General features: G+C 73.9%; 58 protein-coding genes and 2 pseudogenes (1 of these 60 only partly in view). 30 read left to right on the plus strand and 30 right to left on the minus strand.

Features of this window, described 5'->3' with window-relative positions; all coding sequences use genetic code 11:
- Positions 1 to 33: 33 nt before the first annotated feature.
- Together ACTWM8_RS24575 and ACTWM8_RS24580 are read right to left on the minus strand one after the other, a co-directional pair.
- Positions 34 to 930: an aminoglycoside phosphotransferase family protein gene (locus ACTWM8_RS24575; protein ID WP_446211075.1), complete on the minus strand. Its 897-nt coding sequence runs from the start codon at positions 928 to 930 to the stop codon at positions 34 to 36.
- A 127-nt stretch (positions 931 to 1,057) separates the two neighbouring features.
- Entirely contained in the window at positions 1,058 to 1,183 is a 126-nt protein-coding gene (locus ACTWM8_RS24580; protein ID WP_446214731.1) for a hypothetical protein, read from the minus strand.
- A 6-nt stretch (positions 1,184 to 1,189) separates the two neighbouring features.
- Here ACTWM8_RS24580 and ACTWM8_RS24585 point away from each other — a divergent pair.
- Both ACTWM8_RS24585 and ACTWM8_RS24590 read left to right on the plus strand, forming a co-directional pair.
- Positions 1,190 to 1,836 (plus strand): annotated as a pseudogene (locus ACTWM8_RS24585) (helix-turn-helix transcriptional regulator); the annotation flags it as partial.
- Between the two features lie 98 nt (positions 1,837 to 1,934).
- Positions 1,935 to 2,474: a DUF4240 domain-containing protein gene (locus tag ACTWM8_RS24590; RefSeq protein ID WP_446211076.1), complete on the plus strand. Its 540-nt coding sequence runs from the start codon at positions 1,935 to 1,937 to the stop codon at positions 2,472 to 2,474.
- Between the two features lie 240 nt (positions 2,475 to 2,714).
- On the opposite strand, the gene ACTWM8_RS24595 is transcribed toward ACTWM8_RS24590, so the two are convergent.
- Positions 2,715 to 3,224, minus strand: a complete 510-nt coding sequence (locus ACTWM8_RS24595; protein ID WP_446211077.1) for a hypothetical protein — start codon at positions 3,222 to 3,224, stop codon at positions 2,715 to 2,717.
- Between the two features lie 197 nt (positions 3,225 to 3,421).
- Between ACTWM8_RS24595 and ACTWM8_RS24600 the strand changes: the two genes are divergently transcribed.
- From ACTWM8_RS24600 to ACTWM8_RS24620, 5 genes are all read left to right on the plus strand, one after another.
- Positions 3,422 to 4,258: a class I SAM-dependent methyltransferase gene (locus ACTWM8_RS24600; RefSeq protein WP_446211078.1), complete on the plus strand. Its 837-nt coding sequence runs from the start codon at positions 3,422 to 3,424 to the stop codon at positions 4,256 to 4,258.
- A gap of 86 nt (positions 4,259 to 4,344) precedes the next feature.
- Entirely contained in the window at positions 4,345 to 5,523 is a 1,179-nt protein-coding gene (locus tag ACTWM8_RS24605; RefSeq protein WP_446211079.1) for an ATP-binding protein, read from the plus strand.
- The gene (locus ACTWM8_RS24610) at positions 5,513 to 6,703 is read left to right on the plus strand and encodes a hypothetical protein (protein ID WP_446211080.1); all 1,191 of its coding nucleotides are present in this window, start codon (positions 5,513 to 5,515) and stop codon (positions 6,701 to 6,703) included. The genes ACTWM8_RS24605 and ACTWM8_RS24610 overlap by 11 nt, the downstream gene beginning before the upstream one ends.
- Positions 6,673 to 7,389: a response regulator gene (locus tag ACTWM8_RS24615; protein ID WP_446211081.1), complete on the plus strand. Its 717-nt coding sequence runs from the start codon at positions 6,673 to 6,675 to the stop codon at positions 7,387 to 7,389. The genes ACTWM8_RS24610 and ACTWM8_RS24615 overlap by 31 nt, the downstream gene beginning before the upstream one ends.
- Before the next feature lie 73 nt (positions 7,390 to 7,462).
- Positions 7,463 to 8,203 carry a hypothetical protein gene (locus ACTWM8_RS24620; RefSeq protein WP_446211082.1) on the plus strand — a complete coding sequence of 247 codons (741 nt, stop codon included), beginning with the start codon at positions 7,463 to 7,465 and terminating at the stop codon, positions 8,201 to 8,203.
- Here ACTWM8_RS24620 and ACTWM8_RS24625 read toward each other — a convergent pair.
- The 3 genes from ACTWM8_RS24625 to ACTWM8_RS24635 form a co-directional block, all read right to left on the minus strand.
- On the minus strand, positions 8,158 to 9,105 hold the full coding sequence (locus ACTWM8_RS24625; protein WP_154942371.1) for a GlxA family transcriptional regulator: 948 nt from the start codon (positions 9,103 to 9,105) through the stop codon (positions 8,158 to 8,160). The two genes, ACTWM8_RS24620 and ACTWM8_RS24625, sit on opposite strands and share 46 nt — an antisense overlap.
- A gap of 4 nt (positions 9,106 to 9,109) precedes the next feature.
- The gene (locus ACTWM8_RS24630) at positions 9,110 to 9,718 is read right to left on the minus strand and encodes an isochorismatase family protein (protein ID WP_377607900.1); all 609 of its coding nucleotides are present in this window, start codon (positions 9,716 to 9,718) and stop codon (positions 9,110 to 9,112) included.
- Between the two features lie 126 nt (positions 9,719 to 9,844).
- On the minus strand, positions 9,845 to 10,594 hold the full coding sequence (locus tag ACTWM8_RS24635) for a lysophospholipid acyltransferase family protein (RefSeq protein WP_446211083.1): 750 nt from the start codon (positions 10,592 to 10,594) through the stop codon (positions 9,845 to 9,847).
- 137 nt (positions 10,595 to 10,731) lie between these two features.
- Between ACTWM8_RS24635 and ACTWM8_RS24640 the strand changes: the two genes are divergently transcribed.
- The gene (locus ACTWM8_RS24640; RefSeq protein ID WP_446211084.1) at positions 10,732 to 11,379 is read left to right on the plus strand and encodes an alpha/beta hydrolase; all 648 of its coding nucleotides are present in this window, start codon (positions 10,732 to 10,734) and stop codon (positions 11,377 to 11,379) included.
- A gap of 52 nt (positions 11,380 to 11,431) precedes the next feature.
- Entirely contained in the window at positions 11,432 to 11,794 is a 363-nt protein-coding gene (locus ACTWM8_RS24645) for a VOC family protein (RefSeq protein WP_446211085.1), read from the plus strand.
- A gap of 31 nt (positions 11,795 to 11,825) precedes the next feature.
- On the opposite strand, the gene ACTWM8_RS24650 is transcribed toward ACTWM8_RS24645, so the two are convergent.
- Positions 11,826 to 13,886, minus strand: coding sequence for an amylo-alpha-1,6-glucosidase (locus ACTWM8_RS24650; protein WP_446211086.1), 2,061 nt, complete (start codon positions 13,884 to 13,886; stop codon positions 11,826 to 11,828).
- Positions 13,886 to 14,257 carry an SCP2 sterol-binding domain-containing protein gene (locus ACTWM8_RS24655; protein WP_446211087.1) on the minus strand — a complete coding sequence of 124 codons (372 nt, stop codon included), beginning with the start codon at positions 14,255 to 14,257 and terminating at the stop codon, positions 13,886 to 13,888. Before ACTWM8_RS24655 ends, ACTWM8_RS24650 begins: the two co-directional genes overlap by 1 nt.
- Before the next feature lie 149 nt (positions 14,258 to 14,406).
- On the opposite strand from ACTWM8_RS24655, the gene ACTWM8_RS24660 reads away from it, so the two are divergent.
- On the plus strand, positions 14,407 to 15,513 hold the full coding sequence (locus ACTWM8_RS24660) for a DNA glycosylase AlkZ-like family protein (RefSeq protein WP_446211088.1): 1,107 nt from the start codon (positions 14,407 to 14,409) through the stop codon (positions 15,511 to 15,513).
- A 69-nt stretch (positions 15,514 to 15,582) separates the two neighbouring features.
- Here the strand turns inward: ACTWM8_RS24660 and ACTWM8_RS24665 are convergent, their stop codons facing one another.
- From ACTWM8_RS24665 to ACTWM8_RS24690, 6 genes are all read right to left on the minus strand, one after another.
- Positions 15,583 to 15,999: a CBS domain-containing protein gene (locus ACTWM8_RS24665; protein ID WP_446211089.1), complete on the minus strand. Its 417-nt coding sequence runs from the start codon at positions 15,997 to 15,999 to the stop codon at positions 15,583 to 15,585.
- Positions 16,000 to 16,063: 64 nt separating this feature from the next.
- Positions 16,064 to 16,753, minus strand: coding sequence for a TMEM175 family protein (locus ACTWM8_RS24670; RefSeq protein ID WP_446211090.1), 690 nt, complete (start codon positions 16,751 to 16,753; stop codon positions 16,064 to 16,066).
- A gap of 90 nt (positions 16,754 to 16,843) precedes the next feature.
- Complete coding sequence (locus tag ACTWM8_RS24675; protein WP_446211091.1) at positions 16,844 to 17,284, minus strand: PPOX class F420-dependent oxidoreductase; 441 nt, start codon at positions 17,282 to 17,284, stop codon at positions 16,844 to 16,846.
- Positions 17,285 to 17,524: 240 nt separating this feature from the next.
- Positions 17,525 to 18,550 (minus strand): aspartate-semialdehyde dehydrogenase, encoded by a 1,026-nt coding sequence (locus ACTWM8_RS24680; protein WP_446211092.1) that lies wholly within the window; start codon positions 18,548 to 18,550, stop codon positions 17,525 to 17,527.
- Positions 18,551 to 18,622: 72 nt separating this feature from the next.
- Positions 18,623 to 19,969: a M16 family metallopeptidase gene (locus ACTWM8_RS24685; RefSeq protein WP_446211093.1), complete on the minus strand. Its 1,347-nt coding sequence runs from the start codon at positions 19,967 to 19,969 to the stop codon at positions 18,623 to 18,625.
- The gene (locus ACTWM8_RS24690; RefSeq protein WP_446211094.1) at positions 19,966 to 21,258 is read right to left on the minus strand and encodes a M16 family metallopeptidase; all 1,293 of its coding nucleotides are present in this window, start codon (positions 21,256 to 21,258) and stop codon (positions 19,966 to 19,968) included. Before ACTWM8_RS24690 ends, ACTWM8_RS24685 begins: the two co-directional genes overlap by 4 nt.
- Before the next feature lie 108 nt (positions 21,259 to 21,366).
- Between ACTWM8_RS24690 and ACTWM8_RS24695 the strand changes: the two genes are divergently transcribed.
- A complete protein-coding gene (locus ACTWM8_RS24695; protein ID WP_446211095.1) occupies positions 21,367 to 22,110 on the plus strand; it encodes a phosphodiesterase in 744 nt (247 codons plus the stop codon).
- Here the strand turns inward: ACTWM8_RS24695 and ACTWM8_RS24700 are convergent.
- Together ACTWM8_RS24700 and ACTWM8_RS24705 are read right to left on the minus strand one after the other, a co-directional pair.
- Positions 22,077 to 22,292: a hypothetical protein gene (locus tag ACTWM8_RS24700; protein WP_446211096.1), complete on the minus strand. Its 216-nt coding sequence runs from the start codon at positions 22,290 to 22,292 to the stop codon at positions 22,077 to 22,079. The genes ACTWM8_RS24695 and ACTWM8_RS24700 overlap by 34 nt on opposite strands.
- Before the next feature lie 97 nt (positions 22,293 to 22,389).
- The gene (locus ACTWM8_RS24705) at positions 22,390 to 23,544 is read right to left on the minus strand and encodes an alkaline phosphatase PhoX (protein WP_446211097.1); all 1,155 of its coding nucleotides are present in this window, start codon (positions 23,542 to 23,544) and stop codon (positions 22,390 to 22,392) included.
- 304 nt (positions 23,545 to 23,848) lie between these two features.
- On the opposite strand from ACTWM8_RS24705, the gene ACTWM8_RS24710 reads away from it, so the two are divergent.
- The 3 genes from ACTWM8_RS24710 to ACTWM8_RS24720 all read left to right on the plus strand — a co-directional run bounded on the left by ACTWM8_RS24710 (position 23,849) and on the right by ACTWM8_RS24720 (position 25,498).
- Positions 23,849 to 24,943, plus strand: a complete 1,095-nt coding sequence (locus tag ACTWM8_RS24710; RefSeq protein ID WP_446211098.1) for a 3-deoxy-7-phosphoheptulonate synthase — start codon at positions 23,849 to 23,851, stop codon at positions 24,941 to 24,943.
- A gap of 71 nt (positions 24,944 to 25,014) precedes the next feature.
- A complete protein-coding gene (locus ACTWM8_RS24715) occupies positions 25,015 to 25,239 on the plus strand; it encodes a hypothetical protein (protein WP_350799690.1) in 225 nt (74 codons plus the stop codon).
- 46 nt (positions 25,240 to 25,285) lie between these two features.
- A complete protein-coding gene (locus tag ACTWM8_RS24720) occupies positions 25,286 to 25,498 on the plus strand; it encodes a hypothetical protein (protein ID WP_357999149.1) in 213 nt (70 codons plus the stop codon).
- 58 nt (positions 25,499 to 25,556) lie between these two features.
- On the opposite strand, the gene ACTWM8_RS24725 is transcribed toward ACTWM8_RS24720, so the two are convergent.
- Genes ACTWM8_RS24725 through ACTWM8_RS24735 form a run of 3 tightly spaced genes read right to left on the minus strand, consistent with a single transcriptional unit; the run spans position 25,557 to position 26,773 of the window.
- Positions 25,557 to 26,099, minus strand: a complete 543-nt coding sequence (locus ACTWM8_RS24725; RefSeq protein ID WP_446211099.1) for a DUF1360 domain-containing protein — start codon at positions 26,097 to 26,099, stop codon at positions 25,557 to 25,559.
- A gap of 30 nt (positions 26,100 to 26,129) precedes the next feature.
- Positions 26,130 to 26,453 (minus strand): hypothetical protein, encoded by a 324-nt coding sequence (locus ACTWM8_RS24730; protein WP_446211100.1) that lies wholly within the window; start codon positions 26,451 to 26,453, stop codon positions 26,130 to 26,132.
- Positions 26,453 to 26,773 carry a DUF6158 family protein gene (locus ACTWM8_RS24735; RefSeq protein ID WP_154942350.1) on the minus strand — a complete coding sequence of 107 codons (321 nt, stop codon included), beginning with the start codon at positions 26,771 to 26,773 and terminating at the stop codon, positions 26,453 to 26,455. Before ACTWM8_RS24735 ends, ACTWM8_RS24730 begins: the two co-directional genes overlap by 1 nt.
- 117 nt (positions 26,774 to 26,890) lie before the next feature.
- Between ACTWM8_RS24735 and ACTWM8_RS24740 the strand changes: the two genes are divergently transcribed.
- A complete protein-coding gene (locus ACTWM8_RS24740; RefSeq protein ID WP_446211101.1) occupies positions 26,891 to 27,295 on the plus strand; it encodes a hypothetical protein in 405 nt (134 codons plus the stop codon).
- 25 nt (positions 27,296 to 27,320) lie between these two features.
- Entirely contained in the window at positions 27,321 to 27,650 is a 330-nt protein-coding gene (locus ACTWM8_RS24745; RefSeq protein ID WP_446211102.1) for a DUF3817 domain-containing protein, read from the plus strand.
- A 6-nt stretch (positions 27,651 to 27,656) separates the two neighbouring features.
- On the opposite strand, the gene ACTWM8_RS24750 is transcribed toward ACTWM8_RS24745, so the two are convergent.
- Positions 27,657 to 28,184, minus strand: a complete 528-nt coding sequence (locus tag ACTWM8_RS24750) for a DUF6232 family protein (protein ID WP_446211103.1) — start codon at positions 28,182 to 28,184, stop codon at positions 27,657 to 27,659.
- A gap of 493 nt (positions 28,185 to 28,677) precedes the next feature.
- Here ACTWM8_RS24750 and ACTWM8_RS24755 point away from each other — a divergent pair, with 493 nt between their 5' ends.
- A complete protein-coding gene (locus tag ACTWM8_RS24755; RefSeq protein ID WP_446211104.1) occupies positions 28,678 to 29,655 on the plus strand; it encodes an NlpC/P60 family protein in 978 nt (325 codons plus the stop codon).
- Positions 29,656 to 29,728: 73 nt separating this feature from the next.
- Here the strand turns inward: ACTWM8_RS24755 and ACTWM8_RS24760 are convergent, their stop codons facing one another.
- The 3 genes from ACTWM8_RS24760 to ACTWM8_RS24770 all read right to left on the minus strand — a co-directional run bounded on the left by ACTWM8_RS24760 (position 29,729) and on the right by ACTWM8_RS24770 (position 33,032).
- The gene (locus tag ACTWM8_RS24760) at positions 29,729 to 30,718 is read right to left on the minus strand and encodes a sigma-70 family RNA polymerase sigma factor (protein WP_446211105.1); all 990 of its coding nucleotides are present in this window, start codon (positions 30,716 to 30,718) and stop codon (positions 29,729 to 29,731) included.
- A 452-nt stretch (positions 30,719 to 31,170) separates the two neighbouring features.
- Positions 31,171 to 32,121, minus strand: a complete 951-nt coding sequence (gene murQ / locus ACTWM8_RS24765; protein WP_377607870.1) for an N-acetylmuramic acid 6-phosphate etherase — start codon at positions 32,119 to 32,121, stop codon at positions 31,171 to 31,173.
- The gene (locus ACTWM8_RS24770; protein ID WP_334571474.1) at positions 32,118 to 33,032 is read right to left on the minus strand and encodes a MurR/RpiR family transcriptional regulator; all 915 of its coding nucleotides are present in this window, start codon (positions 33,030 to 33,032) and stop codon (positions 32,118 to 32,120) included. Before ACTWM8_RS24770 ends, murQ begins: the two co-directional genes overlap by 4 nt.
- A 158-nt stretch (positions 33,033 to 33,190) precedes the next feature.
- On the opposite strand from ACTWM8_RS24770, the gene ACTWM8_RS24775 reads away from it, so the two are divergent.
- On the plus strand, positions 33,191 to 33,883 hold the full coding sequence (locus tag ACTWM8_RS24775) for an SDR family NAD(P)-dependent oxidoreductase (protein ID WP_446211106.1): 693 nt from the start codon (positions 33,191 to 33,193) through the stop codon (positions 33,881 to 33,883).
- On the opposite strand, the gene ACTWM8_RS24780 is transcribed toward ACTWM8_RS24775, so the two are convergent.
- Positions 33,868 to 34,593 (minus strand): thymidylate kinase, encoded by a 726-nt coding sequence (locus ACTWM8_RS24780; RefSeq protein WP_446211107.1) that lies wholly within the window; start codon positions 34,591 to 34,593, stop codon positions 33,868 to 33,870. The two genes, ACTWM8_RS24775 and ACTWM8_RS24780, sit on opposite strands and share 16 nt — an antisense overlap.
- 162 nt (positions 34,594 to 34,755) lie before the next feature.
- On the opposite strand from ACTWM8_RS24780, the gene ACTWM8_RS24785 reads away from it, so the two are divergent.
- The 4 genes and pseudogenes from ACTWM8_RS24785 (at position 34,756) to ACTWM8_RS24800 (ending at position 36,547) form a co-directional block, all read left to right on the plus strand.
- Positions 34,756 to 35,361 (plus strand): nucleotidyltransferase, encoded by a 606-nt coding sequence (locus tag ACTWM8_RS24785; RefSeq protein WP_446211108.1) that lies wholly within the window; start codon positions 34,756 to 34,758, stop codon positions 35,359 to 35,361.
- On the plus strand, positions 35,358 to 35,624 hold the full coding sequence (locus ACTWM8_RS24790; RefSeq protein ID WP_088960633.1) for a hypothetical protein: 267 nt from the start codon (positions 35,358 to 35,360) through the stop codon (positions 35,622 to 35,624). The genes ACTWM8_RS24785 and ACTWM8_RS24790 overlap by 4 nt, the downstream gene beginning before the upstream one ends.
- A gap of 13 nt (positions 35,625 to 35,637) precedes the next feature.
- Positions 35,638 to 36,413, plus strand: a pseudogene (locus tag ACTWM8_RS24795) (metallophosphoesterase family protein).
- Positions 36,404 to 36,547, plus strand: a complete 144-nt coding sequence (locus ACTWM8_RS24800; protein WP_167179460.1) for a GPGG-motif small membrane protein — start codon at positions 36,404 to 36,406, stop codon at positions 36,545 to 36,547. Before ACTWM8_RS24795 ends, ACTWM8_RS24800 begins: the two are co-directional and overlap by 10 nt.
- Positions 36,548 to 36,779: 232 nt before the next feature.
- Here ACTWM8_RS24800 and ACTWM8_RS24805 read toward each other — a convergent pair whose 3' ends face one another.
- Positions 36,780 to 37,556, minus strand: coding sequence for a peptidoglycan DD-metalloendopeptidase family protein (locus tag ACTWM8_RS24805; protein WP_446211109.1), 777 nt, complete (start codon positions 37,554 to 37,556; stop codon positions 36,780 to 36,782).
- Between the two features lie 261 nt (positions 37,557 to 37,817).
- On the opposite strand from ACTWM8_RS24805, the gene ACTWM8_RS24810 reads away from it, so the two are divergent.
- The 5 genes from ACTWM8_RS24810 (at position 37,818) to ACTWM8_RS24830 (ending at position 44,088) form a co-directional block, all read left to right on the plus strand.
- Positions 37,818 to 39,158: an ABC transporter substrate-binding protein gene (locus ACTWM8_RS24810; protein WP_154942335.1), complete on the plus strand. Its 1,341-nt coding sequence runs from the start codon at positions 37,818 to 37,820 to the stop codon at positions 39,156 to 39,158.
- Between the two features lie 70 nt (positions 39,159 to 39,228).
- Positions 39,229 to 40,272, plus strand: coding sequence for a carbohydrate ABC transporter permease (locus ACTWM8_RS24815; protein ID WP_446211110.1), 1,044 nt, complete (start codon positions 39,229 to 39,231; stop codon positions 40,270 to 40,272).
- 1 nt (position 40,273) lies between these two features.
- The gene (locus tag ACTWM8_RS24820) at positions 40,274 to 41,236 is read left to right on the plus strand and encodes a carbohydrate ABC transporter permease (RefSeq protein ID WP_154942333.1); all 963 of its coding nucleotides are present in this window, start codon (positions 40,274 to 40,276) and stop codon (positions 41,234 to 41,236) included.
- Between the two features lie 66 nt (positions 41,237 to 41,302).
- Positions 41,303 to 42,376: a LacI family DNA-binding transcriptional regulator gene (locus tag ACTWM8_RS24825; protein ID WP_446211111.1), complete on the plus strand. Its 1,074-nt coding sequence runs from the start codon at positions 41,303 to 41,305 to the stop codon at positions 42,374 to 42,376.
- Positions 42,377 to 42,417: 41 nt separating this feature from the next.
- Positions 42,418 to 44,088: a glycoside hydrolase family 13 protein gene (locus ACTWM8_RS24830; RefSeq protein ID WP_446214662.1), complete on the plus strand. Its 1,671-nt coding sequence runs from the start codon at positions 42,418 to 42,420 to the stop codon at positions 44,086 to 44,088.
- A 360-nt stretch (positions 44,089 to 44,448) separates the two neighbouring features.
- On the opposite strand, the gene ACTWM8_RS24835 is transcribed toward ACTWM8_RS24830, so the two are convergent.
- Genes ACTWM8_RS24835 through xylA form a run of 3 tightly spaced genes read right to left on the minus strand, consistent with a single transcriptional unit; the run spans position 44,449 to position 48,629 of the window.
- Positions 44,449 to 45,873 (minus strand): MFS transporter, encoded by a 1,425-nt coding sequence (locus tag ACTWM8_RS24835; RefSeq protein ID WP_446211112.1) that lies wholly within the window; start codon positions 45,871 to 45,873, stop codon positions 44,449 to 44,451.
- Between the two features lie 58 nt (positions 45,874 to 45,931).
- Complete coding sequence (xylB, locus tag ACTWM8_RS24840; RefSeq protein WP_446211113.1) at positions 45,932 to 47,431, minus strand: xylulokinase; 1,500 nt, start codon at positions 47,429 to 47,431, stop codon at positions 45,932 to 45,934.
- A 10-nt stretch (positions 47,432 to 47,441) separates the two neighbouring features.
- On the minus strand, positions 47,442 to 48,629 hold the full coding sequence (gene xylA, locus ACTWM8_RS24845) for a xylose isomerase (protein WP_446211114.1): 1,188 nt from the start codon (positions 48,627 to 48,629) through the stop codon (positions 47,442 to 47,444).
- Between the two features lie 48 nt (positions 48,630 to 48,677).
- Between xylA and ACTWM8_RS24850 the strand changes: the two genes are divergently transcribed.
- Positions 48,678 to 49,937, plus strand: a complete 1,260-nt coding sequence (locus tag ACTWM8_RS24850; protein WP_446211115.1) for an ROK family protein — start codon at positions 48,678 to 48,680, stop codon at positions 49,935 to 49,937.
- A 128-nt stretch (positions 49,938 to 50,065) separates the two neighbouring features.
- Complete coding sequence (locus ACTWM8_RS24855) at positions 50,066 to 51,739, plus strand: SpoIIE family protein phosphatase (RefSeq protein ID WP_446211116.1); 1,674 nt, start codon at positions 50,066 to 50,068, stop codon at positions 51,737 to 51,739.
- 53 nt (positions 51,740 to 51,792) lie between these two features.
- Here ACTWM8_RS24855 and ACTWM8_RS24860 read toward each other — a convergent pair whose 3' ends face one another.
- Entirely contained in the window at positions 51,793 to 52,299 is a 507-nt protein-coding gene (locus tag ACTWM8_RS24860) for a MarR family winged helix-turn-helix transcriptional regulator (protein WP_446211117.1), read from the minus strand.
- 97 nt (positions 52,300 to 52,396) lie between these two features.
- Between ACTWM8_RS24860 and ACTWM8_RS24865 the strand changes: the two genes are divergently transcribed.
- Positions 52,397 to 53,527, plus strand: a complete 1,131-nt coding sequence (locus ACTWM8_RS24865; protein ID WP_446211118.1) for a PP2C family protein-serine/threonine phosphatase — start codon at positions 52,397 to 52,399, stop codon at positions 53,525 to 53,527.
- Between the two features lie 3 nt (positions 53,528 to 53,530).
- On the opposite strand, the gene ACTWM8_RS24870 is transcribed toward ACTWM8_RS24865, so the two are convergent.
- Positions 53,531 to 53,554 carry the 3' end of a sugar transferase gene (locus ACTWM8_RS24870; RefSeq protein ID WP_446211119.1) on the minus strand. It continues 1,461 nt past the right edge of the window, so the window shows 24 of its 1,485 coding nt (coding positions 1,462-1,485); its start codon lies off the right edge, out of view; its stop codon occupies positions 53,531 to 53,533.

Raw genomic sequence — 53,554 nt, forward strand, 5'->3', positions numbered from 1 at the left:
TCAACGCGGGTGGCCGGTCGGCGGACCGGGAGGTCAGCGGCGGTCGCCGAGGACCTGCGTCAGGGCGTGCGAGGCCTGCCGGACGATGCCGGGGTTGGTCTCCCAGTAGTAGGGCAGGGCCATCACGGCCTGGCACAGCGCCCAGCCACGCCCCCGCAGCCACGACGCGTCGTCGACGTCGAGTTCGGCGCGGAACCGTTCGCGGCTGGCGCCGGCGAACACGTTCCACGCCGGTTGCAGGTCGCAGGCGGGATCACCGACGTTGAGGCCGCCGAAGTCGATGACCGCGGACAGCCGGCCGTCGACGACGAGCAGGTTGCCCGGCAGCAGATCGCCGTGCACCCAGACCTCCGGGGCGTCCCACGCCGGGGCGTCGAGCGACTCCTGCCAGGAACGCAGCGCCGCCGCACCGTCGATCCGGTCGCCGAGCCGTGCGACCGCCCGCCGGACGCCCTCGTCGAGCTCCGCGAGCGCTGCGCCCCGCTTGCCGGGAAGGCGCGGGAAGGCGCCGGTGGTGTCGATCCGGCGCAGCGCGGCCACGAATGCGGCGAGATCGACCGCCGCCCGGTCCAGGTCGTCGATCGTGCCGTTCGCGTTCTCGCCCGGCAGCCACTCGCACACCGACCAGTCGAAGGGATAGCCCTCGGCGGGGCGCCCCATCGCCACCGGCACGGGCAGCGCGAGCGGCAGGTGCGGCGCGAGCTTCGGCAGCCACTCCGCCTCCTGGGCCGCCTGCCTGGTGGCCCAGCCGATCCGCGGCAGCCGGACGACGAGGTGCTCACCGAGCCGGTAGATGTCGTGGTCGGTGCCGTACGACGGGACCGGACGGATCGGCAGCCCGGCCCAGTGCGGGAACTGTCCGGCCAGGAGGCGGCGGACCAGGTCGACGTCGGTTTCGATCTCGTCGGCGTGCATCTTGAGAGCGCTCATCGCGGCCATCCTCAGCGAACCGGAAGGAGCGCGGCAACCCAGTTCCAGGCGGCGCGGCGCCTCGTACGTCGACCGAAAACGCCGACGCGCCCGGCCGGGAGGCCGGGCGCGTCGTCAGGTGATGCGGTCAGATGATGCTGTTGAAGCCGCCCCAGCCGCTGCCGATCTGCTGGTAGCCGCTGAAGGGGACGCCGTTGTCGCGAACGATGTTGTTCGCGTAGAGCAGCAGCGTGCCGTCGGTCTTGCGGCCCACCAGGTCGGTGTAGGGCCGGGTGCTCGACGGGGTCGAGAGCGTCCGGGACCGGCTGGCCGAGCTGGCCCACAGCGCGCGCACCGAATGCCTCTCCTTCACCACCGGGGGCGCGCAGACCCCGGACACCATCCAGGCGGAGGCGCCGCTCAACCAGCAGGCCTTGCAGCGCGGTGTCCGCATCCGGAACGTGTATCAGGACAGCTTCCGCAACGATCCCGCCACGCTGGCCCACGCCCGGTTGATGGCGGACCTGGGCGGTCAGTCGCGCACCACGCCGACGCTGCCCATGCGCGTGGTCATCGTCGATCGGGAGATCGCCCTGGTCCCCATCGACCCCGGCAACTCGCGGCAGGGCGCGTTGGAGCTGCGCAGCCCGGGCGTCGTCGCCGGACTGATCGCGCTCTTCGAACAGGTGTGGCACAGTGCGACCCCGTTCGGCGAACGGACGGCGGCCGACGATCAGGGCCTCACCCCGCAGGAAACGTGAACTGCTGCGGCTGCTCGCCGCCGGGCACACCGACGAGTCGGCGGCCCGCCAGCTGGCGATCTCCGTGCGCAGCGTGCAGCGGATGATGACGTCGCTGACCGAGCGGCTCGGCGCCGCCAGCCGGTTCCAGGCCGGCGTACAGGCAGCCAGCCGCGGTTGGGTGTGAGGGCAGCCGGGATGCTCCTGGAGTCGTCGAGCGGCTGCGCGGCAGCCGGGTGACGGCGGTGCGGGCCGGTTGTCGGTCCGGCTCGCTACCCTCCGCCGGTGACCGACACCGCTGACGCGATCCGTGTGCCCACTGTGGAGGACGAGGCCCGCTTCTGGGCACTGGTCGAGGCCGCCTGGGAGCGGCTCGGCCCGGAGCCGGCGGCGCTGCGCCGGGCCCTGGCGACCCGCGACCCGGAGGCCGACGACGTCGACCCGTACGCGATCGACGACTGGCTCGACCCCTTCCTCGCCAATCTCCGGGCGCTCTGTGCCGACCTGTCCGGCCGGGAGCTGACCGACCTCGACCGCGTGGTCGAGCGGAAGCTCCACGACATCGACCGGGAGGACATCCACGAGGTGACGGACGGCTCCGACGACGGATTCCTCTACTGCCGGGGCTGGATCGTCGCGCTGGGTCGGGAGTTCTACGAGGCCGTGCGCGCCGACCCGGCGATGGCCGTGCTGGACGCCGACTGCGAGGAGCTGTGCTACTTCTTCGCCCACCTGCACGAGGAACGCTTCGGGGAGTGGCCCGACACCGGCTCCGGCATCTCGCGGGAGTCCACCAGCAACGCCGCCGGCTGGGCGGCGAGCTGACCGGTCGGTACGACGACCGGTCGCGAGACCGGGGATGCTCGGGCACGTCCCGGTCCGGACCCGCCGGGGGCGGCGGCCGCGCGACCGGCCGCCGCCCCGGCTCGCCCCGGAGGGCGGGGGGGTGCGGCGCGCGTCGCACCGACGACCTGGGGGGTGGGTAGTCGGTGCGACGCGGCCTGACCGACGCCGGGGCGGGGCGGAGGGGGAATGGGAGTGAGGTGCCCCGCCCGGCGTCGGAGCTCAGCCGGCGGTCGGGGCGGCCGGCTTGTGGCCGCCGCCCGGGCCCCCGGTACGGGTGGTCTCCTGCGGGTTCGGGCGCGCGTCCGGCTTCCCCGTCGGGTGACTGGGCGGGACCGAGGGGCGGTGGGACGGCTTGCCCTTCTCGGCGGCGAGCAGCGTGGCGCAGTAGCCGGCCACCTGCTCCCGGCCGCCGGCGGTGGTGATCAGCACGGTGAAGGCGGGACTCTCCAGCGCCTTGCCCGGGTTGTCGCCGGCCTTGGCCGTGTAGGCGCGGCAGAGGCCGACCAGGGACGGCGAGGGGGTGCCCTTCCCGCCCGGCGACTTCTCGCCCTTGGCCTTGTCGGCGGGGGCGCCGGTGGCGTGCGCCGAGGGCTTGGCGCTCGCCCCGGTCAGCGGCTTCGGCAGGGCGTGGTTCGCGGCGGCGAGCGCCACCCCACCGGTGGCGGTCACGGCGAGCGCCGTGGCCCCGACCTTCAGGGTGAGCAGTTTCGCCAGTGCGGTGTGCAGCATGGGGTCTCCGGTCTTGGGGGGATGACGGAGTGGCGGTGTCCCCGGGGCGCCTTCCGGGCCACACCTTCCGTGCCCCTCAGCGCCGGCCTCCCCCGATACGTCACACCGGCCCTGCAGGATCGCGACGCGAGGACACCGCTTTAGGCGGCGCGGAAACCCGGGTGACGTCGGCGCGTCCGACGCCCCACCATCGACGGATGCCGTCTACCCGAGCGTCCGAGCCGGACATCCGCCGCTACTACACGGACGTCTACGACGAGGCCGGCCGGCTGGACCGCACGCCGCAGGGGCGGCTGGAGCGGGCCCGTACCCGGGAGTTGCTGGCGCGGCTGCTGCCGGCGCCGCCCGCGACGGTGCTCGACCTGGGCGGCGGCCCGGGGGCGTACGCGGGCTGGCTGGCCGCCGCCGGGCACCCGGTGCACCTGGTCGACCTGGTGCCGGCGCACGCGGCGGCGGCCCGGCGCGACCACCCGGTGGCGAGCGCCAGCGCGGGCGACGCGCGGCACCTGCCGTACGCCGACGCCAGTGTGGACGCCGCGCTGCTGCTCGGCCCGCTCTACCACCTGACCGAGCGGGGCGACCGGGTCACCGCGCTGCGGGAGGCCGCCCGGGTCACCCGTCCGGGCGGGCCGGTGCTGGCCGCCGCGATCAGCCGCAACACGCCGATGATCGACCTGGTCCGGCAGGGCCGGGTGGACGACGGCAGCCGGCCGGCGATCCTGGCTGCGTACGCCACGGGGGTCAACGACCCGGCCACCGGCTTCACCACCGCCTACTTCCACCGTCCGGAACAGCTGGTGGACGAGTTCACCGCCGCCGGGCTGCCGGCGGTCGCCGTGTACGGCATCGAGGGTCCGCTCTGGCCGGTGCTGGAGACGCTCGGCGCGGCCGAGGAGTCCACGCTGTTCCGCGAGGCGGTCGCCTGCGCGCGGGCGTTCGAGTGCGACCCGGCGGTGATCGGGGTGAGCTGCCACCTGCTCGCCGTCGCGACGGTGGGAGCCACCCGTCAGCGACACGACGCGCACCGAGGGTGATCGGAACGGACGTTCCGTGCTATTCTCCCTCGTCGATCTACCGCTGCGCGGACCCGGACGGGTCGCTGCCCGAAGGACGCCTCCCGATGTCGGCCGTACCCGCTCCGACCTCGCCGCCGTCGCTGTTGGACCGGCCGGCCGGTGGCGCGTTCACGCTCATCTTCACCACCCTGCCGGCCCTGCTGCGGCTCACCTGCGGGCTGGTCGGGGCGGTCACCGCGCTTGCGGTGCGCACCCCGCCGGTGCGGACCGGGGCGCTGCTCGTGGCGGTCACGGTGCTGACGGCGTGGTCGGTGTTCTACGCCGTCCGCGCGCTGCGCGCCGGGATCGGCGCCGCGCTGGTCACCGGGGACGTGGCGCTCACCACGGCGGCGTGCCTGCTCATCCCCCACCTGGTCGCACCGGAGGTGCTGCCGGGTGAGGGCAGCTGGATCGCGGTGCTGGCCAGCACCACGGTGATCAACACGCAGGCCACCGCCGCCGCCCGCTGGTCGGTCCCGGCGGGGCTGCTGCTCACCGCCGCCTACGCCACCGGCGCCACCGCCGCCGGCAACCCGGCCGAGGCCACCGCCCACGCGACGACCCTGCTCGGGCAGACCGGGCTGGCGGCGATGATGACCGCCGTCATGCGCCGGCGGATCGGCCGGGCCGACCGGGCCTTCGCCGACTACCAGGGGCTGCGCCGGGACGCGCTGATCGCCCGTACCGCCCGGGAGGCGGAGCGACGGCAGAACCGGGACCTGCACGACACCGTCCTCGGCACGCTCACCATGGTCGGCCTCGGTGCGGTGCCCGACGGGTCGCCGGCGCTGCGCCGGCGGGCCGCGGCGGACCTGCGTACCCTCGTCGGGCTCGCCGACGCGCGGTCCGCGCCGGTCGGCGGCCGGGTCGCGGTCGACGAGTGGTTGCGGGCGGTACGCGACGCCCACCCGGAGCTGGCGGTGACCGCCGAGCTGGCGCCCTGTGCCGCCCCGGCCCCGGCCGCCACCGCGCTCGCGGACGCCACCGCCGCCGCGCTGGCCAACGCGGCCCGGCACGCGCCCGGCGCGACCGTGACGCTGCGGCTGACCACCGAGGCGGAGACCGTCGTGGTCGAGGTGGTCGACGACGGTCCCGGCTTCGACCCGGCCGCCGTCCCGGCCCACCGGTACGGGCTGCGCGAGTCGGTACGCGGGCGCCTCGCCGAGGTCGGCGGGCACGCGGAGGTGACCTCCGCCCCTGGCGAGGGCACCCGGATCCGGTTGGAATGGCCCCATGTCGGCTGACCTCGACGCCGGCCCGGTCGCCGTACCCCGGGTCGATCCGTCCCCGGCGAGCCTCCCGCCGCCGGACGACGTCCCGGCGGTGGACGTGGCCCGCGCCTCGGACCGGGGCGCCCGGATCGCGGCCGTCGCCATCGCGCTGGTCTGGCACGCGGTGATCGGATTGCCGGCGCTGCTGGGGTCGTGGTCCGAGCTGGCCGCGCCGACGGTGGTCGCGGCCGGCTGGCTGGTCGTCGCCGCGACCGGCGGGTACGCCGGGGCCCGGCTGCTGGGCGGGGCCCGGCCGCCGGCGCTGCCCCTGGTCGCGGTGCTGCTGGCGGTGGACGCGGCGGTCTTCGCGGCCAGCGGGCGGGAGCTGTTGTTCACCGCCGCCAACTGGGTCTGGGGCACCCTCGGCTGGTTCTTCGTGGTGGTGCTCTGGGGGCGGCGGATCCCCTGGCTGCTCGCCGTGCTCGCCGCCCACTCGCTGATCGCGCTGGCCGCGCTGCTCGGGCACGGCGCGACCGCCCCCGCCGACCTGACCCGGTACGCGATGTACGTCTACGGCACGTCGTCGCTGCCGATCGCGGTCTTCACCGGCGCGGCGGTGATCGCCGGCCTGGCCCGGCAACGCGCCGCGGCGGCGGCGGCCACCCTCGCGGTGGCCGCCGAGCGGGACGCGGCCGAGCGGGCCCGGCGGGAGCGGCAGGCCCGGCTCGCCCTGGTCAGCGGCGCCGCCGAGGAGGTGCTGGCCGAGCTGGCCGACGGACGCGCCGATCCGGCCGACCCGCTGGTGCAGCGCCGGTGCGTGCTCGCCGCGGCCCGGCTGCGCCGGCTGATCGCCGAGTCGGACGACGTGCCGGACCCGCTGCTGCACGAGCTGCGCGCCGCCGCCGACCTGGCCGAGCGGAACGGCCTGCCGATCGACCTGGTCGCCATCGGCACGCCTGCGCCGCTGCCGGTGGAGGTCCGCCGCCGGCTGGTGGACCCGCCGACCGCCGCGCTGGCCGAGGCGCGGCGCTGGGCCCGGCTGACCGTGGTCGCCGGCCCGGACGAGGTGGTGGTCAGCCTGGTAACCCCCGAGGTGGACGATTCCGCCGGGACCGGTCCGCCCGGCCACGTCGAGGACGACGGCCAGGTGGAGCACGTGCAGGAGCGGGACGGGGAGATCAGGTGGACGCAGACCCGGTGGCGCAGGACGTGAGCGGGGACCGGCCCGTCGGGGTGGCCATCGTGGACGACCACCCGGTGGTGATCGACGGGGTGCGGGCCTGGCTGGCCTCCGAGCCGCGGCTGCGCGTCCTGGCCACCGGGGACGATCCGGACCAGGTGCTGCGGGACGCGCTGGACGCCGACGTGGTCCTGCTGGACCTGCGCCTGCACGGGCGGATGGTGATCGACAAGCTGGCCGAGCTGAGCGCCGCCGGTCGGCGGGTGGTGGTCTACTCCGAGCACACCGACCCGGCGACGATGCTCGCCGCGCTGGACGCCGGGGCGGCGGCGTTCCTGGCCAAGCACGAGGGGCGGGAACACTGCGTGGCGACGGTCCTGGCCGCCGCCAGCGACCGCCCGTACGTGCCACCGGCGCTGGCCGGGGCGATGGTGGGCGACCCTCGCCCGGACCGCCCGGCCCTCTCCGACAAGGAACGGGAGGCGCTGCTGCTCTGGTTCCAGTCGATGTCGAAGGCGTCGGTGGCCCGTCGGATGCGGATCAGCGAGCACACCGTCAAGCAGTACGTGGACCGGGCGCGGATCAAGTACACCCGGGCGGGCCGGCCGGCGGCGACCAAGGCGGCGCTGCTGGCCCGGGCGATCGAGGACGGCCTCGTCCGACCGGAGGAGATCGGCATCTACCGGTCGCAGGCGGCGGCCGACCGGCCGACCCCCTAACGGCTGTCATGACAGGCCCGGCGGGCTCGGCGAGGCTTACCGGCAGGAGGTCAACCGCCGGGAGGTCGTGACGATGCGCGCGGATGCGTCCCCGTTCTTCATCGCACCGCACCGCTTCGACGCGCCGGACGACGAGCTCCGGCCGGTGTTGGACCGGCGCTACGAGCTGGTCCCCGAGCCGGGCGAGCGGGTGTTGCGGCGGCTTCGTACGCCGGTGGCCGGTTGCCTGCTCAGCCCCACCGGCACCCGGCGGCAGTGGGTGCTGCCCGCGCCGGCCACCGTCACCGTCACCGACCGGCGACTGGCGTACGTGTGCGCCGGCGCCGAGTTGTCCGTGGTCTCCGGGCGGGACGGCCGTGGCGACGCCCGGCACCGGCGCGCCCTTCGGCTGTCCCGCCTGGTCAGCGGGCAGATCCGCTGGCAGTGGCCGTCCCGCCTGGAGCTGCCGCCACCCGCCGGCCCGGCGGCGGACGGCCCCGCCCCGGACGCGAAGGCCGACGGGGAACTGCTGGTGGTCTGCGACGCGCTGCGGACCATCCAGCAGCCGGCGCTCGCCCTCGGCGGTCCGGCCGACACGGTGACGGAGCTGGCCCGGCTGGTCCGCCGGTCGGTGGCCACGTTCCGGCTGAGCCACCCGGAGATGGTCGAACTCTCCCCGCCGGAGCGCGACGAGCTGGCCCGCCGGGCGGCACCCGGCCCGCTGGACGGGGTGGCCCGGGTGACGCTGCCCGGTTCGCTGCCGGTGGAGTTCCTGTCCCGGGACGACTACTACCGCACGCCGACGCCGTCGGCGTTGGACGCGGTCGGCGAGTGAGCCCGGGCCCGTAGCCGACGCAGCATCCGGGCGTCGGTGAACCCGACGGCCCGGGCGGCGGACTCGACGGTCGCCCCGTGCCCGATCAGGTGCTCGGCCCGCTCGACCCGCAGCAGCTGCTGGTAGCCGAGCGGCGTGAGCCCGGTGGCCTGACGGAACAGCCGGGTCAGGGTGCGTTCCGCGACCCCGCCGGCGGCGGCCAGGTCGGCCAGCGGCAGCGGCTCGGAGAACCGGCTGTCGATGAGGTCCTGCACCCGGTGGGCCGCGTCGGACAGGTGCGAGCGGTGCCGCATCATCGCGCTGGCCTGCTGCTCGTGCCCGTTGCGCCGGGCGTAGACCACCAGGGTGCGGGCGATCCGGGCGGCGGCGGCCGGGCCGTGCCGGGTGGCTACCAGGTGCAGCGCCACGTCGATGCCGCTGGCGATGCCGGCGGAGGTCACCACCCGGTCGTCCACCACGTAGAGCACGTCCCGGACCACCCGGGCGGCCGGGAAGACCCGGGCCAGGTCGTCCTGCACCTCGTGGTGGGTGGTGCAGCGCCGGCCGTCCAGCAGGCCGGCCCGGCCGAGCGCGAACGCACCGGCGCAGATGCTGGCCACCGTGCCGCCGCGCGCGTGGTGCTCGGCCAGGCGCCGCAGGTCGTCCCGGCCGACCGGCCCCGCCGGCCCGTGCGCCCGCGGCCGCCAGCCGGGTACGACCACCAGGTCGTCCGCGTCGAGCTCCGGCCAACCGGTGGCGGCCCCCAGCGGTACGCCCTGCACGGTCGGCACGGTGTCCCGCTCGGCGACGTAGTGCAGCCGGTAGTCGTACCCGTTGTCGGCGGCGGTGGAGAAGACCTGGGCCGGGCCGGCCAGGTCCAGCAGGTGCAGCTGCGGGACCAGCAGGAAGACGACCCGGGCCATCGGGTCAGCTCCGCGCGCCGACCGGGGTCGCCCCGGTCACCTCGTCGACGGTGCGGACGGTGGCGAAGCGGCCGGCGAGGGCGTACTCCGTCCGGGCGGTCATCTCCGCGCCGGAGAGGGTGCGCGGGTCGGCCAGGATCTCCTCGACGGTGGCGGTGGGCGGCAGGTCCCGGTGCGGGGTCGGGAAGGTCACCGTCGCGTCGGTCACGAACGTCATCTCGTAGCCCAGGTCGCAGCCGACCCGGGTGGTGGTCTCGACGCACTGCTCGGTGCGGATGCCGCAGACGGTCAGGTCGCGGATGCCGGCCATGGTGAGGATCTGCTGGAGGTTGGTGGTGGTGAAGGCGTTGTGGGACGTCTTGACCAGGGTGGGCTCGCCGGCCACCGGGGTCAGCCCCTCGATCAGCCGGACGTGGCCGAGCGCCGGGTCGAAGACGGTCCCGCTGCCCGGCTCGGCGTGCAGGACCCAGACCACCAGGTCGCCCCGGCGACGCGCGGCGTCGACCAGCCGGTCGACCTGGCGCACGATGTCGGGCTGCGACGCGTGGGCCCAGATCGGGCGCTGACGGAAGGACTCCTGGACGTCGATGACGACGAGTGCTGCTCTGCTCATGGCTGTAGATCCTGGCCGGGTGGCTGCCGGGGCGGCAGACACCATCATGCCCGGATGCGGAACGATCCGGTCACCGCCCCGGCCCACCGGAGCCGGGGCGGGCGTGGCTGGCCCGGGCGGGACGGCTCAGGAGGCGGCGGTGCGGCGGCCGCGCCGGTCCAGCTCGGCGGCCTCCTCCAGGGTGGGGGCGGTGCCGCCGAGGTGGGCCGGCTGCCACCAGGCGTCCTCCGGGCCGGCCGGCTTGTCCGGGTACTCCCGCTGGGCGCGCTCGACCAGGGCCGACAGCCGGCTCTTCAGCTCGACGGTCATGGCGTTGGTGTCCGGCCAGTCCGCGGGGTCCATCGGCTCGCCGAGCAGGATGGTGATCGGGGTGTGTCGGCGGGTCAGGTTCTTGGGCCGGCCCTTGGTCCAGAGCCGCTGGGTGCCCCAGAGCGCCACCGGCAGCAGCGGCACGCCGGCCTGCTGCGCCATCCGGGCGGCCCCGCTCTTGAGCTCCTTGACGGTGAGCGAGCGGCTGATCGTCGCCTCGGGGAAGACGCCGACCACCTCGCCCCGCCGCAGCGCGCTCACCGCCGCGTTGTACGACCCGGCGCCGGCGCGGCGGTCCACCGGGATGTGCTTCATGCCGCGCATCAGCGGGCCGGAGACCTTGTGCGCGAAGACCTCGTGCTTCGCCATGAACCGGACCAGCCGGCGGGATTCGTGCGCCCCGTAGCCGCAGAAGATGAAGTCGAGGTAGCTGACGTGGTTGCTGGCCAGCACGGCCCCGCCGGTACGCGGCACGTGGTGGCTGCCCTCGACGGTCAGGCGCAGGTCGAGGACCCGGAACATCGTCTTGGCGGCGGCGATCACAGGGGGGTACACGAGTTCCGACATTCGCCAACTTTACCCCGCGTAGGTTACGGACCCGTAGGGCCCGAAACCGGCCCTCGGTGGTTTCGGCCCCGGGTCCGTCGCTCTGCCGCTGGCAGAAGGGCTCGCCACCGCCGACGCCCGCGGCCCAGGATGGCGGGATGACGGAACGCGCGGTGCTGCTCTGGATCCACGGCGGCGGGTGGCGTGGCCGGTCGGACGAGGACGGCGCGGCCCTGGCCCGGCTCGGGCTGCGGGTGGTGGCGGCGACCTACCGCTTCTCCCACCAGGCGCACTGGCCGGCCCAGCTCGACGACGTACGCCGGGCGGCGCGGGCCGCCCGCGCGGAGGCGGGCGGGCTGCCGCTGCTGGTCGCCGGAGACTCGGCCGGCGGCACCCTGGCCCTGCACCTGGCGCTGCGCGGGATCGACCGGCCGGACGACGTCGCGGCGGGGCTGGCGTACTGGCCGGTGAGCGACCCGCTGGACGACGAGTGGCGCCGGTCGCGGGCGTCCGACGACCCGTGGGCCGACCTGTTGGGCCACCCGCCGGTCGCCGGTGACCCCGCCACCGTCGACTCGACCGTCGCCAGCCACCTCGGCAACCGGGTGCCGATGCTGCTCGTGCACGGCACCGGCGACGCGGCCGTCCCGGTGGGCCAGTCGGTCGCCCTCACCGGGGCGCTCGTCGCCGCCGGCCATCCCACCCACACCTGGATCACCCACGGCGGCCACGCCCTGAACCTGGACCGGCCGGACATCCGGGCGGTCACCGCCGCGTTCCTCGACACCGTCCTGCCGGCCCGCTGACCGGCGGAGAAATCCACCGCCCACGGGGAGTCGGCGGGGCTACCGTCGACGCATGCCGGAGCTGCACTCCATCGTGATCCACTGCCGCGACCCGTACCTGCTGGCGCCCTTCTGGAGCGTGGTCACCGGGCTGCCGGTGGTGCCGGAGGACGAGGCGAAGCTCGCCGACCGGTCGCTGGCCCCGGGCGAGTCGGTCCTGCTGCGCGACCCGCACGGGCACCGCCCCGACGTCTGGATCTCCCCCGTGCCCGAGCTGCCCGCCCCCGGTCGGATCCACCTCGACCTGGTGGGCGACGCCGAGGAGCGGGCCGACGTGCTGGCGGCCGGCGCCACCGTGGTCCGGGAGCTGCCGGGCTGGACGGTCCTCGCCGACCCCGAGGGCAACGAGTTCTGCCTGCTCCCCCACCGGCCCTGAGCGGGCGGCGGGAGAGCAGGCGGAACGCGGCTCACTCGGCCAGCTTCTCCCGGTCCCACCGGCCCCGGGCGAAGGCGTCCACCCGACCCCACCGGCCCGGGATGTCCAGCACCTCGATCCGCCCCATGCCCGCCGGCAGCACCGGCTCGACCGCCAGGTGCCCCTCGTGCGGCTCCAGCCCGAGCATGGTGCGCAGCAGCAACAGCGGGGTGCCGGTGGACCACGCCTGCGGGCTGCACGCGGTCGGGTACTCCACCGGGAACTTGGTCTGCTCCCGGGGATAGCCGCCGAACGCCTCCGGCAGCCGTCCGTTGAAGTACCGGGCGGCGTCGAGGATCCCGCTGGCGATGGTCGCGGCCTCCTCGGTGAAGCCGTACCGGCGCAGGCCCCAGGCGATGAAGGAGTTGTCGAAGGGCCAGATCGTGCCGTTGTGGTAGCCGATCGGGTTGTACCGAACCTCGCCCTCGGCGAGGGTGCGCACTCCCCAGCCGGAGAAGAGCCGGGGACCGACCAGGTGGTGGGCGATCTTCTCGGCCCGGTCCTGGTCGACGATTCCGCTCCACAGCAGGTGCCCGATGTTGGAACTCAGCGTGCCGCACTGACGCCCCTCCGGGTCCAGGGCGAGGGCGTAGTACTCGCCGTCCTCCACCCACCAGTCCCGGTTGAACCGCTCCTTGAGCTGCGCCGCCTCCCGCTCCAACTGGTCGGCGTACCCCGGGTCGTCCCAGAACTCCCGGGCCAGCCGGGCGGCGCGGAGCTTCGCGTCGTACGCGTAGCCCTGCACCTCGCAGGTGGCCCGGGGGAACGGCGGCAGCGTGCCGTCGCGGTACTGGATCGAGTCCCAGGAGTCCTTCCAGCACTGGTTCTCCAGGCCGGTCTCGGTGTTGCGCCGCTCGTACCAGATGTAGCCGCTGCCGACCAGGTCGGCGTAGTCGTCGACCCACTTGAGCGCGGCCCGGCACTCCCGTTCCAGCTCGCGGACCAGGGCGACGTCGCCGCTCCACTTCTCGTACTCGTCGAGCAGGACCACGAAGAGCGGCGTGGCGTCGACCGACCCGTAGTACGGCGAGTGCGGCTGCTCCTCGAAGGCGGCGGTCTCGCCGTAGCGCATCTCGTGCAGGATCCGGCCCGGGTCCTCGTCCCGAAAGTCGTCGAACCGGGTGCCCTGCAACGCGCCGAGGATGCGCAGCGTGGTCTTGGACAGGTCGGGGGCGAACGGCAGCACCTGCAGGCTGGTCAGGATGCTGTCCCGCCCGAACATCGTCATGAACCAGGGCAGGCCGGCCGCGGGCAGGGCCTGGCCACCGAGCGACAACGGCGAGAAGCGCAGCGCCGCCAGGTCGATCAGGCTACGCCGGTAGGTGGACGCCAGCTCCGGGTGCTCGCTGTTGACCTTCGGAGCCTTGGCCACCCACTCCTTGAGGTCGTGCTCGAGGGCGAGCCGCTCGGGGCCGTGCGCCCCCACACCCATCCGCAGATCCCGACCGCCCGGGCCGAGCGCAGCCGTGTTCACCTGGATGGCGGTGTCCCACTGCTCGTTGGGCTCCAGGTGGACGCTGAACGCGAACCCGTTCTTGTCGTAGCGGGCCGGGCGGGACGCCGAGATCACGGTCTCCCGCTTGAAGTTGCCCCGCCGGTAGCCCAGGCGCAGCCGGTCCGCCTCCACCTCCGTGTAGATTTCGCCCTTCTTGTTCAGGATCTCGTCCTTGACCTGGAACAGGTCGGCGAAGTCGGAGCCGGCGTCCATCCGGATCTCCAGGTCCACCGGCTTCTCGTCGTGGTTGAGGATGGTCAGCTGCTCCCGGAAGCTCCCGCCCACGGCGCGCTCCCGGATGATCGACAGCTTGGCGTCGACGTAGTGGGTGGCCATGCCGGGCACCAGGAAGAACCGCGCCTCGTAGTACTGCAGGTCGTCGAAGGAGAGCGCGTTGAGCCGCTCGCCGTTGACCGTCAGCACCCACTTCGACAGGAAGCGGGTGTCGATGGAGAACAGGCCGGTCGGTTCGCTCGGCGTCGCCTCGATGTCGCCGGTGTCCTCGGAGACGACGAAGGTGTTGCCGTCCAGGATGCGGATCGTGTTGCTCTGCGCCATCAGCGGGCCTCCCTGCGGTATTCGTGACGGGGGCCGCTGGAGGTGACGGGACCCGGGAAGATCCGTTCCACCTGGAGCAACAGTCGCGGGTTACCCGAGACGGTCATGTCGCCCCGCAGCAGCGCGGCGATCGCGTTCTCGCGGCCCGCGACCAGGTCCCCGAAGAACACCGGATCGGTGCCGATCACCGTGTCCGCCTCCCGGTCCTGCTGGCTCACCCCGAGCCTGCCCCGGTCGATCTCGAGCAGCCAGTGCGTCGTCTGCGCCCCCTCGTGCAGGTCGAAGCGCAACCTCCCCGAGGTCTTCTCCAGCAGGGGCTCGTAACCCCGCCGCTCGAGATCCTCGAAGAACCTCGTGGTCGGGTCCACCATCCACTCCCCCCGTCGATCCACGGCATCACGACGTACGCCGACCGGGTCCCCGTCCGGCACGCCGTCAACCTCGCCCGGATCGGGTGAGTCCGGGCGACCGTCGTACCGGCGCAGTAGCCTGCTCGACGGACGACGACGGGAGGCCGATGGTGACAGTGCCGACGGTCGACCGCGGCCGGGTGCTCGCGCACCGGGCCACGGAGCAGCAGCTCGACCGGCCCGGGTTACGCCCGGCCGACCTGGCGGTGCTCGACCTGGGCGTGCAGGACACCCCCTACGGCTCGGCCCGGCTGGCGCTGGCCGCGCGCGGCGCCGACGATCTCGACGACGACCGCCTGGAGCTGGTCTGGGCCGCCCGGGGTGCGCCGCACCTGCACCGCCGCGCCGAGCTGACCGGGCTGGCCGCCGCGCTCTGGCCGCTCAGCGACGCCGACGCCGCCCGCCGGGTGGCCGGGCAGATCCGCGACGGGGCGACGAAGCTCGGGACGGCGGCGTTCCACCGCACCGCGCAGGCCTTCCAGGAGGTGGTCACCACCGCCATGGACAAGGGCGCGGTGAGCCGGGCGGTCACCGACCGCATCCCCGCCGAACTGAGCTACGACTGCGGGCCGTGCGCGGCGCGGCACGTCGCCGGGTCCCTCTTCCAGCAGGCCGGGCTGGCCGGCGGTGTCCGGCTGGAGGTGTCCGGGCGGGGCGCCCGGCTGGCGCCGCTGGCCGACCGGCCGGCTCTGCACACGCGGGCGGCGGGCACGGCGGGCCTGGTGCTGGCGTATCTCCGCCTGCTCGGGCCGGCCACCGTGGCGGACGTGGCGGGCTTCCTGGGCACCTCCGCCACCGAACTGCGGGCGGTGTGGCCGGCGGCCGAGCTGACCGAGGTCCGGGTGGACGGCCGGCGGGCGTGGCTGCCCACCGACCGCCTGGAGGCGCTGCGCGGCGCCGAGCCGCCGGACGGCGTCCGCCTCCTGCCGACCGGCGACCCGTTCCTGCAGGCGCGGGACCGGGACGTCCTGGTTCCCGACCGGGCGCACCAGCGAGAGCTGTGGCGGATGCTCGGCAACCCGGGCGCGCTGCTGGTCGACGGCGAGGTCAGCGGCACCTGGCGGGCCAAACAGTCCGGTCGGGGTCGGCTCGACCTGACCGTCACCCAGTTCACCCGGCTGTCGCGCCGGGCCGGCGAGCGGATCGAGGCGGAGGCCGAGACGGTACGACTGGCCCGTGGGGCGTCCTCCGTGACGGTCCGGGTGCAGTCCTCCTGAGCGCACCACGGGCAGGGCGGACGCCGGCCCCCACAAGGGGAGCCGGCGTCACAGCCCGCGGCGGACAGGTCAGTTGTTGGGCTCGTCGGCGCTGATGTCGGCCAGCACCGACTGGGGCTCCCGCTCGACCGCCAGGTCACCCATCGACACCAGGCCGACCAGCTTGCCGTCGTCGATCACCGGCAGCCGGCGTACGGCGTAGGTGCGCATCAGGTCGGCCGCGGCGACGGCGTCGTCGTACTGGCTGACCGTCACCACGTCCTTGCTGGTGATCTGGTTGAGCCTGGTGGTGTTCGGATCCATGCTCTCGGCCACCGCACGGACCGTGATGTCCCGATCCGTGACGATGCCGACCACGTCGTCTCCCGCGGTCACCACCACGTCGCCGATCGCGCTGTCCCGCATCTCCTGCGCCGCCGCGGTGAGCGTGTCGTTGCCGTCCATCGTCACCAACCGGGTCGTCATGAACTCTCCGACCGTTGTCATGGTGCTCCCCTCTCGGTGTCGGCAGGCCCCGTCTACCCGCCACGCCGCAGCAGGTAACGCGTGCTCACCGGTGCCGCCGCAGCCGCCGCCGCAGGTCGTAGAAGCCGTTGCTGGACAGCGCGTAGAACGGCGGCAGCAGCAGGAAGATCACCAGCGCCACCGGCACCGCGCCCAGCCAGCCGACCAGCGCGGCCACCGCGTACGCGCCGATGCCGAGCACCGCCCGACCGCGTTCGACGGCGAAGAACCGGGCCGGGACGCGCTCCTGCAACAGTTGCTCGTGCCGGCTGAGGTAGTGGTAGAGCCCGAGCCAGGCGGCGGAGAGCACCACCCCGACCGCCGCGTACAGCACCACCGCCACCATCTCATCGGCCCGGTCGCCCGCCTGCACCGACCGGGAGACGACGACCGTGGCGAACGGCAGCAGCGCGGTGCTGAAGAGCACCGCGAGGTTCCACCAGTGCAGGCCGCGGTCGGTGCTGCGGATGCGGTGGTAGGTCCCCTTGTGGTTGAGCCAGCCCACCGCGACCCAGAGGTACGACGTCACGTACGCCAGGTAGGTGGGCCACTGTTCGAGCAGGAGGTGCCCCATCCCGCCGGGGTGCACCTCGGGCGGGTTGAGCTCCAGGACCAGCACCGTGATGATGATCGCGAAGACGGCGTCGCTGAACCCGACGGCCCGTGCGGTGTCCGACCGCAGCGACTCCTCCTCCTGCGTCGCGGCCGGTCCCGGTCGTGCCCGCTCGGCGCCCATCGGCTCCCCCCGTTCCCGCCGGCCGTGCGGTCGCCGGCGTTACGCAGGAGCCCGGTATACCCGCCGGGCCGCCGCCACACCGCCGCCGCGTCAGCCGGGCGGGGGCATGCCGTAGACCCGCTCGACGTGCAGGCGCAGGACGAGGCGCCGCTCGGCGACCATGGCGGCGCGGAAGTCGTCCCAGTCGGGGTGTTCGCCCTGGACCGCCCGGTAGAGCCCGATCAGTTCCTCGACGGTGGGGTCGTCCGGTCCGGCCGCCACCGGGGTCAGCTCGGCCCGCGCCTCCGCCACCGCGTACGCCCAGCCGTCGTCGCTGCTGACGTGGAAGCTGGCCCGGGGGTCGCGGCGCAGGTTGGCGGTCTTGGCCCGACCGTCGGTGACCGAGACCCGGATCAGCGCACGCTCGCGGTCGAAGGCGTAGAGCACGTTGGACAACTGCGGCCGGCCGTCGCGCTTGATGGTGGCGAGCACGCCGACCCGGCGGCCGGCGATGAGATCGTCCAGGGCCGCTCGGGTCCGTTCCTCCGCCATGGAATCCTCCGCGTCGACGTCGGCGGCGTGGCACGCCGCGCGGGCGACACACCTGAGAGGCACCAATATGCCCGTCCGGCAGGTCGCCCGCACCCGGATCGGCCGGTCCCGCCGCGCCCGCCCGGGCCCGGCCAGCTCACCGGACCGCCGCACCGGCCCGGCGGTGGGCCGGACCGGCACGGCGGGCCGGGCGGGGCTTGGGCCGGACGGCCGGGGCGGGCGGAGGGGCGGGCTGGGCGCTCAGCGGAGTTCGGCGGCGACCAGTTCGGCGATCTGGACCGCATTCAGCGCGGCACCCTTGCGCAGGTTGTCATTGGAGCAGAACAGCGCCAGGCCGTGCTCGACGGTCTCGTCGGCGCGGATCCGGCCCACGTACGTCGGGTCCTGGCCGGCGGCCTCCAGCGGGGTCGGCACCTCGGACAGGGCCACGCCGGGCGCGCCGTCGAGCAGCTCGCGGGCCCGCTGCGGGGTGAGCGGCCGGGCGAACCGGGCGTTGATCTGGAGCGAGTGACCGGTGAAGACGGGCACCCGGACGCAGGTGCCGGAGACCTTCAGGCCCGGGATGTCCAGGATCTTGCGGCTCTCGTTGCGCAGCTTCTGCTCCTCGTCGGTCTCGAAGGAGCCGTCGTCGACGATCGAGCCGGCGAGCGGGAGCACGTTGAAGGCGATCGGCCGGACGAAGGAGCGCGGCGTGGGGAACTGCACGGCGGCACCGTCGAAGGCGAGCGCGCTGGCGTCCTCGGCGACCTTGCGGACCTGCTCGTCCAGCTCGGCGACCCCGGCCAGGCCGGCCCCGGAGACCGCCTGGTACGTCGAGACGACCAGGCCGACCAGCTCCGCCTCGGCGTGCAGCGGGCGCAGCACCGGCATGGCGGCCATCGTGGTGCAGTTCGGGTTCGCGATGATGCCCTTCGGGCGGACGGCGGCGGCGTGCGGGTTGACCTCGGCCACCACCAGCGGCACCTCCGGGTCCATCCGGAACGCCGAGGAGTTGTCGATGACCACGGCGCCGGCGGCGGCGACCCGGGGGGCGAGCTCCTTCGCGGTGCCCTTGCCCGCCGAGAAGAGCACGATGTCCAGCCCGGAGTAGTCGGCGGTCGCCGCGTCCTCGACCGTCACCTCGCCGTCGCGCCAGGGCAGCGTGCGCCCGGCCGACCGGGCGGAGGCGAACAGCCGCACCTGCTCCGCCGGGAAGTCGCGCTCCGCCAGCACCTGCCGCATCACGCCACCGACCTGGCCGGTGGCCCCCACAATGCCGATCCTCATGCCCGCGAGGCTACCCAGGCGGCCGGTCCGGGCGGGAATGCTTTCCCACCGCCCGGACCGGATTCGCCCCGATCAGAGCGTGGCGTCCGTCACCTCGCCGAGCCCGGTCGCGATGAGTTCGTCGCGGATCACCGCCGCGTCGCCCTCCACCACCAGGGTCAGCGATTCCGGGTGCAGGTGGGCGGCGGCCGCGGCGGAGACCTCCGCCACGTCGGCGGCGAGCAGCGCCTCGCGCAGCCGGGCGTGGTAGTCGTCCGGCAGGTCGTGCACCACCAGGGTGGTCAGCGCCGACGCGATCGCCCGCGGGCTCTGCAACTCGACCGACAGCTGGCCGGCCCGCCAGGAGCTGGCCACCGCCAGCTCGTCGGCGGTCACCCCGCCGACCTGGGTACGGGTGATCTCCCCGACCGCCTCCACCAGGGCCGGCGCGGTCACCGCGTTCTGCACGCCGGAGCTGACCGCGAACCGGCCGAAGCGGCGGGACGAGGCGAAGTCGCCCCGAATGCCGTACGTGTAGCCGCGCACCTCCCGGATCAGGTGGTTGAGGCGGGAGGTGAATGCCCCGCCGAGCACCGTGCCGGCGAGCGTCATCGGCACGTGGTCCGGGTGGGCGCGGTGCGGCGACGGGTGCCCGAGCCGCAGCGTGGACTGCACCGAGCCGGGCCGGTCCACCAGGAGGATCCGCCGCCCGGTGTGCAGCGGCACCTCGATCGGGCCGCCGCGTTCGGCCGGGCCGCCGCCGGTGCCGGCGAACGCCGCCGCGGCGAGCGCGTCCAGGTCGAGGCGGTCCAGGTCGCCGGCGACGATCAGCGTGCCGGGCCGCAGGAACCACTCCGAGTGGAAGACGGTGACGTCCTCGACGTCCAGCGCGGCCACCGAGTCCGGGTCGCCGTACATCGGGCGGCCCCACCGGTTGTCGGCGCCGAAGAGGTCGGCGCGCAGCGCCGCGTCGGCGCGCGGGCCGGGGTTGGCCCAGTCCATCCGCAGCGCGGTCGCCTCGTCGTCGCGGACCCGGCGCACGTCGTCGGGGTCGAGCCTGGGCGTACGGGCCGCCTCGGCGAGCAGCCCCACCGCCGCGCTCAACCGGTCCACCGGGACCTGCACGCTGACCTGGAAGGAGTCCCAGTCCAGCCCGGTCACCAGCTCGGTGCCGAGCCCCTCGACGGCGAGCGCGAAACCGGTGGCGTCCCGCTGGGCGGTGCCCTCCTCCAACGCCTTGGCCAGCACCCCGCCGAGCCCCTCCTTGCCGACCGGCTCGCGGCCGGCCCCGGCGTCGAGCAGCAGCACCGCCACGGCGAGGTTCTGCCCGGGCAGGTGCGCGGCGACCACCCGGCCGCCGGCGACCTCCCGGCGGACCACGGCGGGGAACCGGTACGGGCGGGGAATGCCCGCGCCGGGACGGGCGGCGATCAGCGTCATGGGGTCTCCTCCGGCAGGTAGGTCAGGGTCACCCGGTCGTCGGCGCCGAGCAGCTCGGCGGCCTGCTCGGCGATCTGGTCGGCGGTCACCGCCAGCCAGGCCGGCAACCGCTCGGCGGCCTTGGCCGGGTCGCCGAACTGGGTGGCGTACCGGCCGAGGGTGTCCGCCCGGCCGTCCACCGTGGACATCTGCCGCCACCAGGCGGTGCTCAGCAGCGCCTTGGCGCGGTCCAGCTCGGCGTGGGTCACCGGCACGGTGGCCAGTTCGTCGACCACCTCGGCGACCCCGGCGGCCAGCCGCTCGGCGCCCACCCCGGGGCGGGCGGTGGCGGTGGCGATCAGCGGCGCCGGGGCGTGCGCCAGGTCGACCCCGTACGCCCCGACCAGGTCCGGCTGGGCGATCCGTTCCCCATCCGCGAGGCGCTGGTAGAGGCGGCTGCCCCGGCCGCTGCCGAGGACCGCGGCGAGCACGGTGGCCACGTCGTACCCGGGGGTGCCGAAGGGGTGGGTGCGGTGGGCGGCGTACACCCGGGGCGCGGGGACGTCGCCGGTGACCGTCTCGACGGCGGGCCGACCGGTGGCCGCGACGGTCCGGCCGTCCGGCGCGGCCGGGATCTCCTCGCGCAGGGGGATCGCGCCGAAGTACTTGTCGGCGAGCGCGAAGACCTCGGCGGCGGAGGCGTCGCCGACGACGGTGAGCACCGCGTTGTTGGGCGCGTAGTAGGTGGTGTGGAACGACTGGAAGGTAACCAGGTCGGCGGCGTTCAGGTCGGCCATCGAGCCGATCGTCGCGTGGTGGTACGGGTGGCCGGGCGGATACAGCAGCGGCAGCAGCCGCAGCCAGGCGTCGCCGTACGGCACGTTCTCGTAGCGCTGGCGGCGCTCGTTCTTCACCACGTCGCGCTGGTTGTCCAGCGTCTCCTGGGTGAGCGCCGGGACCAGGCCGCCCATCCTGTCGGCCTCCAGCCAGAGCGCCAGCTCCAGGTGCTCGGCCGGGACGGTCTCGAAGTAGTTCGTCCGGTCCGGGTTGGTGGTGGCGTTGAGGGAGCCGCCGGAGCCCTGGATCAGCTTCATGTGCTCGGTCTTGGCGACGTTGAGCGAGCCCTCGAACATCAGGTGCTCGAAGAGGTGGGCGAAACCGGTCTGCCCCGTCGGCTCGTGCCGGGAGCCCACGTCGTACCAGAGGTTGACCGCCACCGCCGGAGCGGTGCGGTCCTCGCTCACCACCACGCGCAGGCCGTTGTCCAGTCGGGTCGTCTCGATGGGCCAGGGGTAACCGCTGTCGGGCATGACCCGACGCTATCCGATCTCCGGGGCGGAAAGGGGACAGCTCATCCGTTGGCGAGCCCACGCGGCGCGGCGGGCATCTACCGGGCGGCGCGGGGTACCGCAGAAGGCATGCCGACCCCCTTGGAGTCCGTCGCCGCCGGCGCGGCCGTCGCCGTCGCCGGGGCCGCCGCCGTCCTGACCCGCTGGCGCGGGGCCCGCCTGCTGCACCCGACCGGGCGCTCGTTCGCCGCCGAGGTGATGATCTGGGGTACGCCCGGACCGCCGACCGGCGTCGCGCTGCTCGACGAGCCGGGCCGGCACCGCGCCACCGTCCGGTTCTCCCGGGGCGTGCCCACCCCGGACGGCTGGCCGGACGTGCTGGGGCTGGCGGTCCGGCTGCACCTGGCCGACGCCCGGGCGTTCGACCTGCTGGTCAGCTCCAGCGGGGCCGCCCCGGTGCTGCGCAACGTGCCGCTGCCCCGACGGCGCTTCGCCGGGACGTACAGCACGATCATTCCGTTCCGGGTCGGGACGCGGCGGCTGTGGCTGGCGGCGCTGGCCGACCCGGACTCCCCCGACCTGGGCCGCAGTCTGGCCGAGGTGGCTGCGGCGACCCGGGCGGACGCGCCGCGGCTGGTGCTCGCGGTCGCGTCCGCCGTCGGGCCGTGGCGGCCGTTCGGCCAGGTCACCCTCGGCGGGCAACTGGACGCCCGGACGGACGCCGCGCTGGCCTTCGACCCGGTACGGAACCTGCCGGCGGGCCTGCGGGCGGTGGGCCCGCTCGCCTGGTTGCGCGAGCAGACCTACCGGGGCTCCCGCCGGGCCCGGGGGGCGGTCGATCAGTCGGGGGGCTCGATCGGGGTCGCGGCCTGATCGGAGGTGCGGCGCTCCAGCACCGTGTCGGGGGCGGCGTTGCGGTCCTCCTCCCGGATGTCGGACTCGGTGAGGATCGCGTCGGCCTGCGCCTGCGCGTCGTCGCTGCCGACCGCCGCCTCCTCGGGCAGCAGGTGGGCCCGGGACTCCACCCGTTCCTGGTCGCTCTGCTCGTGGCTCATGCCGAGCCTCATACCCCGTGGGCCCGCCCGACACGCCACAAGATCGCCCGCGGGCCGGTCCAGCGCCGGGCGGCACCGGACCGGCCGGGCCGGAGGCTCAGCGGAACGAGCCGCGCACCTCGTAGGTGATCCCGCCGGAGGAGGAGCCGGAGGTGCCGCGCTGGGACGAGAAGTAGAGCCGGCTGCCGTCCGGGGAGAACGCCGGGCCGGTGATCTCCGACGAGGACTGGCCAGTAAGCCTGACGAAGGGCGTGACAACGGCGTCCGGAGTGATTAAAACGATCTCCATGTTGCCGCCGTCTTCGGCGACGTAGAGGTCGCCGGAGCGGGAGCCGGTGATGTTGTCCACCCCGGTCAGCGGCGCGGCGCCGCCGGTCACCAGCGAGTCGTCGTACGCCAGGTCGATGCGCTGGTTGACCGCGTCGTACGCCCAGACCCGGTTGTCGCCCTTCGTGGTGAACCAGCAGGTGCCGTCGGCGTACCAGCAGCCCTCGCCGCCGTTGAACTTCTTCGCGCCGGAGACCTGCTGGCGGGTGGCGGTCGGCGAGCCGTCCGGGTCGGGCACCCGCGCCCAGCTCACCGGGCCGCTGGTGGCGGTGCCGGCGACCAGCACCTCCAGGGTGCCGGCGGAGAGGTTGCCCCAGACCGTGGGGCGGAACCGGTAGAAGCACCCGCTGGTCTCGTCCTCGGTCAGGTAGATCACCTTGCGGACCGGGTCGGCCGCCGCCGCCTCGTGCTTGAACCGGCCGAGCGCGGGTCGGCGTACGGCGGTCGTACCGCCCTGCGGGTAGGTCTCGTAGACGTACCCCAGGCTGACCTCCTCGCAGGAGAGCCAGGTCCCCCACGGGGTCGCGCCGCCGGCGCAGTTCTGGTTGGTGCCGGAGAGGATCCGGTACGCCGAGGCAGTGGTGCCGTCGGCGTTGAACCGGACGGCCGAGGCGCCGCCACCCGGGGTGATCTCCGAGTTCGAGACGTAGATCCAACCGGTGCCGGCGGCGAAGCAGGCGCCGCCGTCCGGGGCGTCGTGCCAGGTGTAGGACGTGCCGGCCACGACCTGTCGGGCCCGGGCGACGATCCGGCTGGTGAAGCCGGCGGGCAGCTGGAGGCCGCGGGCGTCGGCGGTGCCGAGCGGCCCGTACGGGCCGACGCCCGGCTGGGCCGGGGCGGCGAGCGCGGCGCCGGACCAGAGGCTGCCGGCGAAGGCGGCGGCCCCGCCGGCAGCGGTGGCGCGCAGGACGGTACGACGGTCCATCGGTTACCTCCGAATGTGCGAGCGGTGCCGATGAAGTTACCGCTGGTTCCATCGATGGAGGTAAACATCGGGCGAGGCTTTCCCGACGCCCCGGTGAGCCTTCCCCGTCCGGTCGGGTACGCTGGCCGACGTGACGCGCTCGTATCGATGGTTTAGGCAGCCGGCTCCGACGCCGGTGACCTCGCCATGAGCTGACGTCACCTTCGTTTTCGAGCCGGCCGGGCAGGAGCTTCCGCTCCTGCCCTTCTGCGTACGAGCAGCCGGCTCCACCCGGGCACCGGCCCCGGGCACGGTCGGCGAGAGGATGCCCACCGTGACCACCCCGGAGAACGACGCCGTCATCGACCAACGGATCGATCGCGTCGTGCCGTTGACCACGCCCGCCCTGCTCCTGCACGACCTGCCCCTGCACGCCCCGCTCGCCTCGGCCGTGCTGGCCGGCCGACGTGCGGTCGGCCGGGTGCTGGACCGCGCCGACGACCGCCTGCTGGTGGTGGTCGGCCCCTGCTCGGTGCACGACCCGGCCGCCGCCCTGGAGTACGCCCACCTGCTGCGCGAGGCCGCCGACCGGCACGCCGACGACCTGCTGGTGGTGATGCGGGTCTACTTCGAGAAGCCGCGTTCCACGGTGGGCTGGAAGGGCCTGATCAACGACCCGGCGCTGGACGGCTCCGGCGACGTCAACCTCGGCCTGCGGACCGCCCGGGCGCTGCTGCTGGACGTGCTCCGCCTCGGCCTGCCGGTGGGCTGCGAGTTCCTGGACCCGATCACCCCGCAGTACATCGCCGACACGGTGGCCTGGGGCGCGATCGGCGCCCGGACGGTGGAGAGCCAGGTGCACCGACAGCTCGCCTCCGGGCTGTCCATGCCGATCGGCATGAAGAACCGCCCGGACGGCAGCATCGGCACGGCGGTGGACGCGATCCGGGCGGCCGGTGTGCCGCACGTCTTCCCCGGCATCGACGTCTCCGGCACCCCGGCGATCATGCACACCCGGGGCAACGCCGACGGCCACCTGGTGCTGCGCGGCGGCGGCGACCGGCCGAACTACGACGCGGAGTCGGTGGCGGGCGCGCTGGACCTGCTGCGGGCCGCCGGCCTGCCCGAGCGGCTGGTGGTCGACGCCAGCCACGCCAACAGCGGCAAGGACCACCGCAACCAGCCGAAGGTCGCCGCCGACGTGGCCGCCCAGCTCGCCGCCGGGCAGCGCGGGATCGTCGGCATCATGCTGGAGAGCTTCCTGCTCGAGGGCCGGCAGGACCTGGACCCGACCCGGGAGCTGACCTACGGCCGCTCGGTCACCGACGCCTGCATCGGCTGGGACACCACCGCCGAGGTCCTGGACCACCTGGCCGCCGCCGTCCGAGCCCGCCGGGCGGCCCTGCCCACCCCCGCCTGACCGGCTGTCGGGAGACCCGACAGCAGCCTCTGCACGGGTTTGGGCGATTCGGGTGGGGGTAGCTGGGCGGAGTGACCGATGACGCACCGGTGACCGACGAGGTCGACACCCGGCAGCTCGACGAGCTGCTCGACGACATCTACCACGGCCAGGAGCGGATCAGCCAGGCGGACATCTACCGCCGGGCGGTCGCCGCGGAGCTGCCGCCGACGCTGCTCGCCCGGATCGCCGCGCTCCCTCAGGGCGAGTACGCGGTGGACGAGGCGGCCGACCTGCTGGGCGGTTCGGTGGCCTGAGCGCGCGGCGCACGGGGGTGGACGAGGACGACGAGAGGACGACGGCATGACGCACCACGAGGGGCACGAGCACGAGTCCGTGCCGGCGCTCGGCCAGCCCCCGGAGGGCCGGGACACCACCCCCGAGCCGGACTTCGCCAACGAGCACGACCGCACCGCGGTCGACCGCGACGTGATCACCGACGAGGACTCCGACGAGCGTGAGCCGGAGGCCTCGCGCGGCTGGGCCGGCGAGAATGGCGGCACCACCCCGACCTGAGCGGGACGACGCGAAAGGGGGCCGGCGCAACAGCGCCGGCCCCCTTCGCGCGTACGGGTCACTTCTCGTCGGGGTCCCCGCCCTCGGCGGCCCGCTGGGCGACGGCGTACCCCATCTGGAGGAAGTCCGAGGCGGCGACCGCGGTCAGCGCGGTGGCCACCAGCCGGGTCAGCCGGGGCGCGAGCACCAGGCCGCCGGTGAGGCCGGTGGCGACCCAGACGGCCAGGCAGAACGGGCAGCTCAGCAGCTCGCCGATGGCGTGCCGGGTCGAGCTGCCCCGGTCCCGGACGTGTTCCATCACCTCGCCGCTGCCGATCGGGTGGTCGTACCGGGTGAACGGGGCCCGTAACGGGCTGGTGATCGCGTCCTTGGAGAGCAGCCGGCTGAGCTTGTGCGTGGCGATGGAGAGCAGCACCACGTCGGCCGGGGCGGGCCGGTCCGGCACCGGCCGGCCGGCCGCCCGGACCAGGCCGGCCAGGGACGCGGTGACCGTGGCGTACGTGCCCATCGCGGCCAGGTAACCGCCCAGCGGCCGGTGCTCGTGCGGCGCGTACGCCTGGCGCAGCCGCGCCACCTTCTGCTTCAGGCCGCCCTGGGTCACCACGTCTCCTCGTTGTTCGTCACGTTCGGCTCAACCCGCGGTCAGGTTGTCGGCCACCTCGCGGGCGAGGTTGGCCAGGGTCTCGTCGGCCAGGCCGTTGTCCCCGCCGGTGAGGTCGAGGCGGACCCGGGACCCGCCGGCGTCGGCGGGCTCCACCTGGATCTCCGCCGACCACCCGGGGGCGGAGTCGCTGCTCCACCGGGCCCGCAGGTCGTCGGCGCTGGACTGGGGGCGCTCCCCACCGTCGGACCGCAGCGGCTCCGGCAGCCAGGCCGAGGCCCGGTCCGGGTCGGTCGCGGTGTTGAACACCACCTCGGGCGGCGCGGACATCCCGCGCTCGGCGTGCGTGCCCATCAGGCGTCCCGCAGCCGGCTCGGATCCACCTCGCGCCCGGGGTGCCGGGCCAGGTACTCGGTCTCCAGCTCGGCGGTGCGGCGCAGGTGGTTGGCGAGCGCGGAGTCGGCCGCGTGGCGCAGCGTGTCCAGCCGGGTGCGGTGCAGGCTCTGCAGCTCCCGGATCAGGTCCTCGTCGTCCAGCTCCGCCGGGTCCACCCCGAGCAGCTCTCCGTCGACGTGCGCGCCGGAGGCCGACGTGTCGCGGGCGTGGTCGCCGTCCCACTCCGTCATCCGCTGCTCCGGGCTGACGTCACCGGACTGGCGTACTGATTCGGTCATGTCGCCCCCTCGGGCTCGTTCGGGCTGGCATCTAGACGGATGCCCAGCCGGGGTGTCACCAAACCCTCCTACGACACCGCGTCGGAGACGCCCGGCCGTCCCGGTACGCTCGATGCCATGAAACGGCTCTGGACACCGGCGTGGATCGCCCGCCACGTGGCCATGGTCGTGCTGGTCGTCGGGTTCCTGGTGCTGGGCTGGTGGCAGATCAGCCGGGCGGCCTCGGGCAACACGCTGAGCTGGGCGTACGCCGTGGAGTGGCCGATCTTCGCCGGCTTCGTGGTCTTCGTCTGGTGGCGTGAGGTCCGGCACACGCTGCGCGGCCCGGCCGCCGCCGCGCCGGAGACGGTCGGTGACGCCGCGCCGGATCCGGGCGCCCCGGCGGTACGCCGTCCGGTGCGGGTGGCCCGGGTGCCGGCCGCGGTCGACGCCCCGGACGACGCGGACCTGACCGAGTACAACCGCTACCTGACGTGGTTGAACGCCAATCCGGGCGCGAGGCCCGGTGACTATCCCGGCTGAGGCCGGTGCGGAAGGACGGACGACGGTGGGCGGAGCCCTTAACCGGTACCGCGTGATCGCCTGGATCGTGGGCGTGGCGCTGGCCGTGCTGGTGCTGATCGGCATGCCGCTGAAGTACGCGTTCGACGAGCCGATCGTGGTGGCGGTCGTCGGCACCGCGCACGGCTGGCTCTACATGCTGTATCTGGCCGCCACCTTCGACCTGGGCCGCCGGGTGAACTGGCCGCTCAAGCGGATGCTGCTGGTGATGCTCGCCGGCACGGTGCCGTTCGTGTCGTTCGTCGCCGAGCGCAAGGTCACCCGGGAGCTCGCCGCCCGGCAGCCGCAGGCCCCGGAGCCGGTCGCCGCGCGCTAGGGCGATCTAGGCCCGTCGGGGCTGCGGTCGCCAGTAGCCGGCCGCGGTGGCCGGGTCCTCCGCGTCGGGATACCGGTGCAGCTCCCGGGCCCGGTTCAGCGCCCGGCTGACCTGGCCGAACTGCCGCTCGTCGTCGCTGCTGAACAGCAGCACCTCGACGCCGCCGCAGTGCCCCCACAACTCGTGCGCCGGCGGCCGCCAGCGGTCGCCGGCCAGCGCCAGCAGCACCGGCAGCAGGAACACCACCCCGAGGATCAGGTACGCCCCGGCGGTGAGCCGTTGCAGCCCACCGGTGAAGCCGAGCAGCACGCCGACGCCGGTGATCAAGGTGGCGGTCACCGCGACGGCGCGCACGGCCAGCCGGTCGTGCGGCCCGCGCCCCACCCGCAGGTGGGTGAGGTCGGCGACGGCGAAGGTGTTCCGACCGACGGTGAACCGTTCGGTGGTCACCACGATCCCCGGGCGCGCGTAGAGCAGGGTCGTCCCGCGCGACGTGCGCGGCGGGCGGGTGGCGGAGCGGTCTGCCTGCTGCACGGCGTCCTCCCAGGGGCCGGCGGCGTCGGCTCTCCCACCGCCCCGTGCCTGCTCACGGCGGGATTCCCGGCACCGGCTTCCATTCTGTTGCCCGCCCGCCGGCCGTGCCGGTCGGATTCCCGCCTCCGCGGGAGCACGGCGAATCGGTGCCGCCCGCATCTGGCATCCATTTCGGGTTTGTCCGGCGATCGTCGCTCACGTGCCACGACATCCGCCCAGAACGACGAATCCGGCGCAAGCCGCCAAGAGCGACGAAGTACCCGCGACACGCCGCACGCCACGCCACAATGGCGTCAGAGGAGGTCACGCTGCGCAGCGGCCTTTCCTGCCCCTTTGCCAACTTTCGCCCCGGCTTCCCCTGCGCGTCACTCCCGTCCCGGGTTACGTTGGGCGGGCCGGCGCGGTCGGCCGCCATCCGTCCGGATGGCCCCGAGCCGGTGCCGTCGGGGGCGTCAGCATCCCCCGAGGGCCCGTGGAGAGGAGCTTTCCGCTCTTGTCGTCCTTACGGATGCTGGTGCGAACGCTCACGGTCGCCGGCCTCACGGCCGCGCTGATCGCCCCGTCGTCGGTGGCTCGGGCCGAGCCGTCGGTGGCCGAGCTGACCGCACGGATCGAGAAGTCCTCGACCGAGCTGGAACGGGTCGTCGAGTCCTACAACAAGCTCAACGAGGAGATCAAGGCCAACAAGGAGACCGCGGCCGCGCTGCACGCGCGGATCGGCCCGCTGGAGGAGCAGACCGCGCGGAGCCGGGCGGACGTCGGGCAGATGGCCGTCACCGCGTACAAGACCGGCGGCCTGCGGACCGCGCAGGCGCTGCTGGAACCGGACGGGTCCGCCTCCCTGGTGGACCGGCTCAGCACGATCGACCGGCTCACCAGGGAACGCCAGGACCGCATCGCCGGCTTCACCACCAGCCAACGCAAGTTGGTCGACGAGAAGAACCGGCTGGACGCGACGCTGGCCCGGGAGGCCGCACAGGCGCGCAGCATCGCGAACACCAGGAAGAAGATCGAGCGCGACCTGGCCCGCCTCTACGAGCTGCGCCGGGAGGCGTACGGCCGGGCCACCGAGGCGCCGAGCCCGCGGCCGGCCGCCCGCTCCGCCCCCGACGCGCCCGCCGTGGCGGGCAACGCGGGGGTCGCGGTGCGCTACGCGTACGGGGCGATCGGCAAGCCGTACGTCTGGGGCGCCGACGGTCCCGGCGGTTACGACTGTTCCGGCCTCACCTCGGCCGCCTGGCGGGCGGCGGGCAGGTCACTGCCGCACAACACCCGGATGCAGTGGGGCGCCGTGTCGCACATCGGCCGCGGTGATCTGCGCCCGGGAGACCTGGTCTTCTACAGCGGGCTGGGGCACGTGGCCCTGTACGTCGGTGGCGGCCAGATCATCGACGCGCCCAGCGCGGGGCGCAACGTGCTCAAGCGGAACATGGGGATCATGCCGATCCAGGGCTACGGCCGGGTCCGCTGACCCCACGGCAATAACGGCGAACGGCCGGCGCCCCCCTATCGGACGCCGGCCGTTCGCCGTCATTACTACCAGGTCAGGCTGCCTGCAGCCCCTCGGCGCGGGCCAGCTCGCGGAGCCGGCCGAGGGCCTGGATCTCCAGCTGGCGGATCCGCTCCCGGGAGAGCGAGAAGCGCGACGCGACCTCGGTGAGCGAGTGCTCCCGACCGTCCTCGAGCCCGTACCGGGCCCGCATGATGCCGGCCGACCGGTCGTCGAGGTGGTTGAGCAGACCCTCGATCCGCTGCCGCTCCAGGCCGGTGAGGACGATCTCCTCCGGCGACGGGGCGTCGCTGTCGGCGACCAGGTCACCGAGCTTGGTGTCGCCGTCGTCGCCGACCGGGGTGTCCAGCGACACCGTGTCCTGCGACCAGCGGACCAGCTCGTTGACCCGCTCGACGGTGACGCCGAGGGCCGCCGCGATCTGCTCCGGCTCCGGGTCGCTGCCCAGCTCACGGGTGAGCTGCCGGGCCACGTTGCGCATCCGGTTGACGTCCTCGACCAGGTGCACCGGCAGTCGCACGGTCCGCTCCTGCTGGGCGATCGCCCGGCTGATGGCCTGACGGATCCACCAGGTCGCGTACGTCGAGAACTTGTAGCCGCGCTCGTAGTCGAACTTCTCCACCGCGCGGACCAGGCCGGTGTTGCCCTCCTGGATCAGGTCCAGCATGGGCATCCCGGACCGGACGTAGCGGCGGGCGATCGAGACGACCAGCCGCAGGTTGGCCCGGATGAAGAGGTCCTTGGCGCGCTCGCCCTCTACGACCAGGCGCTCCAGGTCGTCCCGGTCGACGCCCTCGGGGACGCGGTCCTCGCCGAGCAGGTGCTCGGCGTACAGGCCGGCCTCGATGGTCTTGGAGAGATCGACCTCCTTGGCGGCGTCCAGCAGCGGCGTCCGGGAGATCTCGTGAAGGTAGACGCCGACCAGGTCGCGCTCCTCGGCAACCTCGTCGGTCCGCATGCCGATGTTCTTGTCCACGTTTCCCACGGTCCCCTCGCTCGCGCCGGTTGCCCGGTTCCTTGCCATCCCCACGTCCATCGGCCCTCCCCCGTAACCTCCGCTGTGCCCGTCGGTGCTGACACCTACACAACAGATGAGACGTGTCGGGGATTCCATGTCGTGAGTCGAAAGTGTCACGAATGCCTGAGTATCAGCTGAAAGCCAAGTCCACGTTTGCTGTCAGCGCCCATTCGGGGCTCACTGACTCCGCACCACGAACAGGCTGGCGGATCAGGGGAAATCGACCTCCGCCCCTGGCAATCGCACCATTGCGACCCCAACGACGCAGCGACCCTCGTCACCGCCCGGCTGCGATCCTGGTCACTGCCAGATACGCGCCGGTGTACCGGTCGGTTCATCCGCTCCGGGATTGATTACCCCACGCCCTGGACAACAATCCGGGGCGTGCGGGACGTCCCATCCGCGACGTGTTCCACGTCTCACCCGGCCGTGGGCGGACCGGGGGGCGGCGGAGGGGGTCAGGAGGCGAGCAGGGCGAGCGCGCCGCGCACCTGGTGCGCGCTGCGGGCCAGAGCCGCCCGGGCGGCGGAGACCTCGGCCCCGGAGACCAGCGAGACCAGGGCGGTCTTGAGATCGCCGGCGGCCTCGTGCAGGGCCCTCCGGCAGATCTCCTCCGAGCAGTTGGTGGCCTCCATCAGGATGGAGATCATCCGCCCGCGCAGCTTCGCGTTGGTGGCCACCATGTCGATCATGAGGTTCGAGTAGACCCGGCCGAGGCGCACCATCACGGCCGTGGAGAAGCTGTTCAGCACCAGCTTCTGCGCGGTGCCCGCCTTCATCCGGGTCGACCCGGTGACCACCTCCGGTCCCGTGTCCACCCCGATGAACACGTCGACCGAGGAGGCGGCCTCCGCCTCCGGGTTCGCACAGAGCAGCACCGTGGCGGCACCCTGCGCCCGGGCTGCGGCGAGCGCCCCGAGGACGTACGGCGTGCGCCCGCTGGCCGCCAGGCCGACGACCAGGTCGCCCGGTCGTACGCACTCGGCCGCCTCGGCGGCGCCGCCCCGCTCGTCGTCCTCGGCGTCCTCGACCGCGCGCAGCATCGCGTCCGGGCCGCCGGCCAGGTGGGCGCAGAACCAGTCCCGCGGGGAGTTGAAGGTGGGGGCCAGCTCGGCGGCGTCGAGCACCCCGAGCCGGCCGGAGGTGCCGGCGCCGAAGTAGTGCACCCGGTGCCCGCCACGCAGGGCCGCCACCGCCAGGTCGACGGCCCTGGCGATCTCGTCGAGGACCGCCGCGACGGCGGCCGGCACCCGGCGGTCGGCGTCGTTGATGACGGTGAGCACGTCCCGGGTCGACATCAGGTCGAGGTCGGCGCTGTCCGGGTTGCGACGCTCGGTCGGGGCGCCCACCCGGACCACCGGTCGGGCCACGGTCGCCGCCTCGTCCGGCTCCACCCGACCGGCGGTCACCCGCGCCTCCGCCCCGGGCCGACCCGGTGCGACTGGACCGCCTCGGCGGTCGCCTCCAGGGCCTTGCGGGCCCGCGCCCGGTTCCGCGCGGCCACCCCGACGAAGAGCACGTCGACCACGGTGAGCTGGGCGAGCCGGCTGGCCATCGCGCCGGAGCGGTAGGTCGTCTCGCGGGCCGCAGTGGTGAGCACGAAGTCGGCCACCTCGGTGATCGGCGAGCGGGGGAAGTTGGTCAGCGCGACGGTCGCCGCGCCCCGCGCCCGGGCCTGCTCCAGCACCTCGATGACGTCGGAGGTGGTGCCGGTGTGCGAGATGCCGACGGCGACGTCGCCCTTGCCGAGCAGCGCGGCGGAGGTCAGTGCGGTGTGGATGTCGGGGAAGTAGAAGGCGGTGCGGCCGATGCGGTGCAGCTTCTGCTGGAAGTCCGAGGCGACGAAGCCGCTGGCGGCGGCGCCGTAGACGTCGATGCGGCCGGCGGCGGCGATGGTGTCGACCACCCGCTCGCAGACCGCCGGGTCGAGCTGTTCGGCGGTCTCCTCCACGGCCCGGGCGTCGTTGAACGCGATGGTGGCGATGATCTGCGCCAGATCCGCGCCGGGCGGGATGTCACCACCGACGACCCGGGCGTCCGGCGGCTCGACCCGGCGGGCGGCCTCGGCGGCGAGCCGGATCCGCAACTGCGGGTAACCGTCCATGCCGACCGACCGGCAGAACCGGATGACGGTGGCCTCGGATGTCTCTGCGGCGGTGGCGAGATCGGTGATGGTCCGCCGCGCGGCGTCGGCCGGGTCGGAGACGACCAGCCGGGCCACCCGCTGCTCGGCGGGCGACAGCGAGGGGAGCAGGCCGCTGATGTGGACGATCAGCCCACCCGGCTCGTGACTCGCAGAAATCTTCGTACTCTTCGCCACGGATGAAACTTACTTTCATAAACGGTGGCCCGTCAACCATCACCGCGCGTGTCCGACACAAGTATCCCCCGCGCGCGTCACGTTCCGGCAGCGTGTGCGGTCACCGCAGCATCACGCTCCCGTCCGCCGCGGTCGAACACCACGCTACGGTGTCCCGCATGGCGGATCGCAGCGTGCTGGTCACCGGCGGAACGGGCGGACTCGGCGGGGCGGTCACCGCCGCCTTCGTCCAGGCGGGCTGGCGGGTGGTCGTACCCCAGCGGGAGAGCGCCACCGGGGCGGGGCCGGCGGCGTCCGGCCCGGTCCGGGTGACCGCGGACCTGATGGACCCGGCGGGCGTCGAGCGGGCCGTGCGGGCCGCCGCCGACGACCCCACCGCGCCGCTGCGCGCGGTGGTCAACCTGGTCGGCGGGTACGCCAGCGGCGGCCGGGTGCACGAGACCCCGGTCGAGGAGTTCGAGCGGATGCTCTCGATCAACCTGCGGCCCACCTACCTGGTCACCCAGGCGGCGCTGCCGCACCTGATCGCGGCCGGCGGCGGCGCGGTGGTCTGCGTCTCGTCCCGGGCCGCGCTCGCGCCGTTCCCCGGGGCGGCCGGGTACGCCACCGCCAAGGCGGCCGTGCTCGCCTTCGCCAACGCGGTGGCGGTCGAGTACCGGGCCTCCGGCGTCCGGTGCAACACCGTGCTGCCCAGCGTGATCGACACCCCGGCGAACCGGGCCGCCCAGCCGGGCGCCGATCACCGCCGGTGGGTGACCCCGGCCGAGATCGCCCCGGTGATCCGCTTCCTCGCCTCGGACGACTCCGCGCCGACCAGCGGGGCGGCCGTCCCGGTCTACGGGCGGGCCTGAACGGGCGACCACCCCCGGATCGCCGCGGCGACCGGCCGGTCGGCAGCCGACGCGTCGACGGCCGGCGGGCCGGCCTCGGGCGGTAGCCAGGCCGCCAGGTGGGCACGGATGCGCCGCTCCACCTCCTCCGGCGCGCCACCGGCGTCGACCAGCACGAAGCTCGGGTACTCGGGCAGGGTGCGGTACGCCGTGTCGGCGGCGGTCAGCCAGCCCATCGTCTCGTGGTCGTCGCCGCGCCGCTCGATCCGCCGGTACGCCTCCGCCGGGTCCACGGTGAGCAGGAAGGTGACCTGCGGGGGCGGGAAGACCCGGTAGCCGACCCGGGCCAGCCGCTCCCAACGCTGCCCGCCGTGCGCCCGGATGCTGGCGTACTGGCAGGCGGAGTAGCGGTCCATGACGGCCGTGCGGCCGGTCACCAGGCAGCTCAGCAGCGCGGCGGCGATCGCCAGCCAGCGCAGCACCGACTCCACGGCCAGCACGCCGTTGCGCCCCACCAGGCGCTGCGCGTCGGGGCGGCCGAGCCGGTTGGCCAGCCGGCCGAGCCAGCGCCGGCCGCCGGCGTTGCGATGGTAGGTGGCGGGCCGGCCGGCCGCGGTGAGCGCGTCGGCGAGCCGGTGCGCCTGGGTCGTCTTGCCCGAGCCGTCGATGCCGATCAGGGCGACGCGGCGAAGTCGGGCCGTGCCGCCGGTCGCCCGCAGTGATCTGGCCACCTTGCACAGGTTATCCGACCGGCGCTCGCCTCTCGGCGGTTTGCCCGATTGATGGCCCGGTGACCAGTCTCTGATCGCCGCCCAGGTGTGGGTGGCGGGCGGGCCGGGTACGCAACGTCATTTCCGACCGCCTGTCCACCTTCACGACGACGGGAGAACCAGATGGCCGAGCGCGGGGACGAGAGCCTGTTGCACACCCTCAAGCGGGTCGCCGCCGTGCTCAAGCAGAACGACATCCCCTTCGCCCTCGGCGGCAGCTTCGCCGTCTACGCCCACGGCGGCCACTCCAGTGAGCACGACGTGGACTTCCTGCTCTGCGAGGAGGACGTCAAACGGGCGATGGAGGCGCTGGTCGCCGAGGGCTTCACCGCCGAGCGCCCGCCGGAGGACTGGCTGGTCAAGGTCTACGACGAGGGGCGGATGGTGGACCTGATCCACCGACCGATCGAGACCCCGGTGACCGAGGAGACCTTCGCCGACACCGTGGTGCGCCCGGTGGACGCCATCCACATGCCGGTGCTGTCCGCGACCCGGCTGATGGTGCACAAGCTGCTCAGCTTCTCGCAGCACTACTGCGACTTCGCCCGCGGCCTGCCGCTGGCCCGCTCGCTGCGAGAACAGATCGACTGGGAACGGGTACGGAAGGAGACGCGGCACTCGCCGTACGCCGAGGCGTTCCTGGTGCTGCTGGACCGGCTCGACGTGGTGCCGTACGGCGGCACGCCCGTGCCGTACGCCCGCACCCCCGAGGGAGAGGAGACACCGTGACCGAGCATGGCGCCGGCCCGCCCGACGAGTACGTCGAGGCGGAGATCCACCGGCTGCTCGCCGAGGACCCGGACGTCGCCGAGCAGGGGATAACCGTGGTCCACCGGGAACGCGGCCTGGTCCTCTACGGCGAGGTGGAGACCCCGCACCGGCGGGAGGAGATCCTCCGGCGGGTCTCGGAGCGCTTCCCGGACCTGCCGATCACCAGCGACATCGGGGTGATCCGCGCGCAGGCGCCGACCCAGGTCGAGGAGCTGCCGTGAGGAGGGCCCGAGGATGATCCGGATCGCCGCCGTCGGCGACGTGCACGTGGACGAGGACGTGGTCGGCCGGTTCCGCCCGGCCCTGGAGGAGCTGCCGGACTGTGCCGACGTGCTGCTGCTCGCCGGGGACCTGACCCGGCACGGCACCGCGTCCGAGGCGCGCTGCGTGGCCCGGGAGTTCGGCGGGCTCGGGGTGCCGGTGATCACCGTGCTCGGCAACCACGACCACCAGTGCGACCAGGTGCCGCAGGTGGTCAAGGTGCTGGAGGACGCCGGGATCACCGTGCTGGAGGGGACGGGCATGGTGCTGGAGTGCGCCGCCGGCCGGCTCGGCGTGGCCGGGGTCAAGGGCTTCGGCGGTGGCTTCGCCGGCCGGTGCGCCAGCGACTTCGGGGAGCCGGAGATGAAGGCCTTCGTCCAGACGACCAACGAGAGCGCCGAGGCGCTGGGGAAGGCGCTTCGCGGGCTGGACTGCGACCTGCTGGTCGCGCTCACCCACTACTCCCCCGTGCCGGACACGCTCGCCGGCGAACCGCTGGAGATCTATCCGTTCCTGGGGTCGTACCAGCTGGGTCAGGCGATCGACTCGGCGCCGACCGCGCTGGCCCTGCACGGGCACGCCCATGCGGGCACCGAGCGGGGCACCACCCCCGGCGGGGTCCGCGTCCGCAACGTCGCGCACCCCGTGATCAAGCAGGCGTACAGCATCTTCCACCTGGGCGATCACCTCGAATGATCTCCCAGGTTTCCGGGATCGGGGAGACGGGTATTCAGCCGCCATGGAGCTGATTCTCTGGATTCTCGCAGTCGTACTCGTGGTCGCCGGCATCCTCGCGCTGTTCCGCCGGCAGATCCTGTGGGGCGTCGTCCTCATCGTGGTGGGCCTGCTGGTCGGCCCGGGTGGTGTCAGCATCTTCAGTTGACGCTGGTTTCGCGTCACCGGACCCGCCGGGGTCGTCGCTTCCGGAATCTCCGTCCTCCCAGACCTGGAGATCCGGCAGCGACGACCCCGGCGCCGTGCGTCCGGGGTCTGTCGCGCCCGCTCGCGGGGTCACCTTCGCCGCCGCGCTGAACTTCTCCAGCTGGCCGCTCAACAGCTGACCCGACGTCGCGGGGCCCCGGCCCGGCCGGGGCCCCGCCACGCGTCCGCGCGCCTCAGCAGCGCGGCACGTTCGGAATCCAGCCGTCGTAGCCGGTGTAGACGTACGCGTCGGAGATGAACCGGCCGGAGCCGATCCGATCCCAGATCGAGCTGGTGCCGTACGTGCCGGTGACCGTGGTGCCGGTGGTCTGGCAGTAGATGGTCACCGTGGCGCCGTCGGCGACCGAGCCGACCGCGCTGTAGCCGGTGCCGGGGCCGGAGCGCACGGTCAGGGCCGCGCCGGCGGTGTTGACCGTACCGGAGGCGGTGCCGCCGGAGCAGGCGTTGTCGCTGGTGTAGCTCTTGGTGCCCCAGTAGAGCGCCAGCCCGCCGTTGAACCGCACCTGGATGTCGTTGCCGCTGAGCCGCTGCTCGTAGTGCAGGTGCGGCCCGGTGGAGCCGCCGGTGCTGCCCACCCAACCGATCACCTTGCCGTAGCCGACGGTCTGACCGACCGAGACGTTGAAGCCGTTGAGGTGGGCGTAGTAGGTGGTGTAGCCGCCGCCGTGGTCGATCCGGACGTACTTGCCGTAGCTGGTGCCGCCGAGGTCGGTGACCCGGTCGACGGTGCCGGGGGCGCTGGCCACCACCGGGTCGCCGAGGTCGTCGGTACGGTTGAAGTCGATCGCGTACGCCGGGCTGTGGTCGGACCGGGTCTGCCCGGACCAGGACTGGCCGCAGGGGAACGGCACCTTGAACGTCGGCGCGGCCAGCGCGGGGCTCGCCGGGGCCACCAGGGCCACCGAGGCGAGCAGCGCGGCCCCGGCCAGGCTCCACCACCGTCTACGCATCCAGCACCTCCAATGTTGAGATTCTTCAATCTGCTGGGCACAGCGTGGCAGAAACCTCCATCGATGGGAAGTGGCGCGCCGTGCAGGTCGCGACTACTGCGCGGGAGCGTGCCCACGGCCGGTGAGCGGGTTTCGGGATTGTTACCGGGCCGTGTCCGGCCAGGGCTGGACCGGAGGTGATGCAAGCGCTTACATGTGGAGACGACCATCGGACCGGCGCGCTTCGACTTCCTCCACGCGCCGGCAAGGAAGGAGAACGGCATGGCGTTTGCCAGATCACGCCAGGCTCTCGCGATCGCCGGCGTACTGGGGCTGGCGCTCGGCGCCACCGCCTGCGGCACCGGCAACGACAAGAAGAGCGACAAGGCGAGCTCCCCCGAGTGCGCCGCATATGAGAAGTACCAGGGCCACGACGGCAAGAAGGTCACGATCTACTCGTCGATCCGGGACATCGAGGCCGACCGCCTGGAGCAGTCCTGGAAGCAGTTCGAGGACTGCACCGGCATCACGATCGACCACGAGGGCAGCGGCGAGTTCGAGGCCCAGCTCGGCGTCCGCGTCGACGGTGGCAACGCCCCCGACCTGGCCTTCATCCCCCAGCCGGGTCTGCTCAAGCGGTTCGTCGACGCGGGCAAGGTCAAGACGGTCGGCGCCGACACCAAGGCGCTGGCCGAGCAGAACTTCACCCCCGACTGGCTGAAGTACAGCACCGTCGACGGCAAGCTCTACGGCGTTCCGCTCGGCTCCAACGTCAAGTCGTACGTGTGGTACTCGCCGAAGACCTTCAAGGAGAAGGGCTGGCAGGTCCCGACCACCTGGGACGACCTGATCAAGCTCAGCGACACGATCGCGGCCAGCGGCACCAAGCCGTGGTGCGCCGGCATCGAGTCCGGTGACGCCACCGGCTGGCCGGCCACCGACTGGATCGAGGACGTCATGCTCCGGACCCAGGGTCCGGAGGTCTACGACCAGTGGACCACCCACGGCATCCCGTTCAACGACCCGAAGGTCGCCGACGCGGTGAACAAGGCCGGCACCATCCTCAAGAACGAGAAGTACGTCAACGGCGGCTTCGGCGGGGTGAAGAGCATCGCCACCACCTCCTTCCAGGAGGCGGGCGTCCCGATCACCACCGGCAAGTGCGCGCTGCACCGCCAGGCGTCCTTCTACGCCAACCAGTGGCCGCAGGGCACCAAGGTGGCCGAGGACGGCGACGTCTTCGCCTTCTACTTCCCGGCCATCGACCCGGCCAAGGGCAAGCCGGTGCTGGGTGCCGGCGAGTTCGTCGCGGGCTTCGCCGACCGTCCCGAGGTCCAGGCGGTGCAGACCTACCTGGCCTCCGGCGAGTACGTCAACAGCCGCGCCAAGATCGGCGACTGGCTGTCGGCGAACAAGAAGCTCGACCTGGCCAACGTGCCGAACCCGGTGGACAAGCTCTCCGTCGGCATCCTCCAGGACCCGAAGACCGTGTTCCGCTTCGACGGCTCGGACCTGATGCCGGCCGCGGTCGGCGCGGGCACCTTCTGGAAGGGCATGGTCGACTGGGTGAACGGCAAGGACACCGCGACCGTCCTCAACGGCATCGAGGGCAGCTGGAAGTGATCTGAGTTGGTGGCCCGGTCCGCGTCGCGGACCGGGCCACCCCCGCAACCGAGCCCTTGAAGGAGGGTCGATGGACTGGCTGGAGGAACAGCCCAAGTTCTTCATGCTGGGGTACGGGCTGCTCGCCTTCGTCGTGGTGGTGGGCGGGCTGCTCCTGCTGCTCGACGTGGTCCCCGCCTGGTTCGCCCGGCGCCGGGAGGCGCAACTGATCGCCGCGGCGGCGAGCGGTGGCCCACTGCCCCGCCGGGTCAAGCCGCGGGAGGGGCTGTTCGCCCTGTTCTTCCTGCTGCCGACGCTGCTGCTGCTCGCCATCGGGCTGGTGGTGCCGGCGATCCGGACCACGCTGCTCTCCTTCATGGACGCCGGCAGCAACGACTGGGTGGGCCTGCGCAACTACGGCTGGATGTTCTCCGAGGACTCGATCGTCCGGGTCCTGCTCAACACCCTGGTCTGGGTGCTGCTGGTCCCGCTGGTGGCCACCTCGTTCGGCCTGCTCTACGCGGTGATGGTGGACAAGGCCAGGTTCGAGGCGGTCGCCAAGTCGCTGATCTTCCTGCCGATGGCGATCTCGTTCGTCGGCGCCAGCATCATCTGGAAGTTCGTCTACGCCTACCGCGGCGACGGCCAGGAGCAGATCGGCCTGCTGAACCAGATCGTGGTCAGCCTCGGCGGCGAGCCGAAGCAGTGGCTGCTGGAGTCGCCGCTGAACACGCTGCTGCTGATCGTGATCATGGTGTGGATCCAGGCCGGCTTCGCCATGGTGGTGCTCTCCGCCGCGATCAAGGCGATCCCGGCGGACATCGTGGAGGCCGCCCGCCTCGACGGGGTCACCCCCTGGCAGATGTTCTGGCAGATCACCATGCCGAGCATCCGGCCCGCGCTGATCGTGGTGGTGGTGACGCTGTCGATCGCCACGCTCAAGGTCTTCGACATCGTCCGGACCGCGACCAACGGCAACTACGACACCAGCGTGATCGCCAACGAGATGTACAACCAGGCGTTCCGGTACGGCCAGAACGGGCAGGGCTCGGCGCTGGCCGTCTTCCTGTTCATCCTGGTGGTCCCGATCGTGATCTACCAGATCCGCAACCTGCGTCAGCAGCGGGAGGGCTGAGATGAGCACCGCCACGCCCACGGTCCCGGCCGGCACCCAGGCCACCGGGAAGACCACCACCGCCGGACGCGTCCGCAAGCGGCTGAACAGCCGTACGGCCACGCTGATCTCGATCGTCATCGCGCTGCTCTGGACGATCCCGACCTTCGGCCTCTTCGTGTCCTCGTTCCGGCCGGAGGACGAGATCAAGAGCACGGGCTGGTGGACGTTCTTCACCAACCCGCAGTTCACCCTGGAGAACTACCAGGAGGTGCTCTTCGGCAGCTCGTCCTCCTCGGGTCAGCTCGCCAGCTACTTCATCAACTCGCTGGCCATCACCATCCCCTCGGTGCTGTTCCCGCTCGCCTTCGCCTCGCTCGCCGCGTACGCGCTGGCCTGGATCAACTTCAAGGGCCGGGACTGGCTCTACATCGCGATCTTCGCGTTGCAGATCGTCCCGCTGCAGATGGCGCTGGTGCCGCTGCTGAAGTTCTTCTCCACCGGCGTCACCGTCGCCGGCGTCACCCTGATGCCGGCCTGGGACCTGGTGGACGAGCAGAAGTTCGCCCAGGTGTGGTTCGCGCACACCTGCTTCGCGCTCCCCTTCGCGGTGTTCCTGCTGCACAACTTCATCTCGCAGCTGCCCAGGGACCTGATGGAGGCGGCCCGGGTCGACGGGGCCACCCACCCCAAGATCTTCCGCACCATCGTGCTGCCGCTGATCACCCCGGCCCTGGCGGCCTTCGGCATCTTCCAGTTCCTCTGGGTCTGGAACGACCTGCTGGTGGCGCTGATCTTCGCCGGGGGCGGCAACGAGACCGCCCCGCTGACCGTCCGGCTGGCCGAGATGGCCGGCACCCGGGGCAACGAGTGGCAGCGGCTGACGGCGGGCGCGTTCGTCTCGATCGTCGTACCGCTGATCGTGTTCCTGTCCCTGCAGCGCTACTTCGTCCGCGGCCTGCTCGCCGGCAGCGTCAAGGGCTGAGGCCTCGTACCGCCGCCGCCCGTTCCCCGGGCGGCGGCGGTGACGGCCACGGAGCGGGGGAACATCGTGACGAAGATTGATGACGTCGCCCGACTCGCCGGGGTCTCGACCGCCACCGTCTCCCGGGCGCTGCGCGGCCTGCCGACGGTGTCGGCCGCGACGCGCCGCCGGGTGCTCGCCGCCGCCGAGCAGCTCCAGTACGCCGTCTCGCCGAGCGCCTCGCGGCTGGCCGGCGGCCGGACCGGGACGGTGGCCGTGGTGGTTCCCCGGATCACCCGCTGGTTCTTCGGCACCGTCGTGGAGGCGGTCGAGGAGTTCCTCCACCAGGCCGGGTACGACCTGCTCCTGTACAACCTGGGCGGCCGGGAGCAGATCCGGCAGCGGGTGCTGCGCAACGCCAACCTGCACAAGCGCGTCGACGCCATCATGCTGGTCGCCACGCCCCTGCGGGCGGCCGACCTGACCGCGCTGGCCGCGCTGGACCTGCCCGGGATCACCATCAGCTCCGGCACCGTGGTGCCCGGCTGGCCCTGCGTCCGGATCGACGACGTGGCCGCCGCCCGCACCGCCACCCGGCACCTGCTCGACCTGGGGCACCGCCGGATCGCCCACATCTCCGGCGACCCCGACGACGAACTGGCCTTCACCACCCACCTGGACCGACGCCGGGGCTACCGGGAGGCGCTGCGGGCGTCCGGGATCCGCCCCGACCCCAGCCTCGACGTCGAGTCGCAGTTCACCATCGACGGCGGCAATCGGGCCACCGCCGAGCTGCTCGCCCGGGGCGAGCCGCCGACCGCGATCTTCGCCGCCTGCGACGAGATGGCGATGGGCGCGATCACGGCGCTGCGCGACGCCGGGCTGCGGGTGCCGCAGGACGTCAGCGTGATCGGCGTCGACGACCACGACCTGGCCAGCGTGCTCGGGCTCAGCACCATCGCCCAGCCCGCCGCCGAGCAGGGCCGGCTCGCCGCCCGGCTGCTGCTCGACCCGCTCGGCACCCGCACCACCGGGCCGTACGCCGGCCGGGTCCCCGACCAGCGGATCGGCGGCGGTCGGGACGACACGCCGGCCCCCCCGGTGATCCTGCCCACTCGGCTGGTGGTGCGTGAATCGACCGCGCCACCGCGGGCACACTGAACGGATTCGACCGCACCACGGCTCGACACAGGGAGAAGGCTCTGAACACCGACGCGAGGCACCAGGAACAGTCCGGTGGCCCGGCCACCGGGTGGTGGACCGAGGCCGTCATCTACCAGATCTACCCGCGCTCGTTCGCCGACTCCGACGGCGACGGCATCGGTGACCTGCCGGGCATCACCGCCCGGCTCGGTCACCTCGCCGAGCTGGGCGTGGACGCCGTCTGGCTGTCGCCGTTCTACCCGTCGCCGCAGGCCGACGCCGGGTACGACGTGGCCGACTACCGGGACGTCGACCCGCTCTTCGGGCGGCTGGAGGACGCCGACAAGCTGATCGCCGAGGCCCGCGCCAAGGGCCTGCGGGTGATCGTCGACCTGGTGCCCAACCACACCTCCTCGGCGCACCGGTGGTTCACCGCCGCCCTGGCCGCCGCCCCGGGCAGCCCGGAGCGGGCCCGCTACATCTTCCGGGACGGTCTCGACCCGGACGGCGACCAGCCCCCGAACGACTGGCAGAGCGTTTTCGGCGGCCCCGCCTGGACCCGGGTCACCGATCCCGACGGCCGGCCCGGCCAGTGGTACCTGCACCTGTTCGACACCGGCCAGCCCGACCTGAACTGGGACAACCCGGAGGTCCGCGAGGAGTTCCAGGACGTGCTGCGGTTCTGGCTGGACCGGGGCGTCGACGGCTTCCGGGTCGACGTGGCGCACGGCCTGATCAAGCAGGCCGACCTGGCCGACTGGCAGGAGCCGCAGGAGATCCTCTCCGGCAGCGAGGTGGCGAAGCCCCGGCCGCCGATGTGGGACCAGGACGGCGTGCACGAGATCTACCGGGAGTGGCGCCGGCTGCTCGACTCGTACCCGGGCGAACGGGTCCTGGTCGCCGAGGCGTGGGTGGAGCCGGCCGAGCGGCTGGCCCGCTACGTGCGCCCGGACGAGATGCACCAGGCGTTCAACTTCGAGTACCTGCTCGCCTCGTGGACCGCGCCCGCCCAGTACGCGGTGATCACCCGCTCGCTGGAGGCAACCGACAGCGTCGGCGCGCCGACCACCTGGGTGCTCTCCAACCACGACGTGGTGCGCCACGCCTCCCGGCTCGGACTGTCCGTCGGCGGCGGCCGGCCGAACGGCATCGGCATCGGCGACCCGCAGCCGGACGCCGCGCTCGGCCTGCGCCGGGCCCGGGCGGCCAGCCTGCTGATGCTGGCCCTGCCCGGCTCCGCCTACCTCTACCAGGGTGAGGAGCTGGGGCTGCCGGAGCACACCACGCTGCCGGACGAGGTCCGGCAGGACCCGACCTGGGAGCGCAGCGGCCACACCCAGCGCGGCCGCGACGGCTGCCGGGTGCCGATCCCGTGGGAGGCCGACGCCCCGTCGTACGGCTTCGGACCGACCGACGCCAGCTGGCTGCCCCAGCCGCCGCTGTGGGCCGAGTACGCCCTCGACCGGCAGCGCGGGGTGCCCGGCTCGACGTACGAGATGTACCGGACGGCGCTGCGGCTGCGGCGCGAGCACTGGCTGGCCCGGGGTCCGCTGCAGTGGCTCTCCTCCGGCGACGAGGTGCTGACCTTCCGCAACGGCGGGCTCACCGTGCTGACCAACTTCGGCACGGCGGCCGTCCCGGCGCCGGCCGGGGAGGTGCTGCACAGCAGCGCCCCGCTGGACGCCGACGGCCGGGTACCCACCGACGTGACGGTCTGGGTCCGCGCCTGACGTAGGCACCGTTTCGCCGGCCCCGTGCGCTGACGCCAGGGGGCCGGCGGGCGGGGACTACGCGGATCGGCCGGTACCGCGCTTAGTCCGCGGGGCCGGCGGGCCCGGTGTCCGGCACTCTTCACCCGGTCCACCCCAGCTCCCGGTTGACTCGCTACAGACCTGATGTCGTGAACGACTCAGCCCTGCTCCCCGCCCGGCAGCGCACCGCCCCCGACATCAGGCCGGCCTGAATCGTCTACGTCATCAGGTCCGTAGCGTCCTAAGGGCACCCGGCCCGGTAGATCCGCCGGCTCAGCCCCAGCGCCAGCGCCGCGCAGCCTGACCTCGGACGGCACGGCACAACCCGGCGGCGGACGGTCAGAGGCGGTCGGCGCGGGCGTGCAGCAGGTCGTGCACCGCCTCGATGTCCTCCGGCGAGGAACGGGAGGCGCGCCAGTACATCAGGCCGGTGGGGATGAAGAAGAGCTGGAAGACGGCCAGCCCGACGGCGTAGTTCAGCGGCGGCGGGAAGGCCGACCGCAGGGCGTGGAAGGCCACCCCGACCAGGCCGTTGCCGGCCGCCCGGCCCACCCCGTTGACCAGGTTGCCCAGGCTGTAGACGGTGCCCCGGTGCTCGGGTGGGTTGACGTCGGCGATCAGGGCGAACCAGTTCGGCGAGTTCGCCGAGGTCAGCGCCAGCGCGACGACGGCGACGAGCAGGCTCAGCCCGACCGTCGGCTCGGTCAGCACGCTGGCCAGCACCGCCCGGACCACCGCCCCGCCGCCGGCGCCGTCGGGCACCACGATGCGGATCGGCACGAAGAAGAGGACCAGGTAGAACGGCACGGCCGCGAGGATGCCCACCGCCGCGACCAGGGCCCGTCCCCTCGGGGTACGCCGTTGCAGCGCGTCGCCGGCCAGTCCGCCGACGATGGAGAACACCCCGCCGAGCTGAAACAGCGTGGCGAAGACGCTGCCCACCACCACCGCGGTCGCCGACGAGTAGCCCTGGGCCTCGGCCCGTTGCGCGAAGAGCACCGGCAGCCAGACCAGCGAGCCGAACGCCGCCTGCGCGGTCAGGCCCTGCAGGATCAGCCACCGGTTGGTCCGCCGGTCCAGGATCCGGGGCAGGTCGGCGCGGGTGATCCGGTAGTCGTACTCGGCCCCGGCGCTCAGCGCACCGGCCAGCTCGGGCTCGCTCTGCCCGCGCCGGATGTCGTACGTGAAGAGATAGGCCAGGGTGGCGGCCAGCCCGACCACGGTGAGCGCCAGGAACGGACGCCGCCAGTCGGTGGCCCCCAGCAGGCCGCCGGTGAGCGTGCCGGCCAGCGTCCCCACCCCCTGCGACAGCCCCCAGAAGCTCATCACCAGCCCCCGGCGGCGGGGCGAGATCAGGTCGGTGACCACGGAGAACCCGACCGAGCCGACCGCGCCGAGCCCGACCGCGGCCACCAGCTGCGCGGCCAGGAAGGTCGGGTAGTCCTGGGCCAGCGCGCTGCCGCCGGTGCCGGCCGCCCAGATCAGGGTGCCGACCATGAGCAGCGGCTTGCGGTTCGTCCGGTCCCCCACGTACGCCCAGGCCACCGCCGCCACCGCGCTGACCAGGAAGCTGACCGCGGTGACCAGCCCGAGCAGCCGCTGCGGCACGCCCAGCGCCCCGGAGATCGGCCCGTACAGGGGCGGGACCAGGCCGATCGCCACGTTGTCCAGCGAGGCGAGCACCACGAAGACCACGACGCTGTAGAACCGGTGCGCCGTGCCGCCGCCCCAGGTCCGCGCCGCCCCACCCCTGGTCAAGGTCATGTGCGGCAGCCAATCAGGACGAGGTCACGGTCGCGTCACCGGGGTCGGCCCCGCCCGCTCAGTCCGGCGTCCGGTCGACGGTCCGGTCCCGGGCCCGGGCGTACCGCTCGCGGACGGCGGGGACGGGCTCGGCGTCGTACTCCCGGGTGCCGGCGTCGGCCCACTGCGGTGGCACCGCGCCGCCCAGGGCGACCCAGGCGGCCTGGCGAGCGGCCCCGTCGGCCACGTACTCGCCGGGCGGCGGCACCACCACCGGCCGGCCGAAGACCTGCGGGGCGATCCGGCGCACCGCCGCCGAGCGGGCCCCGCCACCGACCAGGATCACCCGCCGGGCGTCGGCGCCCTGGGCGGTGAGCGCGTCCAGCCCGTCGGCGAGCGCGCAGAGCATCCCCTCGACGGCGGCCCGGGCCAGGTGCGCCGGGGTGGCGGTACGCAGGGTGAGCCCGTGCAGCGCGCCGGTGGACAGTGGCCGGTCGGGCGTCCGCTCCCCTTCTAGGTAGGGGACCATGACCAGCCCGTCCGCGCCGGGTGGGGCGGACAGCGCCAGCTCGCTCAGCTCGTCGAGGCCGACCCGCAGCAGCGCGGCGGCGGCGTCCAGGACCCGGGCGGCGTTGAGGGTGCAGACCAGCGGCAGGTACCGGCCGGTGGCGTCAGCGAACCCGGCGACGGCGCCACTCGGGTCGGCAGCCGGCACGTCGGCCACGCTGAACACGGTGCCGGAGGTGCCGATCGAGACGACCACGTCGCCGGGGCCGGCGCCGACGCCGAGGGCGGCGGCCGCGTTGTCCCCGGTGCCCGGGCCGAGCACGATCCCGCCGGGCGCGGCACCCGACGGGCCGACCCCGGAGCCTGGGACCGCGCCGGGGCCGGCTGCCGACGCCGGGCCGCCCAGCGTGGCCGGGTCCAGGGTGCCGGCGGCCTCGGCCGGGCCGAGCACCGCCGGCACCGCCACCACCCGCCCGAAGGCCTGTTCCAGCAGGTCGAGGCGGTACTCGCCGGTGCGCGGCGACCAGTAGCCGGTGCCGCTGGCGTCGCCCCGGTCGGTGCGCAGCGCGGCCAGGCCGGGCGCGCCGGCCAGCCGCCAGGTGAGCCAGTCGTGGGGCAGGCAGACGGCCGCGACCCGGGCCGCCCGCTCCGGCTCGTGCCGGGCCAGCCAGCGCAGCTTGGTGCCGGTGAAGCTCGCCACCGGCACGCTGCCCACCGCCTCGGCCCAGAAGCGGCGGCCCGCCACCGGGCCGCCGGCCTCGTCGACGAGGTCCCGGGCCGCGTCGGCGGAGCGGGTGTCGTTCCAGAGCAGGGCGGGCCGGACCACCTCGCCCGCCTCGTCCAGGCAGACCATGCCGTGCTGCTGGCCGGCGACCGAGAGGGCCGCGACGTCGGCCAGCCCGCCGGCGGCGTCCACGGCCGTGCGCAGCGCGTCCCACCAGGCCCGCGGGTCGACCTCGGTGCCGTCCGGGTGCGGCGCCCGGCCCTGCCGGGCCAGCGCACCGGTGGCCGCGTCCCGGATCACGACCTTGCAGGACTGGGTGGACGAGTCGACACCGGCGACGAGCGGCACGGCGCCCGCCTCAGCGCGCGCCGAGCAGGTGCTCGACGGCGAGCTGGTTGAGCCGGACGAAGCCGAAGCCCCGCGCCGCGACCGCGTCCACGTCGACGTCCTCGAACGCGGACCGGTCGGCGAGCAGCTCGGCGTACCCCTCCCCCGGGCTCAGCGTCGGGGTGGACAGCTCGGCGACCTTGCTGGCGGCCAGCGCCTCGGCCACCTCCGGGTCGGCCCGGAACGCCGCGGCCCGCTCCTTGAGCAGCAGGTACGTGCGCATGTTCGCCTCCGCCGAGGCCCACACGCCGGCGAAGTCCTCAGTGCGCGAGGGCTTGTAGTCGAAGTGCCGGGGCCCGTCGTACGCCGGGCCGCCGTCCGGGCCGCCGTGCTCCAGCAGGTCGACCAGGGCGAAGGCGTTGAGCAGGTCACCGTGGCCGAAGACCAGGTCCTGGTCGTACTTGATGCTCCGCTGGCCGTTGAGGTCGATGTGGAACAGTTTGCCCTGCCAGAGCGCCTGCGCGATGCCGTGTGCGAAGTTCAGCCCGGCCATCTGCTCGTGCCCGACCTCCGGGTTGAGGCCGACCCGGTCCGGGTGGGCCAGGGTGGAGATGAACGCCAGCGCGTGCCCGATGGTGGGCAGCAGGATGTCGCCGCGCGGCTCGTTGGGCTTGGGCTCGATGGCGAAGCGCAGGTCGTAGCCGGAGTCCACGACGTACTGGCAGAGCAGGTCGACCGCCTCGCGGTAGCGGTCCAGCGCGGCCCGGACGTCCTTGGCCAGGTCGTACTCGGCGCCCTCCCGGCCGCCCCACATCACGAAGGTGCGGGCGCCCAGCTCGGCGGCGAGGTCGACGTTGCGCAGCACCTTGCGCAGCGCGTACCGGCGCACATCCCGGTCGTTGCTGGTGAATCCGCCGTCCTTGAAGACGGGGTGGGTGAAGAGGTTGGTGGTGACCATCGGGACGACCAGGCCGGCCTCGTCGAGCGCCTTGCGGAACCGGGCCAGGTGGGCCTCGCGGGCGGCGGCGTCCGCGCCGAAGGGGACCAGGTCGTCGTCGTGGAAGGTGATCCCGTACGCGCCCAGCTCGGCGAGGCGGTGCACCGCCTCCACCGGGTCCAGCTCAGCGCGGGTGGCGTCGCCGAACGGGTCGCGGGCCTGCCAGCCCACCGTCCAGAGCCCGAAGGAGAACTTGTCGGCGGGGGTGGGACGGGGTGCCATGGCAGACCTCCGGTGGTGTCGCCGCAATTTGTTCAATGGATGGATTAAATGACCGTGCTGTGGCACTGTCAAGGGGTGAGCAGCACCAGCACCGCGGGCGCGGTCCGGCAGGGCAGCCTGCGCGAGCTCAACCTCGCCGTCGTGCTCGGGCGGATCGCCGCCGCCGACCAGCCGCCGTCACGGGCCGGCATCGCCGGCCAGACCGGCCTCACCCGGGCCACCGTCTCGGCCGTGGTGGACGACCTGATCACCGGCCGCCTGGTCACCGAGGCCGACCCCGCGCCGCGCGGCGGAGCGGGCCGCCCGGCCCGGGGGCTCCGGCTCGCCACCGACGGCCCGGCCGGGCTGGGTCTGGAGGTCAACGTCGACTACCTGGCCGCCTGCGTCGTCGACCTCGCCGGCACCGTCCGGCACCACGAGGTACGCCGGGCCGACCTGCGCCCGGTCGCCCCCGCCGACGCGCTCGCCCGGCTGGTCGAGCTGGCCGGGCGGGCCCGGGCCGCCGCCGACCGGGAGGAGCTGACCCTGGCCGGGGCCACGCTGGCCGTGCCGGGGCTGGTCGACGGCCACGGCCTGGTCCGGCTCGCGCCCAACCTCGGCTGGCGCGACGTCGACGTCCCCGCCCTGCTCGCCGCGCATCCGCCGCTGGCCGGGCCGGTCGACGGGGTGCCGGCGCTGGTGGTCGACAACGAGGCCAACCTGGCCGCCCTCGGCGAGCTGCACGCCGGCCCGGCGACGGCCAGCTTCCTGCACGTCTCGGGCGAGATCGGCATCGGCGCCGGGATCGTGCTCGACGGCGCGCTGTTCCGGGGCGCCCGGGGCTGGAGCGGCGAGCTGGGCCACGTACCGGTCGACCCGGCCGGGCCGCGGTGCCGCTGCGGCGCGCGGGGCTGCCTGGAGACGTACGCCGGTCAGGAGGCCGTCCTCGGCGCGGCCGGACTTTCCGGGGCGGACCTGCCGGCGGACACGGCGGCGCGCCGGCTGGCCGACCTCGCCGAGGCGGGCGACCCGGCCACCCTCGACGCGCTGCGCGCGGCCGGCACCGCCCTCGGGGTGGCGGTGGCCGGCGTGGTCAACCTGCTGGACCTGGACACCGTGGTCCTCGGGGGCGGATACGCCACCCTGGCACCCTGGCTGCGCCCCCCGGTCCTCGCCGAGCTGACCGACCGGGTGCTCACAGCGGCCTGGTCGCCGGTCACGGTCCGCGCGGCGGCGCTCGGCCCGGCGTCGGCCGCGGTCGGTGGGGCCGGGTCGGTGGTCCGCCGGATCATCACCCGGCCGTCCGGTTGGCTGGCCGGCCGGCCCTGAGCCGACCTTGCTGGCTGGGCGTCCGTCGGTCCGCCTCGCTACCCTTGCCCCGAGGCACCGTTCCCGTCCGAGGAGTCCGCTACCAGCATGCGCACAGGTCGACAGGCCGAGGCGAGCGGCGACCAGCGGTGACGACCATCCGCCGCGGTGGACCCGCCGGACCGGCCAGCAACGGGGAGCAGGTGTCCCCCGCGCCGCACCGACCGTCCTCCGACGCGCCGCTGCCCGCCGACCCCCGGCTCGCCCGCGAGCTGCTGGACGGCCTGGCCGAGGCGGTGGTCACCACCGACCACGCCGGGATCGTCACGCTGGTCAACGCGACGGCCGGCGAACTCCTGCCCGAGCTGACCCCCGGGACCGACCTGGCGCGCTGCGCGGTGCCGGCGCTGGCGAGCGCCGTCCGGCGGGCAGCCGAGACCTTCGACACCGAGCACCGCGGCCGTCGGCTGCGGGGCGTCTGCCGCCCGCTGGCCGCCGGCCGGTGCGCCTGGTACGTCCGGGACGTCACCGAGGAGCAGGCCCGCGTCGACGCCCTCCTCGCCGAACGCTCCCGCACCGCCTTCCTCGCCCAGGCCGGCAGTCGGCTCGGCCTCTCCCTGCACCGGGACCAGGCACTGCGGGCCACGGCCACGCTGCCGGTGCCGTACCTGGCCGATGCGGCGCTGGTCGTCCACCACCCGCCGCCCGCCGCCGACCGGCCGCACTGGATCCGGTACGCCGAGGGCGACCCCGCCCCGGTCACCGGCATCGGCTCCGCGGCGCTGACCAGCTCCGTCCCCGGCCTGGCCGAGGCGCTCGACGGTGCCGCCACCGAGCCCACCACCTGGCTCGACGCCGAGCCGGCCGAGCTGGCCGAGGTGCTGCCCGACTCGTTCGGCCGGCCCGGCACCGTGCTGATCAGCCCGATGCCCGGCGCCGGCGGGCCGGGCGGCGCCCTGATCCTCGTCCGCCGGGCCGAGCGCCCGGGCTTCGACCAGCGCGACGTCGAGCTGGCCCGGGAGTTCGCCGCCCGGGCCGGCGCCTCGCTGGCCGCCGCCCAGCTCTACGGCGAGCAGGCCCACCTGGCCCGGGTGCTCCAGCACAGCCTCCTGCCGCCGGAGCTTCCTGCACTGCCCGGCCTCGCCCTGGCCGGCGGCTACCGGGCCGCCGGGGACAGCCTGCGCATCGGCGGCGACTTCTACGACGTGTTCCGCACCGAACGGGGCGGGATGTTCGCCCTCGGCGACGTCTGCGGCAGGGGCGTCGGGGCCGCCGTGCTCACCGGCCGGGTGCGCCAGTCGTTGCAGACGCTCCGCCTGGTCGAGCAGCGCCCCGTGGAGCTGATGCGGCTGCTCAACCGGGCCCTCTTCGACACACCGGACGCCGCCCGGCGCGCCCAGTTCACCACCCTGCTGCTCGGCACCGCCGAGCCGGAGGCCGACGGTGGGGCGCGGGTACGCGTCGCCGGCGGCGGGCACCCCGCCCCGCTGCTGGTACGCGCCGACGGCACCGTCACTCCGGTGCCGGTCGGTGGCATGCCGATCGGCGCCTTCACCACCGCGACCTTCGCCGAGGCGGAGGTGCGACTGGCCCCGGGCGAGCTGCTACTGGCGTACACCGACGGGGTGACCGAGGCACGCGGCGGCCCGACGGCGATGGAGACGTTCGGCGAGCGACGGCTGCGCGAGGTGCTCGCCTCGGCGGCGGGACTGCCGCCGAGCGCCGTGGTCGACCGCCTGCTCCAGGTGGTGGACGACTGGCTGGACGGGCAGAGCCACGACGACATCGCCATGCTCGCCGTCTGCGCCGCGCCCCGGCCGTGACCGGCCCCGAGCTGACCCACGGCCAGCGGTGACGGCGCCCCGGCGGATCAGGATCAGGCGGAGCGGGCCGCCGACGGGTCGCCGATCGCGCCGTCGTGGGGCGGGACCCCGCTGCCCTGCCACGGCACCACCGGCGGCGCCGACTCCTCCAGGTCGCGGGCGGCCCGGTCGAACTCCCGGACTCCCCGCAGCAGGGCCTGGCGGCCCTCGTCGCTCATCCCGGCCAGCACGTCGGCCAGCCGCCGCCGCCGGTCCCGGCGCAGCTCGGCCATGAGTCCCCGGGCCTCCGGGGTCAGGTGCAGGGAGATCTCCCGCCGGTCGAGGCGGCCCGGCTCCCGCTCCAGCATGCCGGCCGCCACCAGCCGGTCGCAGAGCCGGCTGGCCGAGGAGAGCAGCATGTCGAGCAGGGTGGCGAGCCGGCGGAGGTTGATCCCGTCGTGCCGCTCCACCACCATGACCGCGCGCAGCTGAGCGGCGGAGAGGCGGCTGGTGGTGCTCTCCCGCGCCGCCTCCCACAGGGACAGCAGGGCACCCGCCGCGCCGTCCAGCTCGGCGGCCATACTCAGTTCCGGTCCCGCGGGACCACGTTCGTCGGCCATGGTGGGCCCGAGACTACCCGGAGTACCGGGTGGTCGGCCCCTGTCAGGAGGAGTGATGATGAGCGGATCGGACGAGCAGGCCCGGCGGGTGCTGGTCGAGGCACCGGCCGACCTCCTGCTCGACCGGCTCGCCGCCGAGCTGGAACGGACGTTCAGGATCACGGAGAGCGAACTCTTCCAGGTCGACTACCGCCTCTCGGTGCTGCTGCCGCTGCGTGAAGGAGATCCGCTCACCGAGCCCGGCCACCCGGCCTGGCGCTGCTTCGACCACCAGGAGCCGATCGTGGCCGGCGGCGTCGGCTGGTTCCCGGTCGGCATGCGCGGCGAACGGCGTGGGGTGCTGCGCCTGGCCCCGGTCGCCGACGATGCCGCCCAGGTCGAGGAACTCGCCGCCATCGCCACCGCCCTCGGGCATGAACTCGCCGCCGTCTCCGCCGGCACCGACGTCTACCGGGCGTCCCGCCGGGCCCGCCGGCTCACCCTCGCCGCCGAGATGCAGTGGGAGCTGCTGCCCGGCCGCAGCCGGATCCGCCCGTCGTTCAGCCTGGCCGGTCAGCTGGAGCCGGCGTACGCGGTGCGCGGCGACAGCTTCGACTGGTCCGACGACGGGCACCGGGTCTGGCTCGCCACGATCAACGGGTCGGGCGAGGGGGTGACCGCCGCGCTGCTCACCTCGCTGGCCACCTACGCGCTGCGCAACGCCCGCCGGGGTGGGCTCGGGCTGGCCGATCAGGCCGCACTGGCAGACCAGGCGATCTACGCCCTGCACCGGGGCGAGCAGCACCTGTCCGCGCTGCTGATGGAGCTGGACCTCGCCTCCGGGAAGCTGACGGTGGTGGACGCCGGGTCGCCCCGCCTGGTGCGGCTGCGCGACGGGGAGATCAGCGAGCAGGTGCTCGAGAAGCAGTTCCCGCTGGGCATGTTCGAGGGCACCGACTACCAGGAGCAGTGTTTCGAGCTGCGCCGCGGCGACCGGCTCTTCGTGCTCAGCGACGGAGTGATCGACGCGACCGGCCAGAACGTCCGGTACGGGGAGACCGCGCTGGACCGGTTCCTGCGCCGTACCGGGCCGATGGAGCCGCTGGACGCCGTCCGGTCGCTCCTGGGCGACCTGCGGGCGTTCGTCGCCGGTGACCTGGTCGACGACGCGGTGGTGGTCTGCCTGGACTGGACCGGCCCGCAGGCCTGAGGGTCAGTACGCTCCGCGCCCCCGCAG

The sequence above is a fragment of the Micromonospora sp. IBSANI012 genome, assembly GCF_052814045.1.

Excerpts from the sequence above, each read along its gene's own strand:
- ACTWM8_RS24710 (WP_446211098.1), top strand. The coding sequence starts at position 23,849 with ATGCCCACCGTGACCACCCCGGAGAACGACGCCGTCATCGACCAACGG.
- ACTWM8_RS24630 (WP_377607900.1), bottom strand. The coding sequence starts at position 9,718 with ATGAGCAGAGCAGCACTCGTCGTCATCGACGTCCAGGAGTCCTTCCGT.
- ACTWM8_RS24860 (WP_446211117.1), bottom strand. The coding sequence starts at position 52,299 with ATGGCCGCCGAGCTGGACGGCGCGGCGGGTGCCCTGCTGTCCCTGTGG.
- ACTWM8_RS24820 (WP_154942333.1), top strand. The coding sequence starts at position 40,274 with ATGAGCACCGCCACGCCCACGGTCCCGGCCGGCACCCAGGCCACCGGG.
- ACTWM8_RS24675 (WP_446211091.1), bottom strand. The coding sequence starts at position 17,284 with ATGGCGGAGGAACGGACCCGAGCGGCCCTGGACGATCTCATCGCCGGC.
- ACTWM8_RS24575 (WP_446211075.1), bottom strand. The coding sequence starts at position 930 with ATGAGCGCTCTCAAGATGCACGCCGACGAGATCGAAACCGACGTCGAC.
- ACTWM8_RS24730 (WP_446211100.1), bottom strand. The coding sequence starts at position 26,453 with ATGGGCACGCACGCCGAGCGCGGGATGTCCGCGCCGCCCGAGGTGGTG.
- ACTWM8_RS24645 (WP_446211085.1), top strand. The coding sequence starts at position 11,432 with ATGCCGGAGCTGCACTCCATCGTGATCCACTGCCGCGACCCGTACCTG.
- ACTWM8_RS24810 (WP_154942335.1), top strand. The coding sequence starts at position 37,818 with ATGGCGTTTGCCAGATCACGCCAGGCTCTCGCGATCGCCGGCGTACTG.
- ACTWM8_RS24685 (WP_446211093.1), bottom strand. The coding sequence starts at position 19,969 with ATGACGCTGATCGCCGCCCGTCCCGGCGCGGGCATTCCCCGCCCGTAC.
- ACTWM8_RS24805 (WP_446211109.1), bottom strand. The coding sequence starts at position 37,556 with ATGCGTAGACGGTGGTGGAGCCTGGCCGGGGCCGCGCTGCTCGCCTCG.
- ACTWM8_RS24785 (WP_446211108.1), top strand. The coding sequence starts at position 34,756 with ATGGCCGAGCGCGGGGACGAGAGCCTGTTGCACACCCTCAAGCGGGTC.
- ACTWM8_RS24670 (WP_446211090.1), bottom strand. The coding sequence starts at position 16,753 with ATGGGCGCCGAGCGGGCACGACCGGGACCGGCCGCGACGCAGGAGGAG.
- ACTWM8_RS24640 (WP_446211084.1), top strand. The coding sequence starts at position 10,732 with ATGACGGAACGCGCGGTGCTGCTCTGGATCCACGGCGGCGGGTGGCGT.
- ACTWM8_RS24680 (WP_446211092.1), bottom strand. The coding sequence starts at position 18,550 with ATGAGGATCGGCATTGTGGGGGCCACCGGCCAGGTCGGTGGCGTGATG.
- ACTWM8_RS24740 (WP_446211101.1), top strand. The coding sequence starts at position 26,891 with ATGAAACGGCTCTGGACACCGGCGTGGATCGCCCGCCACGTGGCCATG.
- ACTWM8_RS24865 (WP_446211118.1), top strand. The coding sequence starts at position 52,397 with ATGAGCGGATCGGACGAGCAGGCCCGGCGGGTGCTGGTCGAGGCACCG.
- ACTWM8_RS24850 (WP_446211115.1), top strand. The coding sequence starts at position 48,678 with ATGACCGTGCTGTGGCACTGTCAAGGGGTGAGCAGCACCAGCACCGCG.
- ACTWM8_RS24600 (WP_446211078.1), top strand. The coding sequence starts at position 3,422 with ATGCCGTCTACCCGAGCGTCCGAGCCGGACATCCGCCGCTACTACACG.
- ACTWM8_RS24815 (WP_446211110.1), top strand. The coding sequence starts at position 39,229 with ATGGACTGGCTGGAGGAACAGCCCAAGTTCTTCATGCTGGGGTACGGG.
- ACTWM8_RS24735 (WP_154942350.1), bottom strand. The coding sequence starts at position 26,773 with ATGACCGAATCAGTACGCCAGTCCGGTGACGTCAGCCCGGAGCAGCGG.
- ACTWM8_RS24610 (WP_446211080.1), top strand. The coding sequence starts at position 5,513 with ATGTCGGCTGACCTCGACGCCGGCCCGGTCGCCGTACCCCGGGTCGAT.
- ACTWM8_RS24720 (WP_357999149.1), top strand. The coding sequence starts at position 25,286 with ATGACGCACCACGAGGGGCACGAGCACGAGTCCGTGCCGGCGCTCGGC.
- ACTWM8_RS24605 (WP_446211079.1), top strand. The coding sequence starts at position 4,345 with ATGTCGGCCGTACCCGCTCCGACCTCGCCGCCGTCGCTGTTGGACCGG.
- ACTWM8_RS24775 (WP_446211106.1), top strand. The coding sequence starts at position 33,191 with ATGGCGGATCGCAGCGTGCTGGTCACCGGCGGAACGGGCGGACTCGGC.
- ACTWM8_RS24595 (WP_446211077.1), bottom strand. The coding sequence starts at position 3,224 with ATGCTGCACACCGCACTGGCGAAACTGCTCACCCTGAAGGTCGGGGCC.
- ACTWM8_RS24800 (WP_167179460.1), top strand. The coding sequence starts at position 36,404 with ATGGAGCTGATTCTCTGGATTCTCGCAGTCGTACTCGTGGTCGCCGGC.
- ACTWM8_RS24835 (WP_446211112.1), bottom strand. The coding sequence starts at position 45,873 with ATGACCTTGACCAGGGGTGGGGCGGCGCGGACCTGGGGCGGCGGCACG.
- ACTWM8_RS24665 (WP_446211089.1), bottom strand. The coding sequence starts at position 15,999 with ATGACAACGGTCGGAGAGTTCATGACGACCCGGTTGGTGACGATGGAC.
- ACTWM8_RS24705 (WP_446211097.1), bottom strand. The coding sequence starts at position 23,544 with ATGGACCGTCGTACCGTCCTGCGCGCCACCGCTGCCGGCGGGGCCGCC.
- ACTWM8_RS24620 (WP_446211082.1), top strand. The coding sequence starts at position 7,463 with ATGCGCGCGGATGCGTCCCCGTTCTTCATCGCACCGCACCGCTTCGAC.
- ACTWM8_RS24760 (WP_446211105.1), bottom strand. The coding sequence starts at position 30,718 with ATGGCAAGGAACCGGGCAACCGGCGCGAGCGAGGGGACCGTGGGAAAC.
- ACTWM8_RS24655 (WP_446211087.1), bottom strand. The coding sequence starts at position 14,257 with ATGGTGGACCCGACCACGAGGTTCTTCGAGGATCTCGAGCGGCGGGGT.
- ACTWM8_RS24700 (WP_446211096.1), bottom strand. The coding sequence starts at position 22,292 with ATGAGCCACGAGCAGAGCGACCAGGAACGGGTGGAGTCCCGGGCCCAC.
- ACTWM8_RS24695 (WP_446211095.1), top strand. The coding sequence starts at position 21,367 with ATGCCGACCCCCTTGGAGTCCGTCGCCGCCGGCGCGGCCGTCGCCGTC.
- xylA (WP_446211114.1), bottom strand. The coding sequence starts at position 48,629 with ATGGCACCCCGTCCCACCCCCGCCGACAAGTTCTCCTTCGGGCTCTGG.
- ACTWM8_RS24650 (WP_446211086.1), bottom strand. The coding sequence starts at position 13,886 with ATGGCGCAGAGCAACACGATCCGCATCCTGGACGGCAACACCTTCGTC.
- ACTWM8_RS24690 (WP_446211094.1), bottom strand. The coding sequence starts at position 21,258 with ATGCCCGACAGCGGTTACCCCTGGCCCATCGAGACGACCCGACTGGAC.
- ACTWM8_RS24635 (WP_446211083.1), bottom strand. The coding sequence starts at position 10,594 with ATGTCGGAACTCGTGTACCCCCCTGTGATCGCCGCCGCCAAGACGATG.
- ACTWM8_RS24625 (WP_154942371.1), bottom strand. The coding sequence starts at position 9,105 with ATGGCCCGGGTCGTCTTCCTGCTGGTCCCGCAGCTGCACCTGCTGGAC.